Genomic DNA, 43,341 nt, shown 5'->3' with positions numbered 1-43,341 from the left:
GGTGAGGCATACAAGCTGCAAGTGTCTTAATCCCGATGTGTGGGGCGGTTGTTCCAACTGTGATGATCGGCTTGCGCGTCTTAATCCCCGATGTGTGGGGCGGTTGTTCCAACTGACTGCCTGTTTTTTTCTCCTTGCTTTTCAAATGGTTGAAAGGCGCTTTAGCTAAATTTCTTTTTTGCCAAAAGGAGTTTTTCATGCTGTCGAGTTTTCAATGACTTAGCTTTGTGTCGGAAGAACGTTGAGGCGCGCTATTTTAAAGGCTGTTTGCGCGCCGTTCAAGGGGTGTTTTATGTTTTGTGTTTTAAATATGGCGATGGGGTTTCCGGAAAGTTGCCGAGGCTGATGCCTGTGCCTAGGCTGGGTTTGCCTAGGCGGTAGAGTTTGCCGGCGAGAGGGTAGGCGCGTAGGTCGTCTTTTTTAGGGTCTAGGTTTTGCATGAGTTGTTCGAGTGTTTCTATGAGTTGTGTTTCATTGCCTTGGTATAGAAAGGTGCTGTTTTGCAATGAGATGGCGATGTCTGTGAGTTGGCGGTGGATTTTTTGCAGACGGCGTTTGTCTGTGATGTCGTAGGCGATTATCCAGTTCATGATGTTGTTTCGCTGTTGTTTGTTTTGTCGATGATGTGGAGGTGGTCGCTGTTTCTGTCGTGGGCGGGATCTAGGGTTTTGAGTAGTTGGCGGCAGCGGTGGTGGATTGGGGGCGCAGTTGTTTGGCAAGTTGTTCGTAGTCTTGGTAGAAGTGTTGGCGGGCGGTTTTGTTGATGCTGCAATTGTTGGCGGTGATGCGAAAGTCTTGGGCGCGGTAGCGTTGTTGTTTGATGTGTTGAATGATCCATTGATCGTATTGCGGGCGCAGGGCTTCGATGAGGTCGCAGGCGAGGGATTCGCGTCCGTGTTCGGTTTGGTGGTAGTAGCCGATGTAGGGGTCAAGTCCGCAGAGGTGTAGGTGTTTGACGGTTTCAAAGTGTAGCAGGGTGTAGCCGAGAGAGAGGAGGCTGTTTACTGGGTCGCGCGGTGGGCGGCGGTTGCGTCTGTAAATTGCAGATTGCGCGGAATGATGTGCTGCCATGCGGCAAAAGTATTGGGCTGCCGCCGCGCCTTCTATGCCGCGAATTTGGGCGATGCTTGGGCTGTGGCTTATGTGGGAGAGGTGTTGGGTAATGGATTTGATGTGGCGGTAAATGGGCGGTTGGCGGTATTGATGAAGGTGTTCCAGTTGGGCTTGGAGTTTTTCTTGGCAGATGTGGCGGGATTGTTGTAGGCAAAAGTCAGGGTTTGGGCTTGGGTGTATTGGTGTTGGCGGCGTTTTCCATCTAGTTTCCAATTGGGCATCAATAGGCAGGGGGCGGCGGTTTCTGCCGCTTAAGATGACGATGCCAATGCCGTGTTCGCCGAGTTTGCCTAGGCTGTGTGCGCTGAGTTGAAGGTCGCCATGTATGCAGAGGCGTTCGATGAGTTTGAGGGGAAGGGTGTTGAGGTGTTGTTCGTTTTCGCGAATGACCTAGGGCAGCGCGTTCTATGCTGAGGCTAAGGTTGCGGCGGTCGATATAGAGGGTGCTCATGTGTTGTCCTTTAGCTGATGATGAAATAGTCTTGGCGCAAGGGGTGGGCTATGCCGTAGTGTTTGGCTTTTTCGGAGTCGGTAATGAAGTAGTGAAGGCTGTCTTGTTCGGTGATGAGTTCGCTGATGTCGTTGCAGAGTTGTTGTTGCTCGTGGGGGTGGAGGTTGCATTCGTAGAGGGATTTTTGCCTACCTGTGGCATAGGATTGAAGCAGGCGGCGGATTTTGGCTTGGCGTTTGGGGCAGCTGATGTCGTAGATAAAGAGGTAGTAGTGGCGCATGGGTTTCCTTATGTGTTTGTTGTGGTGTTTATTTATGCCGTGATGGTAAATTTTTTTGAGTAGAAAAATTTGTTTTTATCGAGTTTGTTTAAGCTTTGTTTTATGATGCGGTTTTCAATAAGGAGCTGGATATGACGGTTTGGTTTGTTTCGCGTCATCAGGGCGCTATAGACTGGATTGCTGAACAGAAGCTTTGGCAGGTGGATAGGGTGGTGCCGCATTTGGCGGTGGAGGAGATTAATGCCGGCGATGTGGTTTTGGGGACTTTGCCTGTGCATTTGGCAGCGCAGGTTTGCGAGCGCGGTGCGCGGTTTTATTTTTTGCAGATGCCGCAGTCTTTGGCGATGCGCGGTAGCGAGTTTTCAGCGCAAGAGATGCGTGAAGCGGGGGCAAGTTTGCAGGCTTTTGATGTGCGCAAGCTGAAGGCATGATGTTGTGAGGAGGGCTGGAGATGCTTAGATTGGCGGCAAAAGAAAGGAAGATCGATGCAGCCTCATAATTTGCCGAGCGATTTGCCGATTGCCCGTTATCGTTTTGGTTTTTTGCTGCATCAAGCCGTGCAATTTCCTGCTTATGCCGGCTCTACTTTGCGCGGTATTTTTGGGCATGCTTTGATGAAATATATTTGTACTTGCAGACAAGATCCGCATCAAGATAATTGTTTTTATAGCCGCGTTTTCAGTGTGCCGCCGAGTCAGCGTCTTGATCGCAGTCAGAGAAATACGCCGCCGCCGCCTTATGTTATCGAGCCGCCGCTACAGGGAAAAACGCATTGGCAAAGCGGCGAGATATATCGTTTTAATCTTGTGCTGATTGGCGAGGCGCGGCATTATCTGCCGCTGATTAGCTATGCTTTGCAGCAGGCTTTTAATCATCAAATCGGTAGGCAGAAAAGTCGTGCGGAGTTGATTGAATTGGCAGTAGAGCATCAAGATTCTTGGTATCCTATTCTCAAAGATAGGAATATTATCCGGCATCATAATAGCATCAGCTTGCCAGAGAGCTATCCAGAGCATATCTGTCTGAATTTTCTAACACCTGTGCGTCTACAGCAGCAAGGCAAGGTCGTTAAAGAAGAACATTTTAGTGCAGACCAAGTGCTGCGGCAGGCGATGCGGCGCAGCTCAAGCATCGCTCAGCTTTATTTTCCTCAAGCGATAGAGGCCGACTATGCCGCTCTTGCTAGGCAATGCCAAGATGTTGTTTGGCAGAGCCAAGTCCGATGGCAGGATTGGACGCGTTATTCCAACCGCCAACAGCAGCATATGAGTTTAGGTGGGCTTATCGGGGAATGTCGGTTTAAAGATATTCCGCCTGAACTGAGTGTGTTTTTGCATTTGTGCCAGTGGCTGCATATCGGCAAAGAAACGGTTTTTGGTTTGGGGGCTTATCGCTTGAGAAAACTAGCGAATGATTGAAATTTATACTATCATCTTTTTAGAATGCTATAGTTTAGATGTAAAGTTTTAAGTTAATAATTTTTGATATATTTTCATTTTAACCAAGGAGATGATATGAGTACTTTGATTAGTTTTTTAGGTAAGCAAATGAATGGCTACCGTGAAACGGAATATGAGTTAAATAATCAATTTTTTACCACTAAATTTATGGGAGCCGATTTAACACAAATAATAAAACCTAAAAAATTATTGCTGATTGGTACAGCCGGTAGTATGTGGGATGTATTATTTGATCACTACGGCACTACAGATGAAAGGTTATTGGAATTAATTGAAAAATCTAGCCAAAATGAAGTTGATGAAAACTTCTTACAGGCATTCACACCTGAGTTAGAGCAGAAATTGGGTTGTGAGGTTCGCTGTATCGTGATTGGATATGCACGTGATAGTGTGGAGCAAATTGCTATTTTGCAAAGAATTTCCAGAGAATTATGTGAAAATGAATGTATTTCACTCGATGTTACTCATGGCTTTCGACATTTACCTATGTTGGCATTGGTTGCGGCGCGTTTTTTGAAAAGTATAAAAAATATTCGTACTGAACATATTTATTATGGCGCGTTTGAAATGAGAAATGAGAATAACCGTACGCCGGTAGTGGATTTGAGCGGTATGCTGACCATGTTGGATTGGGTAGATGCGCTTTCTGCTTATAAACAAAGCGATAATTATGCCGCATTTATCCCATTGTTAGATTCGCATAATGGTCAATTATTGAAGGAAGCTGCTTTTTTTGAAAATATTAACCAAATGCAATTTTCGCGTTCATCGTTGAAAGAGTTTAATAAAAATTTACAATCAAATCAAATTAATAATCTATTTTTACCATTGGTAAAAAATGATTGGGTGCAGAGACTTCAATGGGTGAAAGAGAAAGGTCATTATGAACGCCAGTTGTATTTGGCGAAACGACACTTGGAAAATGGCAATTATCTACAAGCCAGTATTTTGAGTAATGAAGCATGGATTTCTAAAAAAATTAAATTTAATAATCAAGATCAAAATGTTCATGGTTTACGTGATAAAGCAAAGGATGAATTGAAGAAGACTCTTAATTCAACGGGTAAAAAATTATTTAACGAAATTTCTGCTATTCGTAACGCAATGGCACATGGTACAAAGCCAGATAATGCTGATATTTTACCAATTTTGAATAACCAAGAAAAATTACATCAAAAACTAAAAGATATTATTCAATATATTGAAACATGGGAAATATAATCATGAGTTTACGAAAAATTGATTTAGCCGCACCTGTGTTTGATAAAGACAGCAAAATTATTACAACAGATTCAGGGCAGCACTCTACTGAAATAGCATGGCAAAGCATTTCATGTGAATTGGTAACGCCTATTCACGGTGGTGGCGTTGAAGCAAGACACAGTGATGCGGATTTACCGATTCGTGTGGCAGCGATTCGCGGACAGTTGCGTTTTTGGTGGCGTTTGTTGACGCAACATAAATGGAAGCTGAAAGATATTCGCAAAGCGGAATTTGCTTTGTGGGGCGGTATGAATGATGGCGATGAGGGCGGAGGTCATGCGAGTTTGGTGTTTTTGCGGGTGGAAATGGAAAATAAACTCCAAAAAGCCTTGCTTTCAGACTACGCTAAAAATATCAATGATACATTAGGTTATGCCTTATTTACCGCCAGAAGCACCCGAACTGGCTTGCCTGAAATGAAGTTGGGTAAAGAAGGTTTGCGTTGGAATTTGCAATATTGCTTTGACCAAAAAATCAGCGATGAACAAAAAGAACAAGTTTTAGAAACCCTACGCTGGTGGGCGACTTTGGGCGGTATTGGTGGACGAACGCGACGCGGTTGTGGCGTATTTACCGTGCAAGGCTTGAATTTGGTTTCAGAACAGGAAATGCGTGATTTGGGTTGTCAAATCTTGCATTCAGGCAGCCTAGAAAATAATGCCAAAGCCGCGTGGATTGATGCGATTGATGCTTGGAAAGAAAAACGCCGTGAGCATAAAGAGGCATTTCGAAAATTACTTGGCAAAAATGATGAACATTCGCGTCATTTGGCAACGGTGTTTAGTCGCCCTGTTTATAACGGTTCGCAATGGCGTGCTATGGTGCTGATGTTGCCCAATAGCAGCCAAGAAGTGAAAAACATTTTAGGGAAAACAAAATGAATTCATATGTTTTAATCCTGTCTGTAGGACCGGTGCAAGGATTTATTGCTTCGGCGCGGCGCAGTCGTGATTTGTGGGCGGGGTCGTGGTTGTTGTCGGAGATTGCCAAAGCAGCGGCGCAAAGTTTGCTAAATAGCGGTGCGGAAATGATTTTCCCTCATGCAGAAGAAAACAAGCTGCCTGAAAATGTGGGCAATAAAATTCAGGTTATCATCAAAAATAAATCTCAAGAAGAGCTGTTGAATATTGCCAAAGAAGCCAAAAAAGCCGCAGAGGATTTTTTTGTTAAACAAGCTGATGATGTTTTTGAAAAAATCGGTAAACAGTTGCGCCAAGAGCTTTGGGATAATCAAAAAAACGATTATGTGGAAGTGCAATACGCGTGGGCAAAAATGGCTGATGAGAAAGAATATGTTTCAGCCAGCCAAAAAGCCGCCGCCATGTTGGCAGCGCGTAAAGCCACTCGTGATTTTGCTCCATCACTTAATAAAGTGAATTTACCCAAATCATCGTTAGACGGTGCGCGTGAAACCGTGCTGCCTGAAAAAAACAGTTCTTTGTTACGCAAAAAATTAGGGTTGAGCCAATCGGAGCAGCTGGATTGTGCAGGTGTGGTCAAGCGTTTATGCGGTAATCCGGAGCAATTCACCGCCATCACTCGCGTGGCGGCAGAGAGTTGGATTGCTGAAGTCAAACACCATGCCGATTTTGAGCAAGTGAAACAAGCCTATGAAGAATTGGTGAAAAATGGCTTGGCAACACGCGTTTTAGGCAATCATCAAATTTATGCGGATTTTCCGTATGACGCGCAATTTTTATACCCTGCACGTTTGCAAGCAGCTTACCCAAACTGTGACGATGCCGATAAACCATTATTGGACAATTTAAAATATGCTTTAAAAGCAATTTGGAAAGCACATGGCGAGCCATGCCCTTATTTTGCCATGTTGTTGGCAGACGGCGATCGCATGGGGGAATTGCTGGATAAAGCAGAAAAAATAGAACATCATCAATCTATCACTAAACATTTATCCGCATTTGCCGAAGGTGTTCCCCAAACCATGCAAAAACATCAGGCGCAATGTATTTATGCGGGTGGCGATGATGTGTTGGGTTTGGTGCCGCTCAATCAAGCCCTTAAGTGTGCCGAAGCACTGGCAGAAAAATTTTCAGCTAGTTTGAAACCAGTTGCCGATGGTTTGGGGGCAGAAAATCCGCCTACCTTATCGGTGGGTTTGGCAATTTGCCACATCAATACACCATTGGGCAATATCCGTGCCTTGGCAAAACGCGCCGAAAAAGAAGCTAAAGGCGATAAATACCCCAAAAAAACACAGCGTAATGCTTTGGGCATCACATTGGCGGTGCGCGGCGGTGCGACTGTAGATATGCGTTTGCGTTGGGATGATACATCTGCATTGGAAAAATTCAGGTTCTGGCAGCAGGCTTATCAAGAAAAAACCATCAGCAGCCGTATTGCTTATGATTGTCGTGAAATTTTTACGGCTACCGATTTTCCCACACCCAGAGATGAAGCCTTGTTGGAAAAAATCCGCATGGCTGAATTGATGCGTATGTTGGAAAAAGCCCGTACTCATGACGGTAAAAAAATAGATGCTGTCGTGAAAACGGAATTGGAAAACCGCCTCAATGCTTTGCAAGACTTAAACGCCCTTGCTACCGAGTTAATCATCGCCCGCTGGCTGGCGGCCAAAACCCAACGCGATTTAGGGAGAGAACATTCATGAATTATTACATCATTGACGCGCTTTCGCCGTTGGTGTTTCGCAGTGGCAAACCCTTTGGCGCACAGTCGGACACAGACGACATCATGTTTCCTTTGCCCAGCGCGGCGGCGGGTTTGATTCGCACGGTGTCGGCGCAGCAGCAGGACGGTTTTTCAGGCAGCTACGATGTAGCGGCTTTGCAAAATATTGCGGTAAACGGTTTGTTTTTGGCGAAATTGGACGATTCAGGTAGCTTGAAACAGGTGTTTGTGCCCAAACCAGCCGATGCTCTGTATCTTAAAAATAAAGAAACCGATCGTGTGCAATTGCTGCGTTTGTCGCCACAAAAAGTGCCTGAAGATTGTGGTTCGGATTTGCCGCATGATTTGTTGCCGGTGCAGATGGCTTCTTCTATCAAAGGCAAACCGCAAAGCGGTGCGGCATTTTGGGATTTGGCGGATTTTTTGGCTTGGCAGTGTGATGGTCAATCATTATCTTATGAGGATATTCAAAAAAATGGCGCAAATCACTTGCCTGTAGAAGTGCGCAGCCATGTGGCGATTGATCGTGATACGTTAGCCGGTGAAGACGGCAAACTGTTTCAAAGCGCTGCCTACGATTTTGCCAACACGCGATGTGAAAATCATCAAGGCTGGCACGAAGAGCGTTATGGCTTTGTGATTGCCGCGGCAGAATCATTGAATGATGATTTGGTGCGTTTTGGTGGTGAAGGACGTTTATCGCGCTTAGAGAAAACCGAAGTTCCTAAACAGCTTTTCAGGCAGCCTGAATTTCAACAAACCAATGGTTTGAAATTGACTTTATTGTCGCCAGCCGTGTTTGAACAAGGCTGGTTGCCCGATTGCTTGGATAAAGACACGCTCACCGGCACATTGCCCCAAACCGATATTCGCGTGAAATTGCGGGCGGCGGCAATAGACCGTTGGCAGCCTGTATCGGGTTGGGATTTGGCAAAACATCAACCCAAGGCCATGCGAAAAGCGGTGGCGGCGGGTTCGGTCTATTGGCTGGAAATTTTAGAAAATCAATGTCTTGATGCCAAAGATGTTACCGTATTAAATTATCAATCTCTTTGTCAAAATGAACAAGACCGTTTGGACGGTTTTGGTTTATGCCTTATTTCTGCTTGGCAATTACCTGAATAAAAGGAAAAAATTATGGAAAACCGTTTATATCATTTACACACTTTATCAGCTTTGCACGTTGGCACAGGGCAAGGCGTGGGCGCGGTGGATTTACCGATTGCGCGTTCTCGTGCAAGCAATTTGCCGATTGTTCCAGGGTCGGCGATTAAAGGCGTATTGCGCGATGAGTTCGGCAATGAACATTGCGAACACCATTTATCCAAAGAAAATGTGAAAATCTTATTTGGTGCGGAGAATAACGATCCTGCACATGCAGGCGCGGTGGCATTTGGCGATGCACAATTATTGCTGTTGCCTGTGCGTTCGTTTGCGGGGACGGTGGCGTATGCGACTTGTCCATTTATTTTAAAGCGTTATCAGCGTGATGCTAATTTATCATTTGCCATTCCTGAATTGGATAAGCAAGCCCAAGTGATTTCAGACAGCCTACTGTTGCTGGGCGATAAAATTGCGCTGGAAGATTTGGATATGGACGCACAAAAAAATGCTGTTGTTAGCGAATGGGCGCAAGCCATCGCCCAAGCTATTTATCCTGATGATGAGACTTGGCAGGCAGAATTGACGCAGCGTTTTGTGGTGTTGCCTGATGATGTGTTTTCCTTTTTGGCAGATACTGCCACAGAAATCCGTATGCGAATCAAAATTGACCAAAAAACACGCATCGTTCAAAACGGCGCATTGTGGTCGGAAGAAAATTTACCCTGTGAAACCGTGCTTTGGGGTGTGTTCGGCGTTGGGGCATCACGCGATAAAAACAATCCAAAATCTGCCCAAGAATTGAATACGCTGCTGCCTGAAAAAGCATTAAACATTCAAATCGGCGGTAAACACACGGTGGGTCGTGGTTTGTGCCGTTTGTTGATGAAATAGGGGGAGAATATGAGTCAAATCCGTTCCCAAAAATATGCGCAGGCAGCTTATCCTTTGGTCGCACGTATAAAAAGACGTGAATTAGAAGCCAAGTACCGCACCTTGGCATTGACCTTCCCCAGTATGATTTTGCAATCAGGATTAAGCCAAGCAGTGGGATTTTTGCTGGCAAAAGGCAAAGATGAACACACGCAATTATTGGCACATTTGGCGGAATTATTAACAGGTAAAGACGATGGTCAAGCCCTGCACAGTCATATTCTGCAAGCCAATATCAGCGAATACCAATTGCTCACACGCAAAGCATTGGACGCGGCTTCATGGTTGAAACGCTACACCCAAGCTTTGCTAGAAAAGGAAACATCATGAACTTAATGCGAAATCATTTGCGCGATTTAATTGCGCCGCAGGGTCGGCTTTCAGGCAGCCTGAAAAGCGCACATGCAGGATTGTTGATGCAGCGCGGTTTAAGTGTGTGGGATTCCGGCGAAAGCAAAGAATGCAAACAAAATTTGATTGAACGTGTCAGCAAAATTTCAGCCAGCAAATTATATGAGTTAGCCTATGAACGCTGGTTGACACACAGCCAAGACGAAAAACGTTTTGCCTTTACCGCCGCCAAAATCAACGGCAGACTGTACACGGGATTGAGCAGCGCGACCGCTTTGGAAACGGGCTTGACTACGCACCATACTTACGGCATGCCGATGTTGGCAGGTTCCAGCGTAAAGGGGGCGGTGGCGGCATTTGCCGAACGTATTGGTTTGCCTGAAAACATCCGTCAGGTACTGTTTGGCGATGAAGACAATGCAGGCGCATTGATTTGGCATGATGCCTGGTGGATTCCCAATAGCGGCAAGCCATTTGTCGGCGAAATCGTTACCACGCACCACCAAGATTATTACAATGGCAAGCAAGCTGTTGCCGATGAAATGGAAAGTCCTATTCCCAATCAGCAAATTGCCTGTCAAGGCAGTTTCTATTTTGTGGTGGAATGCGGCGAAGATGGCGAAGCTTGGGCGAATTTTGCCAATAATTTGCTCTTTCAAATGTTGCAAAATCAAGGCATGGGCAGCAAAACAGCTTCAGGCTATGGCTATTTTGAATGCGATGAACAGCAAATGCGCAGCATCAAAGAAAAGAAAGAACAGTTAGCAGCTGAAAAAGAACAGCAAGCTAAAGAAGCAAAATTGGCAAATCTGCCAAAAGCCGAAGCTTTAAAAGCAAAATGGTGCGAAAAATTAGGAAGCGGCGAAAAATTCCAGTCAAATGATGATAAAGGGCAGAAACTATTTGAAGAGCTATTGAAAGATCTGAACGCCATATTTGAAGATGAGACTGTAAAAACGGAAGAAAAAGCCGATTTGATTAAATTTTTCTCTCCTCAACAATTAAGAGAGAAATTTGCTCAGCATGACTGGATTAAAAAGAAAGGAAAACCGGAAGGAAGATTGAAAAATATTTTGGAATCCATTTCCTTGTGATAAAACAGATTTTATAGTCATATCCAAAAGAATATCGTAGTTTTATAGTCAATTCTGTCATGAATTGACTATATACGGTTTTTTGTTTTGGAGAGTTGAGAGGAACGGTAATATCTACCCGATTGAAAAATAATTAATTTTTCCATTAATTGACTATGCATAAGGCAGCCGACAACAATGTATTATAGTCGAAGAATTGAAAAAATATTACGGCGTTGGCTCGCCTTGCCGTACTATCTGTACTGTCTGCGGCTCGCCGCCTTGTACTACTTTTCCACTTCTCCGACTATATCTTTATTTAAACAACCATAAAAACAACGACAAAATCCTTGAACAACACATAAACAGCCTTTAAAATAGCGCGCCTCAACGTTCTTCCGACACAAAGCTAAGTCATTGAAAACTCGATAGCATGAAAAACTCCTTTTGGCAAAAAAGAAATTTAGCTAAGACGCCTTTCAACCATTTGAAAAGCAAAGAGAAAAAACAGGCAGTCAGTTGGAAAAACCGCCCCACACATCGGGGATTAAGACATTTGTTAATGATTTTCCCTGCGCCAAGGCGTGCAGTTGGAAAAACCGCCCCACACATCGGGGATTAAGACCCATAATTTGATACGAGTATCCCCACCATTCTTGGTTGGAAAAACCGCCCCACACATCGGGGATTAAGACAAGCCAATTGCCAGTGATGCATTTGTGCGCCCCCGTTGGAAAAACCGCCCCACACATCGGGGATTAAGACAGAAGTCTTTTACCGAAGGCATCTTGTGAATAGTTGGAAAAACCGCCCCACACATCGGGGATTAAGACTTTGCAATGGGCGATTTTCTCTTTTATCACATCAGTTGGAAAAACCGCCCCACACATCGGGGATTAAGACTGGTAAGTAACATCACCTTTCTTAGAGGTTACATGTTGGAAAAACCGCCCCACACATCGGGGATTAAGACGAGTTGTCCCTTGCCATTGTCAATATAGCCGGCGTTGGAAAAACCGCCCTGATGATATTGACCGTAATGGCGGGTTGGAAAAACCGCCCCACACATCGGGGATTAAGACAATGCTGATATTTTTTGTTCAATATCTGGTTTGTTGGAACAACCGCCCCACACACCGGGGATTAAGACTTGACTAGTTTCATGTTGTTCTCCGTAAGTAAATGTTGGAACAACCGCCCCACACATCGGGGATTAAGACAAATTTTTTCTTTAACCTCTTTTTTGTTTTTTAGGTTGGAAAAACCGCCCCACACATCGGGGATTAAGACGACTTTGGCAATCCTAAAATACTCGGTTTTAGCAGGTTGGAACAACCGCCCCACATATCGGGGATTAAGACGCGGCAAGGTGTAAGCATTTCGCTCCGCTTCATAGTTGGAAAAACCGCCCCACACATCGGGGATTAAGGCCTTGAGGATTATAATTAATTCATGCCAAAAGAGAACACTTAAAGCATTATATTTCTATTGTTTACGTCGATATGTAAAAGTCATGTGTTGTTTTGACATGAACTGACTATATTAATTGCACTTCAAGGTTGAAGCTAAGTTTTTAAGAAGCATCATCAAGCGCTAAGTACAGAATTGCTCCGTACTTGCCGCTTGATGATTTGGGAAAATTGCTCAATTAGCGTTTTTTAGCGCAACGTCACCAATTCTTCCGCGCTGGTCGGATGAATGGCGACCGTATCGTCAAAATCGGCTTTGCAAGCTCCCATTTTGACTGCCACCGCAAAGCCTTGCAGCATTTCGTCCACGCCGTCGCCAATCATCTGAATGCCGACGATTTTTTCCTGCTCGCCTTGGCAGATTAATTTCATCAGCGTTTTGGGCTTGTGGGCGGCGAAAGTGCGCGCCATCGGCGTGAACTGCGCTTTATAGACCTTAAGCGTATCGCCGTATTGCGCCCGCGCTTCACGCTCGCCCAACCCCACCGTGCCAATCGGCGGATGAGTAAATATCACGCTCGGCACATTGTCATAATCCAATTTGGCTTGGCTGTCGCCTTTAAAAAGACGTGCGGCAAGGCGGCGGCCGGCGGCAATCGCCACCGGCGTCAAATCGATTTTGCCGACCACATCGCCAATCGCATAAATGCCCGCCACATTGGTATTTTGATAATCATCGACTTCAATCACGCCGTTGTTTTGCACGGCAATGCCGGCGGCGGCAAGATTCAGCGCATCCGTCGCAGGGCGGCGGCCGGTCGCCCAAAACAGGCAATCGGTCAGGATGTTTTCGCCGTTATCCAATTGCACTTCAAGTTGTCCGCCTTGTTTTTCAATCGCTGTTACATTGGCTTCGCGATGAATCTTAATCCCTTGTTCCTGCATGGCATCAGCAAGTGTGCCACTGATGTCTTCATCCAATTGACGCAGCAAGTGCTTGCCGCGAATCACAATCTCCGCCTGACTACCCAATGCCTGCATCACGCCTGCAATCTCGCAGGCAATATAGCCGCCGCCAATTATCAGCATATGCTGCGGCTGCTGCTCCAAAGCAAAAAAATCATCGGAAGTAATGCCCAATTGCGCTTGAGCAATCTCGGGAATACTCGGCGTGCCGCCAACCGCGATAAGAATATGTTTTGCCTGATAGCGTTTGCCCTCGACTTCCACCGTGTCTTTATCGATGAATTTCGCTGCGCCGCGGATTAAGCTCACACCTGATTTTTCGAGATTTTTCTCATAAATACCGTTTAAGCGCGCAATATAGGCATCGCGCTCCTTTTTAAAGCTCGCCCAATCAAAAGCGACGGATTCGGGTTTGGCAAAGCCGAAGAGCGGCGCATTATGCAAAGCCTCGGCAGTATTGGCGGCATACCAAAAGAGTTTTTTAGGCACGCAGCCCACATTCACGCAGGTGCCGCCGACGCGTGCTTTTTCAATCAGAGCGACTTTCGCTCCGTACTCCGCCGCACGTCTTGCCGTCGCCACGCCGCCGCTGCCGCCGCCGATACAAATTAAATCAAAAGTTTCTGCTGTCATCATGCGCTCCTAAAAATAAAAAAGGTATTATAGCTAATTTAAGCGTATAAGATGAATTTGATTATGATAGTAACTATATCAATTATATAGGAATTTTTTGTAGTTTTACCAAAAGAAGGCTTGCAAAATTTAACGAAGTAAGCAAAAATTTTGAATGGTACTTGAAAGAATGCGATTGGCTTTGGAAGTAGAGTGTTGATGATGTAGAAAAATATTTATACTCGCTTCTACAATAAACTCTATCAAATTAGCTTGCTAATCTAGATCCTTAGAATAATTAGATGATGACCAATGAAGATATTCAGCGATTAGCTGATGAGATGGATGTGGATATTAACTACAGCATTTTAACGCTGCCGATTGAAGAACAAAAAATAGCAGCTAAGGAATTAAGCTACCCCAGTTTTGAAGAATATGTTAAAGAACTCTTAGAGCGGTTTTTAGAAAGACAGATAGAAAGGGAAGCCGAAAAAGCGGTGCCGGTGCGTCAATTCTTAGATGAACATCCTTTGGAGCAGCGCTATGCTGCCGCCGGTTTTTGTGGGCGCGTATTCGCCGGCGATTTATCACCTGAAGAAGTATTAAAAGCGGCGGATTATAGCGAAGCGGAAATAGCGGAAATCATTCAGGCGGCGAAAGATGCCGAAGAAGCATTGATGGAAAACGTTAGACAGTATCATGCCGGTCAAGATTTAGGAGGTAAGTAAGACAATGTCCACGCTTGAACAAGCCATTATTATTGCGGCAACTTATCACTCAGGGCAAAAAGATAAAGGAGGCGCACCATACATCTTGCATCCTTTAGCTGTGATGGCAAGAGTAGGTAGCGAAACGGAAAAGATTGTTGCTGTCTTACATGACGTATTAGAAGATACTTCAATGACAGCAGGCGAACTCGCTGCACGCGGCTTTAGCGCAGAAATTCTATCTGCACTTGACGCATTAACTAAGGTGTTCATGGTTGTCTTCGGATGTCGTTGCTGCGGTTGATGCGCTTCTAGCCTGTTGGCACCAAATCTTCGGCATCAAGATGATGCAGGGCAGGCGGTTGGGCTGCGGGATGCAGCCATACTTCGAATTGGGCAAGCGCGTTTTCCTCGCGCGCAGGCGGCAGGATCCACAGGAAATGTCCGGCTGTCTGCGGCTCCACGCTCACGCCGAGATAGACCTCGCGACCTGCGACGTGGTATTTCTGCCAGCGGTGGCTACCGCGCTGTTTGCCCTCGTCGACGTCAGTATAGTACCTTAACTTCAAAATGAGATTATTCTAAGCGCTTCTCCTGACAAAATGTGTATCTCTAAGTCTCATTTTGAAGTTAAGGTACTATATCTTTCTGGTTGTGGCGGATGATAAGTGCGGCGATGAGGATGACGGCCAGTGCCGCGAGCAGCACATAAGCAGTCTCGCGCGTGGCCCGCGCGGGAGCGACAGTGACAACTAGAGCGGGTTTGCTCATGCGTGTTACTGGATGTCGGCGTGATCCAGTTCGAGGATATGACCGGAACCACCGTCGAACTTGACGTAGTATTCGCTGACGACGGACTTGGGAAATTCGATGCGGCTTTCCTTGTCGAGCGCGCCTTCAAACAGCACTTTGTCATTGTAGTCGAGAACTTTGATGTCCACGCCAAAGACTGAAGATCCGTCGGAGTAGCTGCCGATGCATTGCACCGTCTCTCCCTGCATTTGGCAGGAAAGGCCGGGAGCATAGGCGCGGGCAGTGAGGGAAAAGAGGAGCGTGCCGAAGATGAGGAAGTATTTCATGCTGGTCTTCGTGGGGAAGGGGCGTATGCCCGGGCGCATACGCCGTTAACAAAGAGAGGTCAGTGATGATGGTCGTGCTTGGCTTCGAAGGTCAGCGTGGCGTGGTAGCTGCGGCCTTCAAATCGATCGTCACTCTTGGCCTTGTGTCCGACGGCAACAATATTGAAAGCATGTTCGGCGACAGTAACTGTGGCATTGCCATCTTTATCGGTTTTGACGGTTTTGGCGTGTTCGTTGAAATAATTGTTGCTGACTTCCGCGCCTTCAAGTGGCTTGCCCTGATAGAGCACTTGCACTTTCAGCTCGTCGCCTTCTTTTAGGGTGGTAGGGTTGACGGCAGGCACGATTTCCAACTTCAGGCCAACAGGCTGCACTTTGGCGCGTTCGTTGAGATAAGCCACGGTGTACTTGGCGGATTTGGCCGAAGATTCGGCGCCATCGACTTGATCGCCGCGCTGGTTCACCCATTTGCCGTTTTTGTCTTGGGCCCAGTAGCCGTTGTCCATGACACCAGCCACTATGGCGACACCTTCGGTATTAGCCGTGACATAGTTGTCGTATTTTTTGGTAGCGACGTCCACTTTGCTGCCGTCTGCTTTGAAGCCGAAAGCTTGCACGATTTTGTCCGGCGTGTAGGCATCAGTATTGGTGCCGCTGTGACCGTAGCTGAAGGTCATGTCACCATTGACTTGGGCGATCCACAGACCGTGGGCGCCAGCAAGCGAGCTGAGAGCACCGCACAGGGCGAAAGACAAAGCGAGTTTTTTTGCGTACATCTAGACACTCCATGGTTAAAAAAAAGAGGACGACAAACCTAAACTAAATGATAAATATTGTCAATAGAATTATTATAAAGTTTCGTGCCGCATATGGCGGATCCCGAAAAATGCTGGATACCGCCCCATAAAGTGTGTCTGATGAGAGGCAAAAGAAAAGGTCTCTCAAATTTTTGTAAGAATGTTTTAGCAAACGCAATCCAAAAAAGAGAGAGACCCTATGAACAGTTTACAACTAAGCCCAAAGCAGCTACAAGAAATTTGTCATGATTTTACCAACAAGCCCAATGGCATCAATACGCTGCTATCGATTATGTTGAACAGCTTGATGAAAGCCGAGCGCAAGGACTTTTTAGTCCTTGAATTGTCAAACCAAGTGCAATAGTTTTTTAAAGTAAACTTCATAAGGTGTTTTCCAGTCTAAACACTTTCTCGGTCGTAGATTTAATTTGTCGACGACCGATTGAATATAATCATCGCTCCACCGGTTTATATCCTGTTGCTTGGGGAAAAACTCCCTGAGCAACCCGTTTGTATTTTCATTTGTCCCCCTTTGCCACGGCTGATGCGGCTCGGGGAAATAAAAGGCTGCGCCTAATGTTTGCGTAACTAAACTATGTTTGGCAAATTCCTTGCCTCTGTCCGGCGTAATTGACCGTAATTTATGCGGTGTAAGCAGGGTTATCATCGCCTCTTTCACCAACAATGCTTTTTTGCCTGCAATCTTTTTCACCAACTCAAAACGGCTTTTGCGTTCCGTCAAAGTAAGCAAACAGGCACCGCCTGCGACACCCAATACCGTATCCGCTTCCCAATGTCCGAAACGGCTGCGGTTTTGCGCTGAAATCGGGCGTTCCTCCAATGTATGCGAAATCGTGATTTTTCCACGCTTTTCAAGATGATTTTTTCTCCGCCTTGTTCTGCCTTTATGGCGTAATTTTCGGCTTGCTTTGCCTTCGCCGATATCCAGCCAACCTTGATGAATCGCGCGGTAAATCGTATTGAAACTGATTGATAAATCAGATTTTTCAAATTCTAAGCGCTTACTGAGCTGTTCGGGCGACCATTTGCCGCCCAACACTTTGCTTTGCAGCAAATGACGATATAGTCAAAGAATTGAAAAAGTATTACGGCGTTGGCTCGCCTTGCCGTACGCTCTTGTACTGTCTGCGGCTCGCCGCCTTGTACTACTTTTTCACTTCTCCGACTATATCAGCAGGCCGCTTTCAAATGAAGGTGTGGAATATGCGCAAAGCCAGTTTGCGGGTTGCGCGGGGACGGTAAAGATTTGTCAAAGGCATAATTGAACATAAAGTTCCACACGGTGGCTATCAACGAGATGCTCAAGCCGACGCCGAAAGTTAAGCCGACTTCGGTGTCTGAAAAGCATAGAATCAGCAGCATGCCGATCATAATCGCGCCTATTTCAAATAAGACGGAATGAAATAGACGTTTTTTGATGTTCATGGAGGTGTGGTTTATGGTTTTTCTGTGAATTGTTTAAAACGGGACTGGTGGCGAGGCTTCGTTTATTCGCCGTCTTGGTTTTTTTTGCGCGCGCGCGGGTGTGCTTGGTCGTAGATTTTTGCCAGATGCTGAAAATCAAGATGGGTGTATTTTTGGGTGGTGGAGAGGTCGCTGTGTCCCAGCATTTCTTGCACGGCGCGGATGTCGGCGGAGGATTGCAGTACATGACTGGCGAAGCTGTGCCGCAGCATGTGGGGGCTGACGTGTATGCCGTTTAGGCGGCGGACGGCATGTTGTTCTAATAATTTTTCGATGCTGCGTTTGCTCAGACGGGTGCCTCTTTGGTTGAGGAAGAGGGCGGTTTCTGCAGGATTTTTAAGCCATTGCGGGCGCAGTTTGAGCCAATGTTGCAGGGCGGTTTGCGCTTGTCTGCCGATAAAAATCCGCCTTTCTTTGCCGCCTTTGCCGAGTATGACGAGTTCGTCAGGCGGCGGTGAGAATGGGGCGGCGTTGAGGGCGGCGACTTCGGCAAGGCGCAGTCCGCTGCTGTAGATGAGTTCAAAGAGGGCGTGGTTGCGCCATTCGCTTGCCGGTGCTTCGGCATCAGGCGCTTGCAATAATTGGCGGATTTGGTCGGGGCTGAGGGTTTTGGGCAGGATTTTGTTTTGTATTTTCGGTACGACGAGGGCGAGGCTGGGGTCGTCTGCACGCAGGGTTTGGCGTTTGAGCCAGTCGAAGTAGCCGCGCAGGGCGGCGCGGTGTTGGATGAGGGTGTTGGCGGCGATACCTTGGCGGCGCAGTCGGTTGAGGTAGCTTTGCAGGGTATGGCTGTTTTGCCGGATGAGGCTGTGTTCAAAATGCCGGTCGGCTTGTTCGAGCAGGCGGCGGTAGGTGGCGATGCTTAAGGATGCCAGTTCGCGTTCAAAGCGCAGGAAATCGCAGTATTTGTCAATGCTCATGCGCGGGCGGGCAATTGTCCTTCAAAGACGCTTTCTGCCGCGCCGCTCATCAATAGCGCGTGATTTTTGCCTTCCCAATCGATACGCAGGCTGCCGCCTTTGAGTTCGACGCGCACGGGCGAGCGCAGTACGCCGCGAGCAATACCGACGGCGGCGGCGGCGCAAGCGCCTGTGCCGCAGGCTTGGGTTTCGCCGACGCCGCGTTCAAAGACGCGCAGTTTAATATGATGTTCGTCAATGATTTGCATAAAGCCTACGTTGACTTGCTCGGGAAAGAGCGGATGTTTTTGCAGGGCGCTGCCGATTGCCGCGACTTCTGCCGTCGCGCTGTCGCCGACTTCGCAGACGGCATGGGGATTGCCCATGGAGACGATGCCGAATGTCTGTTCGCCGATGGCTTGGTAGAGTTCGCTGTTTTGGGCGGCGGTAAAGGGTGTGAAGTCGGGTGCGCCCATATCGACGCAGAATTCGTCTTTGCCTTCGATTTGCCCCATGTGGCGGATTTCAATGATGCCGCGTTTGACGGCAACGCGTACAGGGCGTGAGAAATCGAATAGTTGCTTGTCGCGCAGGTATTTGGCGAAGCAGCGCGCGCCGTTGCCGCAGTGTTCGACTTCTTGTCCGTCGGCATTGAAGATGCGGTAGGTGAAATCGACTTGCGGATGGCGGGGGTTTTCAATAATCAGCAATTGGTCAAAGCCGATGCCGCGGTAGCGGTCAGCAAGGGAGAGGATTTCTGCGCTTGTCCAATCAAAGGCTTGCCGGCGGCAGTCCAACACGACGAAATCATTGCCCAATCCGTGCATTTTGCAAAAGGCGCGTGCTTGCATGTGTATCCTGTTTTTGTTTTCTTAGCGATTGAGGGCGGTCTATAGTAGAAGAATTGCGCGCATAAAAAAAGCCTGCGGCGGCAGGCTTTGCGGCGATGAAAGATTATTTTTTTTTGCCGATCATGCTAAATACGACCAAGATGATAATTGCGCCGATAACGGAGGCGATAAAGCCGACCGGTTCGCCTTGGCGGTATAAGCCTAGGCTTGAGCCGAGGAAGCCGGCAACAAAGGAACCTGCGATGCCTAAGCCCGTGGTCATCCAAAAGCCTAATTTGTCATTGCCGGGCTTGATCGCGCGCGCAATCAAACCTGCTAAGAAACCGATGACGATCATGCCGATAATACCTGTACCCATATATTCTCCATTAGGTTTGTGTGAAAGAGGTTTGAGTATAACCGAATAAATCTGTGGAATATATTTAGATAACTTTACGATATTCTCATGTATTCACAGTTTTACTGTAGCAAGAGTTTTGCCGCCTCTCCGATACGCTCCGGCGGCAAATACAATGCCGGCTCTATCAGCTCGATTTCATTGCAAATAAAGGCATTATCTTCTTGAATCAGTCCGTCGATACGCGCATAGGCAGGCTGAAATGGCAGGGCTTGCATCAGCCTATCCGCCGCTTTACGCCAATGCGGTAAAACGCTTATCGGTAGAATTTCAACGCCATAGGCGCTGTTGGCACGCCATTCTTGAGGTGCCGGACGGCGGTGGACGGCATGGAAATATTCACCTTGCAGATAAATAAGGCAGACTTCGCCGAAAGGGGCATGAATAAAGGCTTGCAACAATGCGCCTTGCGGATAGGCGCTGTTGAGATTAGTCATTTGGGTAAGACGTTGCACGCCTTTGCCGCTTTGTCCGATAAGGGGTTTGATAACGGGATTTTCCCAGCCTGCGGCGGCAATCTGCTTTTGCCAGTCGGTGCGATGCTGAGCTGATAGCACGATGCTGGGCGTCACGGGTAGCCCTTGGGCGTACAAGTCGGCAAGGTAGCTTTTGCGGATGTTCCATGTCTGTACGGCGCGCGGATTAATCAGCCGCACTTGCGCGGCTTCTAAGGCGGCAAGCCAATCCAAATAGGCTTGCGGCTGTTCGCTGTAATCCCAAGCGGCAAGCGGCAGCAAGGCGCCGCCGCCGATGCGCTCAGGGATAATTTCCTGCCAAGGAAGGAGCTCGGCTTGCAGGTGCTGCGCCAAGGCTTGCAGCAGCGCATTGCCCTGCCGCCAAGCAAGGCAGGTGGCGATGTAGATGTTCGCCATTATGGTGCGGCGTTTTTGTCCGCCTCTGCCGACTGTTCCGCAGCTTGGCTGTCGATGCTGTCCAGATATTGCATCAAACGTCCTTTATTCGACATGGCGCGACGCTCCATGCGGCTTTTGGCGTATTCTTTACTTTCTTCTAAATTGACAGGCTCGCCGACGATGATGACGCCGTTCATGTTCATCATGCTGTGCGGCGGGCAGGTGTAGAGATAGATGCCTTCTTTGTCTAAGGTAACGGTGAACTCTTGGTCGAGCTCGCTTTTGAAATGCTCCGCACCTTCCGGCACGCTTTTGCTTTCCACGTTATGCCCTTTGTTGGTCGGCAGAAAGGTGACGCTGTCGCCGACGGCGATATGCAATACTGCCGGTTCAAAGACCATCGGCGCTTTATCCGCACCGATGTCCAGCATTTGGACTTGATGATTTGCCGCCCAAGCGCTGTGGGCTATCAGACTGAATACGCTTGCTAAGAAGATTTTTTTCATGGCTTTTCCTTATCGTGAGGGGGAAAGAATGGCGCGACGTGGCAGAACGGCTGCGGTATTGCCGGCTTCGTCGGTAAAAATATGGGTTTCCACACGGTAAATGCGCTCGATGATATGGCGTTGGAAAATGTGGCTGGCGCTGCCTTGAGCTTGAATTTTGCCCTGAGCCAATAAAATCAGCTCGTCGGCAAATTGCGCCGCAAGGCTTAAATCATGCAGAATCATGATGGTGACTAAATTACGCTCGCGCGTGTATTGCCGCACTTGCTCCAGCAATACGCATTGATGGTGCATATCTAAGGCGCTGACGGGTTCGTCGAGCAAGAGCAGCTCCGGCTCGCGCAGCAGCACTTGGGCAAACATGACCATTTGCCGCTGTCCGCCCGATAAGGACAGCACATCGCGCTGCGCCAAATGGGCAATGCCGAGTGTCTGCATCAGTTCGACCGCCGTTGCCAGCTGCTCATCGCTGATATGCAAAGTTAAAGAGTCGAGTTTGCCTAAGAGTACGACTTCCAATGCCGTTAATGAGGCGTCGATTTGCGTATCCTGCGGCATATAACCGATTGTTTTGCGCCAATGGGCGAGGCGTTCATTGTGCAGATAGCGTTCTTTGAAGCTGATTTCGCCTTGAAAAGCGATGTCGCCGAAAATAGTTTTAATCAGCGAGGATTTGCCGACGCCGTTCGGGCCGAGCACGGCATAAACTTTACCGCTTTGCAGTTCTAAGGAAATGGCATCGGCAATACATAAATCGCCGCGCAAAATGCTGACTTGTTCAAGCTGAAGGCTCATAGGTTCTTCCTGCTTAAAATAATCCAAAAGAAGAAGGGCACGCCGATAAAGGAGGTAATGATGCCAATCGGGAACAGTGCACCGGGATTGATGATTTTAGAGAGCACCGAGGCGGCGGATAAAAATGCCGCGCCGCAGAGCATAGATGCCGGCAGGAAAAAGCGCTGATCTTCGCCGACTAACATTCTCGCCACATGCGGCGCCACCAAGCCGATAAAGCCGATTGTGCCGACAAAGCTGATGACGGTAGCGGTCATGACGGCAACAACTACCAAGACTTTCAGGCGCAGACGGCGGATATTCACGCCCATGCTTGCCGCGCGGTCTTCGCCTAAGCGCAAGGCGGTCAATTGCCAAGTATTGGCAAGTAAAATCACGGTGCAAACGGCGGTAATTACGGCGCTGACTGTCAGCGTATCCCATTTGGCTTTTTCCAAGGTGCCGAAGAGCCAAAATAAAATCCGCTGCGAATCTTCGGGTGCGGCGCGGTATTGAATCAGTGAAGAGGCGGACTGAAATAAAAAGAGCAGAGCGATGCCGACCAAGACCAAGGTTGCCGAGCTAAAGCGGCGCATCGAGGCGAACAAAAACATAATGCCCGAAGCGATCATCGTCATCGAGAAAGCACCCAAGGGCATGGCAATCATCAGCGGCAGACCGAAGCTGCCGAAAACAATCACAATTGCCGCTCCGAAACCTGCCGCCGCCGCCAGTCCCAAAGTATAAGGGCTTGCCATGGGATTATTGAGCAGGGTTTGGATTTCCGCACCGCCTGCGCTCAATGCCATACCCGCCACCACCGCCATAAAAGCCTTGGGCAGGCGCATATCATGCACGATATTCAAAGAAATCGGCTCCACACCCTCCATTTTGAATAAGGCGCGCAGCACTTCCATCGGGCTGAGCATGGCAGGACCTGTCGCCAAATCCAAGACTAAAAGAATAAAACAAACTATTGCAAAAGCCATAAGCGTCAACCACCGCTGCTTTTCACGGCGGCGGTGGTTGGCAATAGTCGTGCTAACAAAGAGATCGTTAGCCGACATACTTATTTCGCCTTCAGGTAGAAAGTACCTTTAGGAACAATAGGAAGATATTTTTTGTGATAATCCAAATAAGTCGCCAAGGGATCAATATCTGCAAAGGCTTCGGGATAGAGGGTTTTGGCAATAAACTGAATGGAAGCGGCATCGGCTAAGGTACGCGAGGCGCCTTGATAAATGCCGTAGAGGCGGTCGTTTTTAATCGCGGATAATTCGGACCAACCGCTGCGCGCCTTATAGCCCGCCAAGCGTTTCTGCGCTTCCGCTTCGTCAATGTGGATACCCATGACCATGGCTTCGGCATTTTTCTTCAGCTCGGTTTCGCGTGCCGTAATTACGATCACATCGGGATTCGCCGCAATCACTTGCTCGGGATTCATCGGACCGGCGTATTCCACATGCTCGGCAGCGATATTGTCGCCCATCGCCTGCACTGCCAAAGGTCCCCACATGGTATTGCCGAAGCTGTTACCCTGTTCTGCCGGTCCTTTGTTGCCGAATTCGATATAGACTTTCGGCTTGGGCTGACCGGATTTCTCCACGCGCGTATGCACATCTTTCACAACACCTTCATACCAATCGGCAATTTCCTTCGCGCGCGCTTCCTGACCGGTAATTTCGCCCAAAATGCGCGTGCTGTCCAAATGCAAATTCAATTGCTCTTTGTTGTAATCCAAAACTACCACGGGAATGCCCGCTTTTTCCAAAGGCTCAAGATCAGGCTCCAAGACCTGCCATTGCCATTCGCCGAGAATGACCAAATCAGGTTTCAGCGACAAAACCTTCTCTACGGAAAAGGTTCCGACTTCCACTTCGCCCACATCCGCCAATTCATTGAGCTTGGGCAGGGCTTTGCTATAGACTTCCCAGCTGGTCGGCGTCCAATCCGTCCATACCGCTTTGGAAAAACCGACCACATTATCTAAGGCTTTTTCGCCGCCGACGGCAAGATAATCGGTGTAATAAAAGCCGAGCATAATGCGCTTGGCAGGCACATCGATCTCCACTTCGCGCCCCAGTACGTCTTTGATGGTTTTCACTTCTGCATAAGCAGTGCCCAAAGAAGCGGCGATAGCTGCCGCGACCAGTAGTTTTTTCAGCATGGTTGCTTCCCTATGGTTAAAAAATCGGTTATTCAAAAATATGGCGATATTTATCTTTCTGTAATTCCTTATAAGCATTTTTGCAATTAGTATAAAACGAAAGGATAGATATGGATATTGTAACAAATAAAAATACTAATGTGATGTGGATAATAAATTTTACAATATCTGTTATTTGATAATTGCTTAAAAAGAAGGCAATATATAAAAATAAAGAAAATATCATTATTAATCCTACAATTAATGCGGTAGTAGGATTACCATTTTTCTTATACAAATATTTGCTTTCTTCCGAATTGTATTCAATATAACCAAACCCTATCAATGCACCGCCTTTAGCCCAAACAACATTGAATATCCCATCCATATCAGATTCTTTTTTATCTATTAAATCATCCAATTCATTTACAGATAGATTATTTAAAATAGGAATTTTCTTTTGAGCAAACTGTCTGGTGAGGATAGTGCTGTTATTTTCTATATGTTTAGGTCTTTCTATATTGAGATATTCTTCTATTTCCTCTAATTTATTTCTGTCGATCTTTTTGCTATCTAGCAAGGAATAGGGAAAAACCAATCTTATAAATTTGAGGAAAGTAGAAAAAATATCCATGGTTTTATTTCTCTTATTTATTGAAATTTAGAAAAAACGTGCCTTTCGGTGTAATCGGCAAATAATCGGCATGGAAATCCATATAGGTTTTCAGCGGATCGACATCGGCAAAGGCTTCGGGATACAGGGCTTTTGCCATAAATTGCGCGGCGGCCAAATCGCTTAAAGAACGCGAAGCGGTGTGATACAGACCGTAAACGCGTTGGTTTTTTACTGCCGGCAATTCCGCCCAACCTGCGCGCGTGACAAATCCTGATAAGCGTTTGCGCGCATCTTCTTCTGCAATATCAATGCCCATTGCCATGATTTCCGGCGCGGTTTCCACATTATTTTCCGTGCCGGTAATAATGATGACTTCAGGCTGCGCGCTGATGACCTGCTCGGGATTGAGTTGTCCCCAAGACTCGATATGCGGCGCGCTGATGTTGTCGCCGCCGACCGTCTCGGCAATCGCGCCCCACATGTTTTTGCCGAAAGTAAAGCTGTGTTCGCTCGGGCCTTTATTGCCGAATTCCACATAAATCTTAGGCTTGGCGACATTGACTTCCGCTATCCGCGCCTGAATATCGGCAATGCCGGCGGCATATTCCTCGCCGATTTTTTTGCTGCGCGCCTCTTCGCCGCTCAAAATACCGAAAATTTCCGCGCTTTTGCGGTGGTTTTCCACCGTTTGATCATTGAAATCGACCACCACCACCGGCACGCCCGCTTTTTCAAAATACGGCAATTCGCTTTCTAAGGCGCCCATCTGGATTTTCGGCACAATCAGCACATCGGGATTTAAAGCAAGGGCTTTTTCGGTCGAGAAATTATTATTGGTGGCATAGCCGACATCGACGATATTGGCCAAATCCGGCATTTTTTCCACATACAGCCCCCAGCTGCCGGGATTGAATTTTTCCCAGAATTCGCGCGAGATGCCGACCACATGTTTGAAATTCTCCGCCCCTGCAACGGCAATATAATCCGGATAATAGAACGTCAGAATCGCGCGTTTGACCGGCACATCGACCGAGACTTCGCGTCCCATGACGTCTTGAAAGGTTTTGACTTCCGCCATAGCGGCACAAGCAGCGATAGCTGCCGCCAAAGACAATAATTTACGCATAATATACCTTTGAAAATAAAAAAGCGCGCATATCTTCCTTCTTGGATAAGATAAAGTCAATACGAAAATTTCGCATTTCAATATTTTCATTGCTTAGCATCTTGCTCTAAAAATCTGTATTTATAAATAAATCAAACACATTTAAACCTTAATACTTTTCATGACAAGCCGATATTGGCAAATATATCGGGATAATGATGGAAAAAACCGCAGATAAAGCGGCGCACGGCTTATCAATAGCGGTGTTAAGGCTTGAAATGCCTAAGGCGAATCTTGATAATGCCTTCTGGCAAGCCTTGCGCTGCAAGGCGGCTGATTTACGTTCTATTCGACAAAAAAGAGAAATTGTTATGCAAAACGACCTATTTCTGCGCGTGCTGCGCGGTGAAAAAGTAGAAAGAACTCCTGTGTGGATGATGCGCCAAGCAGGACGTTATTTGCCTGAATACCGCACCACGCGCGAACAGGCGGGCAGTTTTATGGATTTATGCCGCCATACCGAGCTTGCCTGCGAAGTAACTTTGCAACCGCTGCGCCGCTTCGCTTTGGATGCGGCGATTTTATTTTCCGATATTCTGACCATTCCCGATGCGATGGGTTTGGGGCTGCGTTTTGTCAAAGGCGAAGGCCCGCAGTTTGCACGCACGGTGCGCAGCTTGCAAGAAGCGCAAGACCTGCCCTTGCCGCCCGACGGTTCATTGGATTATGTCTTTGATGCGGTCAAAATGATTCGTCGCGAACTCAATGGCGCCGTGCCTTTAATCGGTTTTTCGGGCAGCCCTTGGACATTGGCGACTTATATGATTGAAGGCAGCGGCAGCAAAGACCATGCGCGCGCCAAAGCCCTTGCCTATCGCGAGCCGCAAACTATCGCTTTATTATTGGACAAACTCTGCCAAGCGGTCAGCGATTATTTAAATGCGCAAATTGCCGCCGGCGCGCAGGCAGTCATGATTTTTGACAGCTGGGGCGGCACATTGCCGCATTGGGCATACGAAGATTTGTCTTTGCAATATATGCGCCGCATTGTGGCGAATTTGCAGCCCGACAGCGAGGGCAATGCCGTGCCGGCGATTGTCTTCACCAAAGGCGGCGGACAATGGCTGGCGCAGATGAAAGATTGCGGTGCGCAAGCCCTAGGCTTGGATTGGACGACTTCTTTAGCGCAAGCGCGCAAAATCGTAGGTGAAAACATTGCCTTGCAAGGCAATCTCGATCCGGCGATGTTATTGGCAGACCCTGCCGCCATTCGCCAAGCGGTGCAAAATACCTTGGCGGATTACGGGCATGGGCATCGACATATTTTTAATCTTGGACATGGAATTACCCCCGATGTGCCGATTGAAAATGCTCAGGCGATGATTGATGCGGTGCATGAATTCAGCCCTGCTTATCATCAATAGTCTTTTTAACAAGGAGAAATCATGAAACGATTGAGTATCAATGTATTGGTTCTTGCTTTATTGGCAGGTTGCGCCGGCGGCATTACTAGCGAGAAGCCCGCTGTCGAAGCCCAATTGCAGAACCAAGCGGCGTTGGGTGTGGTATGGATGCAGCAATCCGGCGAATACAATGCGCTGGCTTATCAGGCATTTAATTATGCCAAACAAGCCTTTGATTCTGCCACAGCCGCCAAAGGCAAGAGAAAAGCCGTTGCCGTTGACCTTGACGAAACCTTAATTGACAACAGCCCTTATGCCGGTTGGCAAGTGAAAAACGGTCAGCCTTTTGAGGGCGAGACCTGGACGCAATGGGTGAACGCCAGAGAATCGGGTGCGATTGCCGGCGCAGTGGAATTTTCCAATTATGTCAATGCCAACGGCGGCACGGTATTCTTCGTTTCCAATCGCCGCGACGATGTGGAAAAAGCCGCCACCATTGACGATATGAAACGCCTAGGCTTCCACAATGTGAGCGAAGAAACCTTGTTCTTGAAAACCGACAAATCCAATAAATCGCCGCGCTTCAAAGCTATTGAAGATCAAGGCTATGAGATTGTTTTATATGTCGGCGATAATTTGAACGATTTCGGCGACGCCACTTACCGCAAATCCAATGCCGAACGCCGCGCTTTCGTTGATGCCAATCAGGCGCAATTCGGCAAAAAATTCATTATCTTGCCGAATCCTAACTACGGCGATTGGGAAGGCGGTTTAGACAGCGGTTATTACAAAGGCGATACGCAGAACAAACTCAATATCCGCCAAGCGGCAATCAAAGATTGGAGCGGAAAATAATCTCTCCCCCGACAATCCGACTGCAATGCAGTCGGATTTTTCATCAAAATTTCCTTACTGGTTGAACCCCCTCCCTTTGGGGAGGATAATCTTGTGGGAGAAGTGTAACCTCTTCCAATTCAGGGCAACACGTAGAGCGACGCTTTATGTGTTGCCCTGTGTGTTGAAACATCAAAAATTTCTCAATTCTTTCCCCTACCTTCGGGGAGAATAATGGCATTGGAAGAGATGTAAAGTTTTCCAATTCAGGACAACACATAGAGCGATACTTTATGTGTCCGTTCTGTGTGTTGAAACATGAGGTTTAACAATATGTTAAAAAGGATTTTCTATGATTAACAGACGCCGTTTTATTCAAATCGGAGCAGGGGGACTGGTAGCTGTCAGCAGCAGTCGTTTGGCTTTTGCTGCCGGTAGCAGCACCGTGAATTTGCGCATCGTCGGCACGACCGACGTGCACGGTTTCCTAACCGATTTCGATTATTACAAAGACGCGCCGACAGAGAAATTCGGCTTCAGCCGCGCCGCAAATTTAATCAAACAAGCCAGAGAAGAAGTGCCTAACAGCGTATTGGTGGACAATGGCGACCTTATCCAAGGCAATCCGATTTCCGATTATCAGGCGGCGGTCGGCGCTAAAGAAGGTCGTCCCGAGCCCTCGATTATGGCATTAAACGCCATGAAGTATGATGTCGGCACGCTGGGCAATCATGAATTCAACTACGGGCTGCCCTATTTGGAAATGGCGATGAAAGAAGCCGAATTCCCGATTATCAATGCCAATATCGTGAAAGCCGGCACGGAAGAACCGGCTTTCCAGCCTTATTTCATTCAAGAAAAAGAAGTATTGGCAGAGAATGGCACAAAACATACAGTTAAGATCGGCTATATCGGCTTTGTGCCGCCGCAAGTCATGATTTGGGACAAAGCGAATCTGGAAGGCAAAGTAGAAGCGCGCGATATCGTCAAAACGGCTGAAAAATATGTGCCGCTCATTAAAGAAGCAGGGGCGGATATTATTGTTGCTTTGGCGCATACCGGTCCTTCCGACGATCCCTATCAGGAAGGCGCGGAAAATTCCGCTTTCTATCTGGCGGATGTGGCAGGCATTGATGCGATTATTTTCGGACATTCCCACCGCCTATTCCCCAATAAAGAATTTGCACAATCGCCGCATGCCGATATTGACAAAGGCACGGTCAAAGGCGTGCCGGAAGCAATGGCAGGCTATTGGGCAAACAATATCAGCGTGATAGATTTGACGCTTGGCAAAGAAGAGGGCAAATGGTTGGTTTTAGACGGCAAAGCCGCTATCCGTCCTATTTACGATGCCGAGAAAAAAGCCGCAACCACGGAAAACCATGCGGAAATCGCCGCCCTGCTCCAGCCGGTTCACGAAGCGACGCGCCAATTTGTTTCCCAACCGATCGGACATGCTACCGACAATATGTACAGCTATTTGGCTTTGGTGCAAGACGACCCTACGATTCAAATCGTCAATGCCGCGCAAAAAACCTATGTGGAAAACGCCGTCAAAGCCTTGCCGGAATTGGCAGGCATTCCGATTTTAAGCGCCGGTGCGCCGTTTAAAGTCGGCGGACGCAAAAACGACCCGAGCGGCTACACCGAAGTCAATAAAGGCGAATTGACCTTCCGCAATGCGGCAGACCTGTATCTCTATCCCAATACCCTCGTAGTGGTCAAAGTAAGCGGCGAAGAGCTGAAAGAATGGTTGGAATGCAGCGCGGGCATGTTCCTGCAAATCGATCCGAAGAGCGAGAAAGCGCAAAGCCTGCTCAATTGGGAAGGTTTCCGCACCTATAATTTCGATGTGATTGACGGCGTGGAATATCAATACGACCTCACCCAGCCCGCCCGCTATGACGGCGAATGCCAGCTCGTTAATCCCGAAGCGCATCGGGTCGTCAATCTTAGCTACCAAGGCAAGCCGGTCGATCCTAAGGCGGAATTTTTAATTGCTACCAATAATTACCGCGCTTACGGCAATAAATTTCCCGGCACCGGCGACAAGCATATCGTCTTCGCCGCACCGGATGAAAACCGCCAAATCTTGGCAAATTTCATCTCGGCGCAGAGTAAAGAGCATGGCAAAGTCAGCCCGAAAGCGGACGGCAACTGGCGGATTGCGCCGATTGCCGGCGATGTCAAACTTGATATCCGTTTTGAAACCTCGCCCAGCGAAAAAGCGCAAGCCTTTATTAAGGAATACGCCCAATATCCGATGAAGCCAGTCGGTACGGACGAAGTCGGTTTTGCCATCTATCAGATAGATTTGAGCAAATAAGCCCTGCTTGGCAGTCCATGCAATAGCCGCCCCGAAAGGCGGCTATTTTTATTGTGCCCATCAAGGCAATCCATTGCCTTGGCGGGAAATGAAAGAGAAGATTTACAATCCCTTGCAATTCGCGTAATAAGTTACCGTTGCCGGCCAATCGCTAAACAGCGCCACAATGCCGACCTCTTGCGCCAATACGTCCAAGACTTTGAGCAAATCGCTGTCTTTTTTGATGAGATCATTCAAGCCGCTGTAATACCAGCCGCCGCCGTTCGCCAAAGGTCCGGAACGTTCGATTGACCATGAAATGAGTTTGAAGCCATGCGATTTGGCGGCTTTGGCATAATCCGATGGCACAATCTTGCCGTCTTGATTGGCAAGCAGCATCGGCATGGCGGGCGCCAGATAATTCAAACCGTCTTCGCGCAGTTTCGGCATTTCGGCAATGCGCGCGGCGGTATCGAGTTCCTCATCTAAAAATACGGCTTGCTTACCGAAATCGCCGCCGTTTTTGATCCAATACTGCACATCGGCATAATTAAAGGATTGCGGGAAAACCTTGCTTGCCGCCACGCCTGCCGCTTGGTATTCATCCAGCAATTTTTGCGCATATTGTTCCTGCGTAAAGCCATCGAAAGGCATTTCCACGACCGGCGTTTTCAGCTCGGGCGTCATTTTCACGCCCAAAGCCTTGAATAATTCAATCGATTCCTGATGTGTCATCAAGGTGCCGTTTTGGCTGTACAAATCGGTACGCCAATTCGGCGTTGCCGCCATATATTCTTCCACCGTGCGCGCTTTGGGATTGCCGGCGTCCATTTTGCCTGTCAGCGTTTTGAATTCCGCCAGCGTGATGTCTGAAGTGCGGCATTCCACTTTCGCTTCTTCGATTAAATTACCCGCGGCATCGTATTGGGCAGGGGTAAAGGGCACACTGCATTTCTCCGCCAAAGGCGTGGCGAGAATATTGGTCGTGGTGTGCAAATCGTTTTGCGCATGCCGGCAGACCAGTTCTTTGTCCTTGGTAAACGCCACATCGCATTCGATAATGCCTGCACCTTGGCGTGCGGCAGCCAGATAAGATTGCAGCGTATGCTCGGGGAATTGCAAAGGCGCGCCGCGATGCCCGATGCTGAACTCAGTTTTTTGCGGACTTTGCGCGTTGCAGGCGGCAAGACTGTCTTTGAGTTCGCCGGCAGGTAAATCGTCAATCAGATAAAAAGGGCGCGCGCCGTAGCTATAGGCTTTAACAGGGGTAAATTCCTGCGCCTGCGCCTGCAATGCCAGCAAAAATAAACATAACAAGGTTTTTTTCATCGTATGCTCCGTGGTTAAAGAAAATGGAAATATAGCAAAAAATATGAGGATTTATCGGTTTTTTCTGTGCAAAGATAATGTGGTGCAAAGAAGGAGATTATCCTCAGCAATTGTTACCCTTTTATGTCGCCATTTTTTCACTAGATTTTCATCACACTTGCCGTATGATGCGATTTTTTGAGAGGAAGTCGTGCGGCGATATTGTTTCATATTGCTACTATTAAGCTTGCAAACGCTAGGGCATCCGCATGTATGGATCGATGTGGAAATTCGTCCTGTGCAAGATGCGCAGGGGCGTATTGCCGCCTTACGGCAGTCATGGCAATTCGATCCTTTTTATTCCACTTTATTGCTGGAAGAAGTGGAGCAGGGGGCAACATCGGAGCAGCGTCAAGCCCTGTGGCAGGATTTGGAGAAAGATATTCGGGCAACGCTAGGCGATGAGGGTTTATACACTTTTCCGCACCGTCAATTTGCCGCACCGCGCGATCTAAGGCTTGTGCAAAAAGGCAATGATTTGTTCGTCGAAGCGGAGTTGCCCTTGCTCGAGCCAAGCAAGCATCTGCAATATCAAATTTATGAGCCTGAATATTATGTGGAAATTCTGCATGCCAAGGCGCAGCCGCTGCAAATCGACGGCTGCCGTTTGACGATTACGCCGGCAGAACCCAGCGAAGAAAAATATATCGAAGCGGCGGCATTGGATAAAAACCAGAAAGGCGATCCGAATTTAGGGCGTTTTTTTGCCGAAACCGCAGAATGGACTTGTAGGTAAGGAGAATGAAATTTTTGAGAAAAATTGTTTTTTGCATGATGTGTTTGGCGATGCTGCCGGTCTCGGCGCATCCGCATGTGTGGATATTGGTGGAAGTGACGCCGCGCCTGAATGCGGCAGGGGAAATTACCGCCTTGCAGCAGCGTTGGGCTTTTGATCCTATCTATAGCGCTATTTTTATTGATGAAATGAATAAAACACCGGACGAACAGAAAGAAGCACGTTGGCAAAGAATTGAAGAGCGCACGCTGACGCCTTTATTTGCAGAAAAATTTTATACGCGACCAAAAGACAAATTTGGCGAGGCGCATAGCGCGCGTTTGTATGAGGCGAACGGAGAGCTGATTATTGAGACGGAACTGCCTTTGCTAAGACCTGTAAAATTTTTGTATTATCAAATTTATGAACCTACTTATTACGTGGAAATACTGCATAATCCCAAGCAGCAGCCAATGCCCTCCTGCCGCTTGAACATCAGCCATGCCAAGCCGGACAGCGCCAAGCAAGAAGAGGCGGCGGCTTTGGATCAAGGCGCGGTGGTTTCCTATGATTTGGGGCAATATTTTGCTGAACATGCGGAGTTGCTATGTCAATAAATAAGCAGCTGAAATGGTTTTTACTCATGATTGTGCTTTTTCTGGCGCTGTGGCTGTTTCAAGAAGAATTGCGCGCCCTATGGCAGGGCATCGTTTTCGATATTCAGCGTTGGCAGAACAATTACCGCCGCGAAATGACGATGCTGATGCGCCAAATGCGCGGCGGTGCGCAGTGGCAGACATGGTGGCTCTTGGTTAGCCTCGGCTTTGTTTACGGCATTTTGCATGCGGCAGGACCGGGGCATGGTAAGGCGGTGATTACCACCTTTTTGCTCACGCAGCCTTCAGGCTATAAAAATGCGCTCTGGTTGGCGGTCGGCGGCGCCGTATTGCAAGGCATCAGCGCGGTACTGTGGGTGGCGGTAACGGTGGGCGCATTGCAATGGCTGATTCGCGATGCCATGTCGCAAATTATTTGGGCGGAACGCTTGAGTTACGCGCTCATCATTGCCGCCGGCATCTATATGCTTGCCAAAGCCGTTCGCCAATACCGCGGCGGAAGGCATCATGCCGAACATCATCATGCGCACGAGCATTGCGGCTGCGGACATCATCATGCACCGCAAGCACAGACGGCTTTTTGGGCATCATTGCTTGCGATTGGTGCGCGTCCCTGTTCTGGTTCGATTTTAGCTTTGGCGGTCGCCGCCGCTTGGCAATTATGGGCTGTGGGTATTGCCATGACTTTCGCCATCAGCGCCGGCACGGCAATCACCGTGCTCAGCCTCGCCTTATTAACCATTTACGGACGCGAGCAAGCGGCAAAACGCCTCACTCTCTCCGCTGCCGCCGCGCAAAAAGGTTTGCTGATGCTGGCTGCAATCGGGGCTTTCTTATTGATTGGTCTAGGTTTAATATTATTATTCAGCGCGCAGCCGCTGCCGGTCTTGGGGCTGTGAATGCTTTCAAAGATTAACAAAAGATTACATTTATTTTATCCGGATTGAAAAATCCGCCCCTAGCCACATAAAGGGGGAGAACTTTTTTGCTGGATTTGCCAGTCTTTTTATTTATGGAGTGTATTTATGAAACTGCGTCCTTTACATGATCGCGTGATCGTTAAACGTCAAGAAGAAGAAAAAACCTCAGCCGGCGGCATCGTTCTGCCCGGTTCTGCGACCGAAAAACCCTCGCAAGGCGAAGTGATTGCCGTCGGCGAAGGCAAGGCTTTGGACAATGGTCAAAAACAAGCGATGAACGTCAAAGTCGGCGATAAAATCCTGTTCGGCAAATATTCGGGCAGCGAAGTCAAAGTGGACGGAGAAGACTACATCATCATGCGCGAAGACGAAATTTTCGCCATTATCGAATAATTTTTTGTTTTTAATTTTAGGAGTTTAATTTATGGCAGCTAAAGAAGTACGTTTCGGAGAAGAAGCGCGTAAAGAGATGTTGAAAGGCGTGAACATTCTCGCCAATGCGGTAAAAGTCACGCTCGGTCCTAAAGGCCGCAATGTGGTCTTAGACAAATCGTTCGGCGCACCGACCGTTACCAAAGACGGCGTATCGGTAGCCAAAGAAATCGAATTGGAAGACAAATTCCAAAATATGGGCGCACAATTGGTGAAAGAAGTGGCTTCTCAAACCAATGATGCGGCAGGCGACGGCACCACCACCGCCACCGTATTGGCACAAGCCATTGTTACGGAAGGCTTAAAATCTGTTGCCGCCGGCATGAACCCGATGGATTTGAAACGCGGTATCGACAAAGCGGTTGCAGAAGCGGTCAAGGCATTGAAAGAATTGTCTAAACCTTGCAATGACAGCAAATCTATCGCCCAAGTCGGCACCATTTCCGCCAACTCTGACGAAACCGTAGGCGCAAAAATCGCCGAAGCAATGGATAAAGTCGGTAAAGAAGGCGTGATTACCGTTGAAGAAGGTCAAGGCTTGGAAGACAGCTTGGAAGTGGTTGAAGGTATGCAGTTCGACCGCGGCTACCTCTCGCCTTATTTCATCAACAACCAACAGGCGCAAAACGTGGAATTGGATAATCCCTACATTCTGCTGCATGACAAAAAAATCTCTAATATCCGCGACATGCTGCCGGTATTGGAAGCCGTGGCAAAATCTGGTCGTCCGCTGTTAATCATTGCCGAAGACGTAGAAGGCGAAGCCTTGGCAACTTTAGTGATCAACTCAATGCGCGGCATCGTGAAAGTGGCTGCGGTTAAAGCGCCCGGCTTTGGCGATCGCCGCAAAGCGATGTTGGAAGATATTGCGATTCTGACCGCCGGACAAGTAATTTCCGAAGAAGTCGGCATGAACCTTGAAGGCGCGACCTTAGAGCAATTAGGCTCGGCAAAACGCGTTACCGTTGATAAAGACAACACCATCATCATCGGCGGCAACGGCGAAAAAACGAACATTGATGCGCGTGTTGCCACTATCCGCACCCAAATCGAAAACACCACTTCCGATTATGACCGCGAAAAACTGCAAGAGCGCGTGGCGAAATTAGCCGGCGGCGTTGCCGTGATTAAAGTCGGCGCGGCTACCGAAGTGGAAATGAAAGAGAAAAAAGACCGCGTGGAAGACGCTCTGCATGCAACACGTGCGGCGGTTGAAGAAGGTATCGTTCCCGGCGGCGGTGTGGCGCTGATTCGTGCCATTAATGCGATTGCTGAGCTCAAAGGCGATAACTACGACCAACAAGTCGGTATCGATATTGCCCGTCGCGCTATGGAATATCCTTTGCGCACCATCGTGCAAAACGCGGGCGGCGAGGCTGCCGTTGTGGTCGATAAAGTCAAAGCCGGCAGCGGAAATGAAGGCTATAACGCCGCCACCGGCGAATATGTGGACATGGTTGCCGCCGGCATCATCGACCCGACCAAAGTTACCCGCAGCGCTTTGCAAAACGCCGCTTCTGTAGCCGGTTTGATGATTACCACCGAAGCCATGATTGCAGAACTGCCAAAACCTGAAGCTGCTGCGCCTGATATGGGCGGCATGGGTGGAATGGGCGGCATGGGCGGCATGGGCATGATGTAATCACGCCGACCTGCCTATGATGGTTTGCCTTAAAAACAAATCATCGCGCATAAAAAAGCGGACGCACAGTCCGCTTTTTTATCGCCTGAATATTTGAATGTATAGTCAATTCAGATCAAATAAAGACACAGCTTTTATATGTTAGCCCGCACAATAGTAAAGCTTGATATTTTTAGGTGTGCAATTTTGTCATGAATTGACTATACTTGCTTTATTTTGTTATGGCTCTAGACTAGCAGAATCACTCTGTTAGTCTAGAGCCTTAAAGATTATCGAGCGATTGCCACACGCTTTGATAAGCTAAAAAGAAACTTTGAAAATAATCTGGCTCTAACCTTTTCTTATCAATGGCTTAAGATATGAATGTTCAATAGACCCTAATTTTTTTGGCGCTTGGTCTGCTAAAGTATCCGCTTTTCGGCACTTGCCTTTTGAGCGATGAGATTGAACAATAGACTGAATGAATAGCCAAAGAAAATCTATGAGACATCACAGCGAAGCCTATGAAGAGCTGAAGAAAGGCGACTATCAAGCGCCCAGCATTTATCTTGCCGCCATCAAAGAGCGCATTGCCACGCCCGATATTGCCGCCATTCGCCGCCGCGTGGAGAAAGTGTTGCAACGTGATGATGTGGACGATATCCTTTCTATTGAAGAAGACGAAGACGGTTTTACCAATATCGTTTTGCGCAGTGTTGATGAAGACGAGCTCGATAATGAGCTGGTCAGCCTGTCCCGCATCCGCATTTACGATCATGACGAACCTGAAGCCTGGTCATATGAGACGGCGGATTACCGTAACCGCAATTTGCTGGAAGACGAACGCAGCGAAATGCACAGCGGCGAAAGCTATACTCTGCCGCTGGATGATGTTACCGATTGGTGCATCTATTCCACGCCCTTGCAGGCGCGGATTACACCCGATGATGTATTTCGTTTGCGGCGGTATCTGGATGCGAATTAATGCTTCAGATTTTCTGCGGTAACTATCTCTTATAAATATGGTTTAATTTATCTTTTTGAAAAAACGGAGCAATGATGACAAGTCCTCTGACGCTTGCTTACCAATTACGCATTCATCTTGTGGATAGCGAACCTGAAATTTGGCGCAGAATTCTGGTGCCGGTGGATATGAATTTAGATGCTTTGCATCATGCCATTCAATCCGCTTTTGAGTGGCAAGGCTATCATTTATTTTCTTTTTGGAAAAAGCAGAAGCACGGCAGACGTTCGCCGTCGATTTATCCTACGAATGAAGAATGGGATTTTTTTGATCATTCGCAGAGTGAGGCGGCATCTAAAAAGAGAAAGCCGCAAAGATTGCCTTTGATGTCCGATGTGTTATCGGTGGGCGAAAAGCTGATGTATACCTATGATTTTGGTGATGATTGGGAGCATGAGATTTTGTGTGAGGCTTTACTGATCAAACCCTTACGCATTCGCCTGCCGTATTGCAATGAGGGCGGGCAGAACGCGGCATTGGAAGATAGCGGCGGAATTTATGCTTATCAAGAGATGATGTATGTCCTTCAAAACAGGGAAGATCCCGAATATGAGGAATATGCGCAGGAGATATTGAATGATTGGGGAGAAAAGATTGCCCAACGTGATCCGAACGCATTTGATGCGAAAAAAATCAAATTTAGGCGCTAAGTTTCGGCAGGTAGCCGCAGAAATAGAAAGTGTATAAATCGATACCGCATTATTTTTAGTGCTTCGCTTGATAAAAGAGCAAGGCGGTCCGGCATATTCGGGCCGCCTTTTGCTTGAATCTTATCGTCGAGAAATGGAAAGGTATTCAGTATCGGCATATCTGATATGAATTCCCACTGCTTCGACGATAGACAGCAATTAAAAAATCGCGCGCAGGATTAAAAAGCTGGTCGCGGATAGGAAAGCGGCGGAGGGCAGGGTGATAATCCACGCCAGCCCAATCGGTTTCATCAAAGCCCAATTGGCATTGCGATTGACTAAGCCGATGCCTAATACGGCGCCGACGAGAATATGTGTGCTGGATACGGGCAAGCCCATAATCGATGCCATCATGACTACAGAAGCCGCCGCCAGTTCGGCGCTAAAGCCGGAGGCTGGGTGCATTTCCGCTAATTTGCTGCCGACGGTAGTGATGACTTCTTTGCCGATAAACCACAGTCCGGCAATCAAGGCGACGCCGAAGGTCAGCATGGCGACCGGCGGAATGGGGGATTGGCTGCCGATATCGCCACTTTTGAGTACGTCCATAATGGCGGCAAAGGGTCCGATGGCATTGGCGATGTCGTTGGCGCCGTGGCTGAAGGCAAAGCCGGCGGCGGTAAAGACTTGCATCCATGAAAATATGAGGAAGGTGGATTTGCCGAGGTCTTTGCGTTTTAGGGTTTTGGCGTAGATGAAGGTTGCCATCCAAATGCCGGCGCCGAACATGAAGATGACGAAATAGCTGCCGATGTCGCTAAGCCCTAATTTCATGTTTTTCAGCCCTTTGAAGATGAGCATAGAGGCGATGATCATGCCGCCGACAGAGGCGATAAAGGGCACCCAAGAGTGCAGGGCTTTGTAGGTATTGAGCGATTGTTTGCGTCGGTCGATTTCGTAGAGTCCGCGGTAGTAGTCGGATTCGAGTTCTTCGGGGTCAAGCTCGGGGTCTTCATAAATTTCTATGTCGCGTGCCATGGCGGAGGCGGCGGCGACTTTTTCCGATTCGCTGAGCAGTTCGAATTGTTCGCGGTGGGTTTTTTTATAGGCTTTGCGTTCGGCTTTGATGGCTTTTAATTTTTCATCGGCAAGGACGTTGTAATCCAGTACATTTTTCTTGATTTGCGAGAAGATGAGATAAGAGGCGATGCCGCCTAAGACGGGCGAAAGCACCCAAGAAGCGACGATTTGTCCGAGTCTGTTCCATTGAATCAGCGATACGGAGTCGTTGCCGCTGATGATACCCAAGCATAAGGCGCTGCCGACAATGCCGCCGATGATGGCATGCGTGGTGGAGACCGGCCAACCTTTTTTGGTGGCAAAGAGCAGCCACAGGGCGGAGGAGAGCAGGGCGGACATCATGATGAAGACGAAGTTAATCGGCTCAAGAGCCATGCGATTCAGATCAATGATGCCTTTGCGGATAGTGTCGGTTACCGCACCGCCGGCGATAACGGCGCCGCTGACTTCAAAGATAGCGGCGACTAATAAGGCTTGGGTGATGGTTAAGGTGCCGGCGCCGACGCTGGTGCCGAATGAGTTGGCGACGTCATTGCCGCCGATATTAAATGCCATGAAGATGCCGAAGGCGGTGGCGAGGAGGAAGAGTGTGCTGTGGTTGTAATGGGTATAACCCAGTCCCCAGTAGATGAAATAGCTCACCATGCTGATAAAGAGTATCAAAAAGAATCGGTTAAGATTCGCTGTTGCAGATGGGTTTGCGCTGTTAAGCTTGCTCATGGCTTTTCCTCTTGATTTCGGTGTGCGCATTATAGGGGCAAATGCGTGTAAATAAATCTTTAAAAGCGGTTTTTACAAAAAATCTATTCTATCTCCTGTGTAGGCAGCAATGCGCATTAGCGGGCGGCACCGGCAGCATTCTGCTAAAATGCCGCCTGATTTTTTTGGGAGAGAAGATATGCAACATCCTATGCTAACGATTGCCCGCCGTGCGGCGGAAGAAGCGGGGCGCCTGATTGAGCGCGGCTATCGCGATTTGAGCCGTATTAAGGTGCAGGAGAAAGGGCGCGGCGATTTTGTCAGCGTGATTGATCAGCAATCCGAGCAGATTATTCGTCAGATTTTGCAGGATAAATTCCCCGAGCATGATATTTTGGGCGAGGAGTTCGGCGGTTTGAGCGTGGCGGAGAGCGATTATCAATGGATTATCGATCCTTTGGACGGCACGGCGAATTTCGTCCACGGTTTGCCGCATTTTGCGATTTCTATCGCGCTGCTGAAGAAAGGGCAGTTGGAAATCGGCTTGGTTTATAACCCGATTACGGACGAGATGTTCAGCGCGGCACGCGGCGAAGGCGCTTTTTGCAATGGACAGCGGATTCGCGCCAATGGGCAGCGCGACAGCCATAAGGCGATGATTGCCACCGGTTTTCCTTTTAAAACGCCCGAGCAGATGGCGCAGCAATTCGCCTATTGCCAATCGGTGCTGGAGGATTTCAGCGATTTGCGCCGCTTGGGTGCTGCCGCTTTGGATTTGTGCTATGTGGCTTGCGGACGGCAGGACGGCTATTTCGAGTCCGGCATCAAGCCTTGGGATATTGCGGCAGGGATTTTGATTGCGCAGGAAGCGGGCTGTTTGGTCAGCGATTACGGCGATGAAAAAGCGATGTTGGATACGGAAACGATTGTCTGCGCCAATGCCTATTTGCATCCGATACTGATGAAGGCTTTGCGCCGCGCACGTCTGCAAGAAGCGGCGAAATAAGGAATAAGATGAAAGATATGAATCGCATGCTGCGCTGGATTCCCGATCCTTTGGCGCTGATTTTCTATATTTTATTGTTTACATGGTTGCTGACTTGGATTGTGCCGGCAGGCAGTTTCGAGCGGGCGGAAATCGGCGGGCGCATGATGGTGCTCGCCAATACCTATCATCAGGTCGAAGGTGGCAGGCTCTCGATTTTAGATGCCTTTTTCGCTATTCCTAAAGGCATGGTGGCTTCGGCAAGCGTGATTTTTATCGCTTTTATCGCCGGCGGTTTGTTCCATATTTTGTCGGCAACGCAGATGTTGGAAAATGCGGTCGGCAGCATGGTCGGCAAATTAGGACAGGAACGCGGCACTTTGCTGGTGTGGATCAGTACTTTTGCTTTCGGTTTACTGGGCATTGCGGTGGGCTATGAAAATAATATCGCCCTAGTGCCAATTGCGGTTTTACTAGGCTTGGCAATCGGCGGCGATGTCATGGTAGGGCTGGGCATTGCTATCGGCGGCATCGGCTTCGGTTTCGCCACATCGCCGATTAATCCTTATACGGTCGGTGTGTCGCATCAAATCGCCCAATTGGAAATTTTCTCCGGCGCTGTCGTGCGCAGCGTGTTTGCCTTGATTATTTTGGCAACAGTTGCCCATCATAATGCGCGCTATTTGGTGAAAATCCGCCGCAATCCGCAGGCGAGTTTGTCGCTTGGCGTCTCTACCGCCGGTTTGACATTAGCAAAACCGATTAAGGATTACCGCATGGGCGGCAAAGATTGGACGATTTTAGGCATTTTCCTTGCCGGCTTGGCATTGATGCTGTTCGGTGTGTTTCAATACAAATGGTATATTAATGAAATTGCGGGAATTTTTCTCTTAATTGCCGTGTTGAGCGGATTAGTTGTGGGCATGCGTCCTAATGAAATTGCGCAAAAATTCGGCGAAGGGGCGGCGGCGGTCAGCAAGGGGGCATTGTTAATCGGCTTTGCGCGCGGCATCCAAGTGCTGCTGGAGCAGGGCGCTATCGGCGATACGATTATCAATAGCTTGGCTTCAGGTTTGAATGATTTTCCGGTAACCGTCAGCACGATTTTAATGAGCATTGTGCACGGCATCATCAATTTCTTTATCCCTTCCGGTAGCGGGCAGGCGGTTGCCACCATGCCGATTATGATTCCTTTATCGGATTTAATCGGCATGACGCGGCAAGTGGCGGTGTCGGCTTTCCAAGTCGGCGACGGCTTTACCAATATGATTGCACCCACTTCCGGCGGCACTTTGGCAATGCTGGCTTTGGTGGGTATGCCTTATGACCGCTGGGTAAAATTTTTCTTTCCGCTGCTGCTTAAAGCTTATCTCTTGGCTTGGGTCTTTTTGGCGCTAGTGGCGAATATAGGATGGAGCTGATTCATGAATTATCAAGAAATTTTGCAAGAACTGATTGCGCATAACACCATTTCCAGCGAAAGCAATTTGGGCTTGATGGATTGGGTGCAAGACTATTTGCAGGATTTGGGCATTCATTGCCTGCGTTTAGAAGATGAAGAAGGTCTGCCTAAGGCATCCTTGATTGCGCAGATTGGGCCACAGACGGCAGGCGGTCTGATTTTTTCAGGGCATACCGATGTCGTGCCGGTAGCAGGGCAGCCGTGGACGGCGGATCCCTTTGTCATGCGCGACAGCGGCGACAAACTCATCGGACGCGGTGTCTGCGATATGAAAGGCTTTATCGCCTGCGTATTGGCGAGCGCGCCTGCTTGGCAGCAATTGCCTTTGCAAAAACCGGTGTATTTTGCTTTTTCTTATGACGAAGAAGTCGGCTGCGACAAAGCGCCGCGGATTGCCCGAACCTTGCAAGAATGGGGTGCGCAGTCGGCTTGGGCGATTATCGGTGAGCCGACTTTGCTGGCGCCCGTCGTCGGGCAAAAAGGCATCGTCAATATCCGCACAACTTTGACGGGCATGGCGGCGCATTCCTCGCAAATTCTGCATCAAGGCGTTTCCGCCGTGCATGAGGCGGGAAAATTGGTCGGCTATATCGAGCAAGTTATGTATGATTTGATTGCCGACGGGGAAATCAATCCCGCTTTTAATGTGCCGCACAGCTCTTTGCATGTCGGCATGATTCAAGGCGGCATCGCGCATAATGTATTGGCGCGCGAATGCGTGCTGGATTGGGAAATCCGCAATTTGCCCGAGCAAAGCATCGAAGCGGTCTTGGCAAGGGTTGAGGCTTATGCACAGCAATTATGCGTCGCCAATAGCGATTTGCGGATTGAAACGGAATTGACCAGTGCAATCGTGCCGGGATTGGTCAATCGCGATAATGCCGAATTGCTGGCATTACTTGCCAAACATCTGCCCGACACTCAGCTGGAACATGTCGCCTATGCCACCGAAGCAGGGCATTTCCAGCAGGCGGGATTCCAAGCGGTCATCCTCGGGCCGGGCAGCATCTTGCAAGCGCATCAGCCGGATGAATGGATTGAAAAATCCCAGTTGGAACGCTGCTGCGTATTATTGGCGGATTTGGTCAAAGACGCCTGTTTATAGTACCTTAACTTCAAAATGAGACTTAGAGATACACATTTTGTCAGGAGAAGCGCTTAGAATAATCTCATTTTGAAGTTAAGAGACTATATAATGGACGATACTTTTTTATTTCACGTCCGTTTTCGGGCGTTTTTGTTTTGCGGCGCACAAACCTGATGAAGTGCGCGCGATTAGCGGCGTTTTCTTTCGGTGGAAGTGGGAATATTGAGTTCTTCGCGATATTTGGCAACGGTACGACGGGCGATTTTGTAACCTTCCTCTTCTG

General features: G+C 48.3%; 45 protein-coding genes, 5 pseudogenes and 1 CRISPR repeat array (1 of these 51 only partly in view). Of the genes and pseudogenes, 27 read left to right on the top strand and 23 right to left on the bottom strand.

Annotated features, from left to right (window positions below):
• From DYC63_RS13020 to cas2 (DYC63_RS12305), 4 genes are all read right to left on the bottom strand, one after another.
• Positions 1 to 199, bottom strand: a 199-nt coding sequence (locus DYC63_RS13020; protein WP_218564633.1) for a hypothetical protein, incomplete at its 3' end; no start/stop codon positions are given.
• Between the two features lie 91 nt (positions 200 to 290).
• Complete coding sequence (gene cas2, locus DYC63_RS12315; protein ID WP_115218020.1) at positions 291 to 590, bottom strand: CRISPR-associated endonuclease Cas2; 300 nt, start codon at positions 588 to 590, stop codon at positions 291 to 293.
• Positions 591 to 660: 70 nt separating this feature from the next.
• Positions 661 to 1,455 carry a CRISPR-associated endonuclease Cas1 gene (gene cas1 / locus DYC63_RS12310; protein WP_342769733.1) on the bottom strand — a complete coding sequence of 265 codons (795 nt, stop codon included), beginning with the start codon at positions 1,453 to 1,455 and terminating at the stop codon, positions 661 to 663.
• A gap of 119 nt (positions 1,456 to 1,574) precedes the next feature.
• Entirely contained in the window at positions 1,575 to 1,844 is a 270-nt protein-coding gene (gene cas2 / locus DYC63_RS12305) for a CRISPR-associated endonuclease Cas2 (RefSeq protein WP_115219461.1), read from the bottom strand.
• Positions 1,845 to 1,975: 131 nt separating this feature from the next.
• Here cas2 (DYC63_RS12305) and csx16 point away from each other — a divergent pair, with 131 nt between their 5' ends.
• From csx16 to cmr6, 9 genes are all read left to right on the top strand, one after another.
• Positions 1,976 to 2,275, top strand: a complete 300-nt coding sequence (csx16, locus tag DYC63_RS12300; protein ID WP_115217427.1) for a CRISPR-associated protein Csx16 — start codon at positions 1,976 to 1,978, stop codon at positions 2,273 to 2,275.
• Positions 2,276 to 2,329: 54 nt separating this feature from the next.
• On the top strand, positions 2,330 to 3,262 hold the full coding sequence (cas6, locus tag DYC63_RS12295; protein ID WP_115217426.1) for a CRISPR system precrRNA processing endoribonuclease RAMP protein Cas6: 933 nt from the start codon (positions 2,330 to 2,332) through the stop codon (positions 3,260 to 3,262).
• A gap of 96 nt (positions 3,263 to 3,358) precedes the next feature.
• A complete protein-coding gene (gene csx2 / locus DYC63_RS12290) occupies positions 3,359 to 4,525 on the top strand; it encodes a TIGR02221 family CRISPR-associated protein (RefSeq protein ID WP_115217425.1) in 1,167 nt (388 codons plus the stop codon).
• Between the two features lie 2 nt (positions 4,526 to 4,527).
• Positions 4,528 to 5,448 (top strand): type III-B CRISPR module RAMP protein Cmr1, encoded by a 921-nt coding sequence (gene cmr1 / locus DYC63_RS12285; RefSeq protein ID WP_115217424.1) that lies wholly within the window; start codon positions 4,528 to 4,530, stop codon positions 5,446 to 5,448.
• Positions 5,445 to 7,196: a type III-B CRISPR-associated protein Cas10/Cmr2 gene (gene cas10, locus DYC63_RS12280; protein WP_115219460.1), complete on the top strand. Its 1,752-nt coding sequence runs from the start codon at positions 5,445 to 5,447 to the stop codon at positions 7,194 to 7,196. The genes cmr1 and cas10 overlap by 4 nt, the downstream gene beginning before the upstream one ends.
• Positions 7,193 to 8,341: a type III-B CRISPR module-associated protein Cmr3 gene (gene cmr3 / locus DYC63_RS12275; protein ID WP_115219459.1), complete on the top strand. Its 1,149-nt coding sequence runs from the start codon at positions 7,193 to 7,195 to the stop codon at positions 8,339 to 8,341. Before cas10 ends, cmr3 begins: the two co-directional genes overlap by 4 nt.
• 12 nt (positions 8,342 to 8,353) lie before the next feature.
• Positions 8,354 to 9,211, top strand: coding sequence for a type III-B CRISPR module RAMP protein Cmr4 (gene cmr4, locus DYC63_RS12270; RefSeq protein WP_115219458.1), 858 nt, complete (start codon positions 8,354 to 8,356; stop codon positions 9,209 to 9,211).
• 9 nt (positions 9,212 to 9,220) lie between these two features.
• Entirely contained in the window at positions 9,221 to 9,580 is a 360-nt protein-coding gene (gene cmr5 / locus DYC63_RS12265; protein ID WP_115219457.1) for a type III-B CRISPR module-associated protein Cmr5, read from the top strand.
• Entirely contained in the window at positions 9,577 to 10,695 is a 1,119-nt protein-coding gene (cmr6, locus tag DYC63_RS12260; protein ID WP_115219456.1) for a type III-B CRISPR module RAMP protein Cmr6, read from the top strand. The genes cmr5 and cmr6 overlap by 4 nt, the downstream gene beginning before the upstream one ends.
• A gap of 497 nt (positions 10,696 to 11,192) precedes the next feature.
• A CRISPR array of direct repeats spans positions 11,193 to 12,105; the repeat unit is 36 nt; unit sequence GTTGGAAAAACCGCCCCACACATCGGGGATTAAGAC.
• 227 nt (positions 12,106 to 12,332) lie between these two features.
• On the opposite strand, the gene gorA is transcribed toward cmr6, so the two are convergent.
• The gene (gorA, locus tag DYC63_RS12255) at positions 12,333 to 13,682 is read right to left on the bottom strand and encodes a glutathione-disulfide reductase (RefSeq protein WP_115219455.1); all 1,350 of its coding nucleotides are present in this window, start codon (positions 13,680 to 13,682) and stop codon (positions 12,333 to 12,335) included.
• 50 nt (positions 13,683 to 13,732) lie between these two features.
• Here gorA and DYC63_RS13260 point away from each other — a divergent pair.
• The 3 genes and pseudogenes from DYC63_RS13260 to DYC63_RS12245 all read left to right on the top strand — a co-directional run.
• Positions 13,733 to 13,873, top strand: a pseudogene (locus tag DYC63_RS13260) (IS1595 family transposase); the annotation flags it as partial.
• A 90-nt stretch (positions 13,874 to 13,963) separates the two neighbouring features.
• Positions 13,964 to 14,389, top strand: a complete 426-nt coding sequence (locus DYC63_RS12250; protein ID WP_115219454.1) for a hypothetical protein — start codon at positions 13,964 to 13,966, stop codon at positions 14,387 to 14,389.
• Between the two features lie 4 nt (positions 14,390 to 14,393).
• Positions 14,394 to 14,633: pseudogene (locus DYC63_RS12245) on the top strand (phosphohydrolase); the annotation flags it as partial.
• A 46-nt stretch (positions 14,634 to 14,679) separates the two neighbouring features.
• Here DYC63_RS12245 and DYC63_RS12240 read toward each other — a convergent pair.
• From DYC63_RS12240 to DYC63_RS12230, 3 genes are all read right to left on the bottom strand, one after another.
• Positions 14,680 to 14,937, bottom strand: coding sequence for a DUF6162 family protein (locus DYC63_RS12240; protein WP_115219452.1), 258 nt, complete (start codon positions 14,935 to 14,937; stop codon positions 14,680 to 14,682).
• Positions 14,938 to 15,144: 207 nt separating this feature from the next.
• Positions 15,145 to 15,447 carry a hypothetical protein gene (locus DYC63_RS12235; RefSeq protein WP_147284965.1) on the bottom strand — a complete coding sequence of 101 codons (303 nt, stop codon included), beginning with the start codon at positions 15,445 to 15,447 and terminating at the stop codon, positions 15,145 to 15,147.
• 59 nt (positions 15,448 to 15,506) lie between these two features.
• Positions 15,507 to 16,223, bottom strand: coding sequence for a DUF4198 domain-containing protein (locus DYC63_RS12230; RefSeq protein WP_115219450.1), 717 nt, complete (start codon positions 16,221 to 16,223; stop codon positions 15,507 to 15,509).
• A 220-nt stretch (positions 16,224 to 16,443) separates the two neighbouring features.
• On the opposite strand from DYC63_RS12230, the pseudogene DYC63_RS12725 reads away from it, so the two are divergent.
• Positions 16,444 to 16,581, top strand: a pseudogene (locus tag DYC63_RS12725) (IS256 family transposase); the annotation flags it as partial.
• Positions 16,582 to 16,590: 9 nt separating this feature from the next.
• Here the strand turns inward: DYC63_RS12725 and DYC63_RS12225 are convergent.
• The 12 genes and pseudogenes from DYC63_RS12225 to DYC63_RS12170 all read right to left on the bottom strand — a co-directional run.
• A pseudogene (locus DYC63_RS12225) lies at positions 16,591 to 17,328 on the bottom strand (IS30 family transposase); the annotation flags it as partial.
• 107 nt (positions 17,329 to 17,435) lie between these two features.
• Complete coding sequence (locus DYC63_RS12220; RefSeq protein ID WP_115219449.1) at positions 17,436 to 17,690, bottom strand: chlorhexidine efflux transporter; 255 nt, start codon at positions 17,688 to 17,690, stop codon at positions 17,436 to 17,438.
• Positions 17,691 to 17,752: 62 nt separating this feature from the next.
• A complete protein-coding gene (locus tag DYC63_RS12215; RefSeq protein ID WP_115219448.1) occupies positions 17,753 to 18,649 on the bottom strand; it encodes a tyrosine recombinase XerC in 897 nt (298 codons plus the stop codon).
• Complete coding sequence (gene dapF, locus DYC63_RS12210; protein ID WP_115219447.1) at positions 18,646 to 19,479, bottom strand: diaminopimelate epimerase; 834 nt, start codon at positions 19,477 to 19,479, stop codon at positions 18,646 to 18,648. Before dapF ends, DYC63_RS12215 begins: the two co-directional genes overlap by 4 nt.
• A gap of 103 nt (positions 19,480 to 19,582) precedes the next feature.
• Entirely contained in the window at positions 19,583 to 19,837 is a 255-nt protein-coding gene (locus DYC63_RS12205) for a GlsB/YeaQ/YmgE family stress response membrane protein (RefSeq protein WP_115219446.1), read from the bottom strand.
• Between the two features lie 101 nt (positions 19,838 to 19,938).
• Complete coding sequence (locus tag DYC63_RS12200) at positions 19,939 to 20,748, bottom strand: ATP-grasp domain-containing protein (protein ID WP_115219445.1); 810 nt, start codon at positions 20,746 to 20,748, stop codon at positions 19,939 to 19,941.
• The gene (locus DYC63_RS12195; RefSeq protein ID WP_072281368.1) at positions 20,748 to 21,236 is read right to left on the bottom strand and encodes a pseudoazurin; all 489 of its coding nucleotides are present in this window, start codon (positions 21,234 to 21,236) and stop codon (positions 20,748 to 20,750) included. Before DYC63_RS12195 ends, DYC63_RS12200 begins: the two co-directional genes overlap by 1 nt.
• A 9-nt stretch (positions 21,237 to 21,245) precedes the next feature.
• Complete coding sequence (locus tag DYC63_RS12190) at positions 21,246 to 22,031, bottom strand: ABC transporter ATP-binding protein (protein WP_115219444.1); 786 nt, start codon at positions 22,029 to 22,031, stop codon at positions 21,246 to 21,248.
• A complete protein-coding gene (locus DYC63_RS12185; RefSeq protein ID WP_115219443.1) occupies positions 22,028 to 23,077 on the bottom strand; it encodes a FecCD family ABC transporter permease in 1,050 nt (349 codons plus the stop codon). The genes DYC63_RS12190 and DYC63_RS12185 overlap by 4 nt, the downstream gene beginning before the upstream one ends.
• A gap of 2 nt (positions 23,078 to 23,079) precedes the next feature.
• A complete protein-coding gene (locus tag DYC63_RS12180) occupies positions 23,080 to 24,177 on the bottom strand; it encodes an ABC transporter substrate-binding protein (RefSeq protein WP_115219442.1) in 1,098 nt (365 codons plus the stop codon).
• 28 nt (positions 24,178 to 24,205) lie between these two features.
• The gene (locus DYC63_RS12175) at positions 24,206 to 24,790 is read right to left on the bottom strand and encodes a hypothetical protein (RefSeq protein WP_115219441.1); all 585 of its coding nucleotides are present in this window, start codon (positions 24,788 to 24,790) and stop codon (positions 24,206 to 24,208) included.
• A 13-nt stretch (positions 24,791 to 24,803) separates the two neighbouring features.
• Positions 24,804 to 25,898 carry an ABC transporter substrate-binding protein gene (locus tag DYC63_RS12170; protein ID WP_115219440.1) on the bottom strand — a complete coding sequence of 365 codons (1,095 nt, stop codon included), beginning with the start codon at positions 25,896 to 25,898 and terminating at the stop codon, positions 24,804 to 24,806.
• A 350-nt stretch (positions 25,899 to 26,248) separates the two neighbouring features.
• Here DYC63_RS12170 and hemE point away from each other — a divergent pair, with 350 nt between their 5' ends.
• From hemE to cpdB, 3 genes are all read left to right on the top strand, one after another.
• Positions 26,249 to 27,301: a uroporphyrinogen decarboxylase gene (hemE, locus tag DYC63_RS12165; RefSeq protein WP_115219541.1), complete on the top strand. Its 1,053-nt coding sequence runs from the start codon at positions 26,249 to 26,251 to the stop codon at positions 27,299 to 27,301.
• Positions 27,302 to 27,322: 21 nt separating this feature from the next.
• Positions 27,323 to 28,135: a 5'-nucleotidase, lipoprotein e(P4) family gene (locus DYC63_RS12160; protein WP_115219439.1), complete on the top strand. Its 813-nt coding sequence runs from the start codon at positions 27,323 to 27,325 to the stop codon at positions 28,133 to 28,135.
• Between the two features lie 331 nt (positions 28,136 to 28,466).
• Positions 28,467 to 30,440: a 2',3'-cyclic-nucleotide 2'-phosphodiesterase gene (cpdB, locus tag DYC63_RS12155; protein WP_115219438.1), complete on the top strand. Its 1,974-nt coding sequence runs from the start codon at positions 28,467 to 28,469 to the stop codon at positions 30,438 to 30,440.
• 102 nt (positions 30,441 to 30,542) lie between these two features.
• On the opposite strand, the gene DYC63_RS12150 is transcribed toward cpdB, so the two are convergent.
• The gene (locus tag DYC63_RS12150; protein ID WP_115219437.1) at positions 30,543 to 31,748 is read right to left on the bottom strand and encodes a glycerophosphodiester phosphodiesterase family protein; all 1,206 of its coding nucleotides are present in this window, start codon (positions 31,746 to 31,748) and stop codon (positions 30,543 to 30,545) included.
• A 190-nt stretch (positions 31,749 to 31,938) separates the two neighbouring features.
• On the opposite strand from DYC63_RS12150, the gene DYC63_RS12145 reads away from it, so the two are divergent.
• The 8 genes and pseudogenes from DYC63_RS12145 to DYC63_RS12110 all read left to right on the top strand — a co-directional run bounded on the left by DYC63_RS12145 (position 31,939) and on the right by DYC63_RS12110 (position 37,766).
• The gene (locus tag DYC63_RS12145; RefSeq protein ID WP_115219436.1) at positions 31,939 to 32,523 is read left to right on the top strand and encodes a DUF1007 family protein; all 585 of its coding nucleotides are present in this window, start codon (positions 31,939 to 31,941) and stop codon (positions 32,521 to 32,523) included.
• Between the two features lie 14 nt (positions 32,524 to 32,537).
• Positions 32,538 to 33,119 (top strand): DUF1007 family protein, encoded by a 582-nt coding sequence (locus DYC63_RS12140; RefSeq protein WP_172459509.1) that lies wholly within the window; start codon positions 32,538 to 32,540, stop codon positions 33,117 to 33,119.
• Entirely contained in the window at positions 33,110 to 34,018 is a 909-nt protein-coding gene (locus DYC63_RS12135) for a nickel/cobalt transporter (RefSeq protein WP_115219434.1), read from the top strand. Before DYC63_RS12140 ends, DYC63_RS12135 begins: the two co-directional genes overlap by 10 nt.
• A gap of 126 nt (positions 34,019 to 34,144) precedes the next feature.
• On the top strand, positions 34,145 to 34,432 hold the full coding sequence (groES, locus tag DYC63_RS12130) for a co-chaperone GroES (protein ID WP_115219433.1): 288 nt from the start codon (positions 34,145 to 34,147) through the stop codon (positions 34,430 to 34,432).
• 31 nt (positions 34,433 to 34,463) lie between these two features.
• Positions 34,464 to 36,113, top strand: coding sequence for a chaperonin GroEL (gene groL / locus DYC63_RS12125; protein ID WP_115219432.1), 1,650 nt, complete (start codon positions 34,464 to 34,466; stop codon positions 36,111 to 36,113).
• A 261-nt stretch (positions 36,114 to 36,374) separates the two neighbouring features.
• A pseudogene (locus tag DYC63_RS13580) lies at positions 36,375 to 36,476 on the top strand (IS5/IS1182 family transposase); the annotation flags it as partial.
• Positions 36,477 to 36,594: 118 nt separating this feature from the next.
• Positions 36,595 to 37,077 (top strand): hypothetical protein, encoded by a 483-nt coding sequence (locus DYC63_RS12115; protein ID WP_115219431.1) that lies wholly within the window; start codon positions 36,595 to 36,597, stop codon positions 37,075 to 37,077.
• A 74-nt stretch (positions 37,078 to 37,151) separates the two neighbouring features.
• Positions 37,152 to 37,766, top strand: coding sequence for a plasmid pRiA4b ORF-3 family protein (locus DYC63_RS12110; RefSeq protein WP_218564632.1), 615 nt, complete (start codon positions 37,152 to 37,154; stop codon positions 37,764 to 37,766).
• A 198-nt stretch (positions 37,767 to 37,964) separates the two neighbouring features.
• Here DYC63_RS12110 and DYC63_RS12105 read toward each other — a convergent pair whose 3' ends face one another.
• On the bottom strand, positions 37,965 to 39,470 hold the full coding sequence (locus DYC63_RS12105; RefSeq protein ID WP_425452137.1) for an inorganic phosphate transporter: 1,506 nt from the start codon (positions 39,468 to 39,470) through the stop codon (positions 37,965 to 37,967).
• 253 nt (positions 39,471 to 39,723) lie between these two features.
• Here DYC63_RS12105 and DYC63_RS12100 point away from each other — a divergent pair, with 253 nt between their 5' ends.
• From DYC63_RS12100 to argE, 3 genes are read left to right on the top strand one after another with little or no spacing between them, the layout of a single operon-like run.
• Entirely contained in the window at positions 39,724 to 40,530 is an 807-nt protein-coding gene (locus DYC63_RS12100) for an inositol monophosphatase family protein (protein WP_245888200.1), read from the top strand.
• 8 nt (positions 40,531 to 40,538) lie between these two features.
• The gene (locus DYC63_RS12095; protein ID WP_218564631.1) at positions 40,539 to 41,930 is read left to right on the top strand and encodes a YfcC family protein; all 1,392 of its coding nucleotides are present in this window, start codon (positions 40,539 to 40,541) and stop codon (positions 41,928 to 41,930) included.
• Between the two features lie 3 nt (positions 41,931 to 41,933).
• Positions 41,934 to 43,076, top strand: coding sequence for an acetylornithine deacetylase (gene argE / locus DYC63_RS12090; protein ID WP_115219428.1), 1,143 nt, complete (start codon positions 41,934 to 41,936; stop codon positions 43,074 to 43,076).
• A gap of 170 nt (positions 43,077 to 43,246) precedes the next feature.
• Here argE and rpoN read toward each other — a convergent pair whose 3' ends face one another.
• Positions 43,247 to 43,341, bottom strand: partial view of an RNA polymerase factor sigma-54 gene (gene rpoN, locus DYC63_RS12085; RefSeq protein ID WP_115219427.1) — the final stretch only. The gene runs 1,324 nt beyond the window's last position; 95 of the gene's 1,419 nt are visible here — the last part of the coding sequence; its start codon lies beyond the right edge, outside the window; the stop codon is at positions 43,247 to 43,249.

The organism is Suttonella indologenes (assembly GCF_900460215.1).
GTDB classification, from domain to species: domain Bacteria; phylum Pseudomonadota; class Gammaproteobacteria; order Cardiobacteriales; family Cardiobacteriaceae; genus Suttonella; species Suttonella indologenes.
The sequence above is the reverse complement of the archived record's forward strand: the minus strand, read 5'-3'. Positions and strand labels throughout refer to the sequence as shown.

Coding starts and splice junctions, on each gene's coding strand:
- DYC63_RS12220 (WP_115219449.1), bottom strand. CDS start 17,690: ATGAACATCAAAAAACGTCTATTTCATTCCGTCTTATTTGAAATAGGC.
- cas2 (WP_115219461.1), bottom strand. CDS start 1,844: ATGCGCCACTACTACCTCTTTATCTACGACATCAGCTGCCCCAAACGC.
- groES (WP_115219433.1), top strand. CDS start 34,145: ATGAAACTGCGTCCTTTACATGATCGCGTGATCGTTAAACGTCAAGAA.
- gorA (WP_115219455.1), bottom strand. CDS start 13,682: ATGACAGCAGAAACTTTTGATTTAATTTGTATCGGCGGCGGCAGCGGC.
- DYC63_RS12170 (WP_115219440.1), bottom strand. CDS start 25,898: ATGCGTAAATTATTGTCTTTGGCGGCAGCTATCGCTGCTTGTGCCGCT.
- cmr3 (WP_115219459.1), top strand. CDS start 7,193: ATGAATTATTACATCATTGACGCGCTTTCGCCGTTGGTGTTTCGCAGT.
- cmr5 (WP_115219457.1), top strand. CDS start 9,221: ATGAGTCAAATCCGTTCCCAAAAATATGCGCAGGCAGCTTATCCTTTG.
- csx16 (WP_115217427.1), top strand. CDS start 1,976: ATGACGGTTTGGTTTGTTTCGCGTCATCAGGGCGCTATAGACTGGATT.
- cmr6 (WP_115219456.1), top strand. CDS start 9,577: ATGAACTTAATGCGAAATCATTTGCGCGATTTAATTGCGCCGCAGGGT.
- DYC63_RS12190 (WP_115219444.1), bottom strand. CDS start 22,031: ATGAGCCTTCAGCTTGAACAAGTCAGCATTTTGCGCGGCGATTTATGT.
- cas6 (WP_115217426.1), top strand. CDS start 2,330: ATGCAGCCTCATAATTTGCCGAGCGATTTGCCGATTGCCCGTTATCGT.
- cmr4 (WP_115219458.1), top strand. CDS start 8,354: ATGGAAAACCGTTTATATCATTTACACACTTTATCAGCTTTGCACGTT.
- DYC63_RS12230 (WP_115219450.1), bottom strand. CDS start 16,223: ATGTACGCAAAAAAACTCGCTTTGTCTTTCGCCCTGTGCGGTGCTCTC.
- cpdB (WP_115219438.1), top strand. CDS start 28,467: ATGATTAACAGACGCCGTTTTATTCAAATCGGAGCAGGGGGACTGGTA.
- DYC63_RS12135 (WP_115219434.1), top strand. CDS start 33,110: ATGTCAATAAATAAGCAGCTGAAATGGTTTTTACTCATGATTGTGCTT.
- DYC63_RS12200 (WP_115219445.1), bottom strand. CDS start 20,748: ATGGCGAACATCTACATCGCCACCTGCCTTGCTTGGCGGCAGGGCAAT.
- cas2 (WP_115218020.1), bottom strand. CDS start 590: ATGAACTGGATAATCGCCTACGACATCACAGACAAACGCCGTCTGCAA.
- DYC63_RS12175 (WP_115219441.1), bottom strand. CDS start 24,790: ATGGATATTTTTTCTACTTTCCTCAAATTTATAAGATTGGTTTTTCCC.
- DYC63_RS12100 (WP_245888200.1), top strand. CDS start 39,724: ATGCAACATCCTATGCTAACGATTGCCCGCCGTGCGGCGGAAGAAGCG.
- DYC63_RS12250 (WP_115219454.1), top strand. CDS start 13,964: ATGATGACCAATGAAGATATTCAGCGATTAGCTGATGAGATGGATGTG.
- DYC63_RS12150 (WP_115219437.1), bottom strand. CDS start 31,748: ATGAAAAAAACCTTGTTATGTTTATTTTTGCTGGCATTGCAGGCGCAG.
- DYC63_RS12215 (WP_115219448.1), bottom strand. CDS start 18,649: ATGAGCATTGACAAATACTGCGATTTCCTGCGCTTTGAACGCGAACTG.
- groL (WP_115219432.1), top strand. CDS start 34,464: ATGGCAGCTAAAGAAGTACGTTTCGGAGAAGAAGCGCGTAAAGAGATG.
- hemE (WP_115219541.1), top strand. CDS start 26,249: ATGCAAAACGACCTATTTCTGCGCGTGCTGCGCGGTGAAAAAGTAGAA.
- DYC63_RS12185 (WP_115219443.1), bottom strand. CDS start 23,077: ATGTCGGCTAACGATCTCTTTGTTAGCACGACTATTGCCAACCACCGC.
- dapF (WP_115219447.1), bottom strand. CDS start 19,479: ATGCAAGCACGCGCCTTTTGCAAAATGCACGGATTGGGCAATGATTTC.
- DYC63_RS12115 (WP_115219431.1), top strand. CDS start 36,595: ATGAGACATCACAGCGAAGCCTATGAAGAGCTGAAGAAAGGCGACTAT.
- DYC63_RS12205 (WP_115219446.1), bottom strand. CDS start 19,837: ATGGGTACAGGTATTATCGGCATGATCGTCATCGGTTTCTTAGCAGGT.
- DYC63_RS12105 (WP_425452137.1), bottom strand. CDS start 39,470: ATGGTGAGCTATTTCATCTACTGGGGACTGGGTTATACCCATTACAAC.
- DYC63_RS12235 (WP_147284965.1), bottom strand. CDS start 15,447: ATGAAATACTTCCTCATCTTCGGCACGCTCCTCTTTTCCCTCACTGCC.
- argE (WP_115219428.1), top strand. CDS start 41,934: ATGAATTATCAAGAAATTTTGCAAGAACTGATTGCGCATAACACCATT.
- cas10 (WP_115219460.1), top strand. CDS start 5,445: ATGAATTCATATGTTTTAATCCTGTCTGTAGGACCGGTGCAAGGATTT.
- DYC63_RS12180 (WP_115219442.1), bottom strand. CDS start 24,177: ATGCTGAAAAAACTACTGGTCGCGGCAGCTATCGCCGCTTCTTTGGGC.
- csx2 (WP_115217425.1), top strand. CDS start 3,359: ATGAGTACTTTGATTAGTTTTTTAGGTAAGCAAATGAATGGCTACCGT.
- DYC63_RS12160 (WP_115219439.1), top strand. CDS start 27,323: ATGAAACGATTGAGTATCAATGTATTGGTTCTTGCTTTATTGGCAGGT.
- DYC63_RS12195 (WP_072281368.1), bottom strand. CDS start 21,236: ATGAAAAAAATCTTCTTAGCAAGCGTATTCAGTCTGATAGCCCACAGC.
- DYC63_RS12095 (WP_218564631.1), top strand. CDS start 40,539: ATGAAAGATATGAATCGCATGCTGCGCTGGATTCCCGATCCTTTGGCG.
- cmr1 (WP_115217424.1), top strand. CDS start 4,528: ATGAGTTTACGAAAAATTGATTTAGCCGCACCTGTGTTTGATAAAGAC.
- DYC63_RS12110 (WP_218564632.1), top strand. CDS start 37,152: ATGACAAGTCCTCTGACGCTTGCTTACCAATTACGCATTCATCTTGTG.